The sequence below is a fragment of the Streptomyces sp. NPDC053493 genome (assembly GCF_044544825.1).
Taxonomy (GTDB): domain Bacteria; phylum Actinomycetota; class Actinomycetes; order Streptomycetales; family Streptomycetaceae; genus Streptomyces.
In genome coordinates, this window is sequence record NZ_JBITXS010000010.1 from 56863 (window position 1) to 114533 (window position 57671).

Genomic DNA, 57671 nt, shown 5'->3' on the forward strand with positions numbered 1-57671 from the left:
AAGGGCCGGTGGAACCACATGGCGTGGTCCAGGGAGGCGCCGACGACGTCGCCGACGGCCCAGCCGCCGCGCCCGTGGGCGAGGAGGATCGAGTCGAGCAGCGTCATGTCGGAGACGTACGTGGCGAGGACGACGTGCAGCAGCGGGTCGTCGGCCAGCTTGCCGTTGGTGCGGAACCACACCTGGGAGCGCGGCTCGCGCGGCTGCCCGACGGAGCCCCACGGCGGTACGTCGGCGTAGCGCAGGTCCACCGCGGCGCGGGCCTCGATCAGCCGGTCCGCGACCTCCCGCGGCAGGTGCCGGGGCAGCATCTCCTCGGGCGTCGGCAGCGACTCCGGGTCGGGCGCGGGCGGCATGTCCGCCTGGTGGTCGAGCCCTTCCTCGTACGTCTGGAAGGACGCCGAGAGGTGGAAGATCGGCTGGCCGTGCTGGACGGCGACGACCCGGCGGGTGGTGAAGGAACGTCCGTCGCGGATGCGGTCGACGTTGTAGACGATCGGCGCGCCCGGGTCGCCGGGGCGCAGGAAGTACGCGTGCAGCGAGTGGGCGTGGCGGTCCTCGGGCACGGTCCGCCCGGCCGCCACCAGCGCCTGGGCGGCCACCTGGCCGCCGAAGACGCGGGGGACGAGGGCGGAGCGGGACTGCCCGCGGAAGATGTCCCGCTCGATCCGCTCCAGGTCGAGCAGATCGAGCAGGCCATCGAGTGCGGTGTGCGGGTCGGGCACCTGGACTACAGGCCCATCGACTTGGCGATGATCGACTTCATGATCTCGCTGGTGCCGCCGTAGATGCGGTTGACGCGGTTGTCGGCGTAGAGGCGGGCGATCGGGTACTCGTTCATGTAGCCGTAGCCGCCGTGCAGCTGGAGGCAGCGGTCGATGACGCGGTGCGCGACCTCGGTGCAGAAGAGCTTGGCGGAGGCGGCCTCGGCCGGCGTCAGCTCGCCCGCGTCCAGGGCCTCGAGCGCGCGGTCGGCGACGGCCTCGGCGGCGTCGACCTCGGCCTGGCAGGCGGCCAGCTCGAACTTGGTGTTCTGGAAGTGCGCGACCGGCTTGCCGAAGACCGTGCGGTCCGTGACGTACTGCTGGGCGAAGCGGACGGCTGCCCTGGCCTGGGCGTACGCGCCGAAGGCGATGCCCCAGCGCTCGGAGGCCAGGTTGTGGCCGAGGTAGGAGAAGCCCTTGCCCTCCTCGCCGAGCAGGTCCTCGACGGGCACCTTGACGTCGACGAAGGCGAGCTCGGCGGTGTCGGAGGTGCGCAGGCCCAGCTTGTCGAGCTTGCGGCCGATGGAGTAGCCGGCGGACTTGGTGTCGACGGCGAAGAGGGAGATGCCGAAGCGGCGGTCCTCGGCCGACGGGGCGGAGGTGCGGGCGCAGACGATGACGCGGTCGGCGTGGACGCCGCCCGTGATGAAGGTCTTGGCGCCGTTGAGGACGTAGTGGGTGCCGTCCTCGGAGAGCTTGGCGGTGGTCTTCATGCCCGCGACGTCGGAGCCGGTGCCCGGCTCGGTCATGGCGAGCGCCCACATCTCCTCGCCGGAGACGAACTTCGGCAGGTAGCGCTTCTTCTGCTCGTCGGTGGCGAGCATCTTGATGTAGGGCAGCGCGAGCAGGACGTGCACGCCGGAGCCGCCGAACTGCACGCCGGCGCGGGCGGTCTCCTCGTAGAGGACGGCCTCGAACTTGTGGGTGTCCAGGCCGGCGCCGCCGAACTCCTCGGGCACGTTGATGCCGAAGACGCCGAGCTCGCCGAGCTTGTAGTAGAAGTCGCGCGGCGCCTGACCGGCGGCGAACCAGTCGTCGTAGACGGGGACGACCTCGGCCTCGATGAAGGCGCGGATGGTCTCCCGGAACGCCTCGTGGTCCTCGTTGAATACGGTACGGCGCACGAGCCGCCTCCTTGTCGCTGCCGATTGTCTAAGCGCTTGCTCAGCCTGTTCGAATCGAAGTTACCCAGCGGTCACCCGCCCTGTCCAGACTCCGTGACTGTGATCCAGCGCCCCTTCACGGCGTCGTACGTGTGGACCGGACTCCCCGTCGCCTGCCCGCTCGTGCGGAAGGCCCTCCCGCCGGGGCCGGCGATCGTCGCCACGCCGCTCCGTCCCTCCGCGCTCCACTCCAGCTCCAGCTGCCAGCGGCAGTCGCAGCGGGCCGCGCGGGCGGAGACCAGCAGCTCCTCGGGCTCGGCCGCGGTGACGGTGTACGGGAACCTCACGGCCGGGATCGTCCGCCCTTCCTGCCCCGAGGCGTCGTACCCGTCGGCCGGCCGCGCGAGCGGACGCGGCGCGTCGAGGTCCACGGTGAAACGGCGGGGCGTGACGGCCCCGCCGCACCCGTCGTCCATGCGGTACGCCGCCCAGGGCAGCGGCTCCGCCCGGCCCAGCACCCGCACGTGCAGCCCCTGGAGGACGACGGCGGAGGCGCCCTTCCCCTGCACCACGAGCCGCACGAGTGTCTGCCCGCCGTCCGCGGCCCCCAGCTCCCCGGCCCACCGGCCGGCGTCCACGGGCACCGGCGGAGCGGGCACCCGCGCGGCGGGCCGGTCGGCGAGATAGGTGTGGCCGCAGCCGTTCTCCCAGAGGTCGGAGGAGACGGTGTACGTGAACGGGAGCGGCGGCTCCGGCCGTGCGCGCTGCCGCGGCTCCCGCCCCTGCCCGGGCAGCAGGGCGGCCCCGAGCACGAGCGCCCCGACGCCGGTCACGGCGCCGACGACGAGCCACGCCTTCCGCACCCGCCGGGGCCGCGCGGGGACGGGGAGCGGGGCGGGGAGCGGTTCGGGGGCAGGGGCGGTCCCGGGGTCGGCCGCGGGACCGGGTGCCGGCTCGGACGCGGGCGCCCGCCCGGGGACGGCCGTCCCGGCCGGCACCGCTACGGCCGGCTTCGCCGGGGGCCTGCGGACGAGGTCCGCGCGCCGCCAGCGCTCCTCCAGTTCCCGCGTCTCCTCCGGGGTGGCCCCGCACAGCCGGGTCAGGCGCTCGACGACGGCGAAGGACTCCGGGACGGCCGCTCCGGAGCCGTAACGGTGCAGCGTGGAGGCGCTGACGCCGAGGCGCCGCCCCAGCGCCTCGTAACTCCGTCCGTCCCGTTCCTTCAGTGCGCGCACCCGCGCCGCGAACTCCTCGACCGCACCCATGGCCTACCCCCGGCTCGTTCCACCCCTCTTGCGTTCTCCCACGTCAGAGGGGGTGGAATGGTTCCGGGACGAGTGGAGGGCGCGTCGCCGTTGCCCGGCGGCGGGCGGGGGCCCGAGGCTGGTGGAGCACTGACCGAACGACCCGACGGGGGATCCACCAGCATGCGTAAGTTCCGTACCGCACTCGCCGCCACCGCCGTTGCCGCCCTGGGCCTCGCGGCCCTCGCCACGGCCCCGGCGCAGGCCGCTGCCCAGCCCGCCTTCCTCGCCGCCTCCCAGATGCCGCCGTCGTCCACGCCGTGGACCGCGACCCAGGTCTTCGCGGGCGTCCCGGAGAACGGCGGCGCCCTCTGCGCCCCGTACAAGATCCCGGCGCAGAACTCCCGCTACCGCGAGTTCAGCACCGAGCTCGACACCAACGGCGTCCAGATCACCACCGTCGCCCGCACCGAGGCCGACGCGGTGAAGCTGGTCGACACCCTCCGCAAGGCCCTCGCCGGCTGCGGCCCCCTCCTGGAGCGGCAGAACCCGGGCCTGCACGCCGTCAGCGCCTACCACGGCAAGCTCGCCGTGGAGGAGGGCGCCTGGGTCTACAGCCTGGACACCGCCGACCCGCAGGTCGGCAGCACCGACATCCACCTGTTCTCCGTCGGCCGCGACGGCCGCGCCGTCACCTTCGTCCGCTGGGGACAGCTGGGCGACCTGAAGGACGCGCCGCTGACCGCCTTCCGCACGACGGCGAAGACCGCCGTCGACAAGCTGTACCCGGCCGCCTGATCACGGAACGCGCAGCGCGAACCACAGCTCCATCCGCACGTCCGGGTCGTCCAGGTCGCGGCCGAGGAGGCTCGCGGCGCGGGCGATCCGCTGCCGGACGGTGTTGCGGTGGATCTCCAGCGCCACCGCCGTCCGGTCCCAGCTGCCGTGCAGCGACAGCCAGGTGCGCAGGGTCTCGGCGAGCGGTGGCGTGAGCGGCGCGAGCACCTCGCGCGCGTACGCCGCCGCCTCGCCCTGGTCGACGAGCCCCGCGAACCCGCTCGCCCGGTGCCGTACGAGCGCCGCCCGGGTCGCCTCGGCTCGCCGCAACGCCCGCCCGGCCTGCGCGTCGGCGCCCGCGAGCCCGGCCGCCTCGACGGGCGCGCTGACGCCGAGGGTCCAGCCGGCCTGAGCGGTGAGGGGAGAGGAGGCGGGGAGCAGCAGGCGTACGACCGGGGCGCCGGGCGCGGCGGCCCGGGTCCCGCCCGTGCGGCCGCCGCCGGGCAGGGCGCCCCCGCCGCCTACGTCCCCACCGCCCGCACGCCCGCCGCCGACGCTCCCGCCGGCGGGCACGGCCTCGGCGTCCGGGCCGGCGTCCGGGCCGGCGGGCAGGGCCTCGGTATCCGGGCCGGCGGTGCCCGGGTCCATCAGGGGTGTGCCCAGCGCCGCCGCCAGGGTCGCCGCCGCGAAAGACGTGCCGTCGCCGCCGCGGGCGTGGACCACCGTCCAGGGCCCCGGGCCCAGGGCCGCGGCCGCCTCCGCCGGGTCCGCGCCCAGGAGGAGGCGGACCAGCGCGGTGTCGCGGGCGGTCACGTCGGCGGCGCGGTGCGGGGCCGTGAGGAGGGAGAGGAGCACCACGGCGACGCCGGCGATGGTGTGGTCGCCCGGCTCGCGCCGCTCCGTCGCCACGCCGAGCGTCAGCCCGTCGCCGCCGCCCAGCGCGTACGCGGCGAGCCGCAGCCCGCCGCCGTCACCGCTCGCCGAGGCCGGTCCGCCGGGCCGCGGTCCGACGACGCCCGCGAGGTCGGCGAGCGCCCGGGCCGCCTCCGTCGGGACCGCGCGGCCGGCCGACGCCGTCTCCGTACCGGCCGCGTCGAAGAGGACCGCGCGGCCCGCCAGCCGGGAGGCCAGCGCGCCGAGCACCGCCGGCACCGGCGCCGGCCGGGCCGCTGCGGTCGCCAGCGACTGCTGCGCCTCGCTGACCCGGCGCAGTTCGTGCAGGCGGGCCGCCGCCATCAGCCGCCACAGCGCCCGGGCCACGGCCGTGAACGGCGTCTCGGGAGGCACCTCCACGAGCGGCAGCCCGTGCCGCTCGCACGCCTCGACCAGCGCCTCCGGCACCGTGTCGTACACCGGCGTCACGCCGAAACCGAGCGCCGCCGCACCCGCCTCCACCACCCGCTCCACGTACCGCGCCGGGTCGGTGAGCTGCACGCCCGCCGTCATCAGCAGCTCGCCGCCGAGCAGATACGGGTACGGGTCGGCCATCTCCGAGGTGTGGACCCAGTGCAGCGAGACGTCCGGCGAGCCGGCCCGCAGCCGCAGCCCGAGCTCCTCGCGGGCGAGCAGCGCGGCCAGCGGGACGGGCGGTGCGGGCGGGGTCGGGGCGGGCTCGGACGCGGACATGGGTGTGGATCCTCCGTACATCCCCTGGCCTGTCGTATGGAGGAAACGTACACTTCTGCGTCGCTTTCCGGCCACCTACTGTCATGGCATCCACAGGCCGCGGGTACGGGCGGATGTCCCCGCGATCAGCCTCTGGTCACATCCCCTGCACGACACGCCACCGAGGTGCGCGAAGGAGGGCCCCATGGCCGTCGACTACACGGTGATCGTCCTTTATCTGGCCGGCATGCTCGCGATGGGCTGGTGGGGCATGCGCCGCGCCAGGTCCAAGAGCGAGTTCCTGGTCGCCGGCCGCCGCCTCGGGCCCTGGATGTACTCCGGGACCATGGCCGCCATCGTCCTCGGCGGCGCCTCCACCATCGGCGGTGTCGGCCTCGGCTACAAGTACGGCCTGTCGGGCGCCTGGATGGTCTTCGCCATCGGCCTCGGCCTGCTCGCGCTGAGCGTCTTCTTCTCCGCCCGGATCGCCCGGCTGAAGGTCTACACCGTCTCCGAGATGCTCGACCTGCGCTACGGCGGCAAGGCCGGCGTCATCTCCGGCGTCGTCATGTGGGCCTACACGCTGATGCTCGCGGTCACCTCGACCATCGCCTACGCCACGATCTTCGACGTCCTCTTCGACCTGCCCCGGACCCTCGCGATCGTCCTCGGCGGCACCATCGTCGTCGCCTACTCGACCCTCGGCGGCATGTGGTCCATCACGGTCACCGACATGGTGCAGTTCGTGGTGAAGACCATCGGCGTGCTGCTCCTGCTGCTGCCGATCGCCGTCGTCAAGGCCGGCGGCTTCGAGGGGATGCGGGAGGCGCTGCCCACCTCGTACTTCGAGCCGCTCGGCATCGGCGGCGAGACGATCTTCACGTACGTGCTGATCTACACCTTCGGCATGCTGATCGGCCAGGACATCTGGCAGCGGGTCTTCACCGCCCGCACCGACAAGGTCGCCAAGTGGGGCGGCACCGTCGCCGGCACCTACTGTCTCGCCTACGCGCTCGCCGGCGCCGTCATCGGCACCGCGGCCAAGGTGCTCTACCCGAAGCTGCCCAGCGCGGACGACGCCTTCGCGACCATCGTCAAGGACGAGCTGCCCATGGGCGTGCGCGGCCTGGTCCTCGCCGCGGCGCTCGCCGCCGTCATGTCCACCTCGTCCGGCGCGCTCATCGCCTGCGCCACCGTCGCCAACAACGACATCTGGTCACGTCTGCGCGGCATCGCGAAGAGGAACGACGAGGCCGACGGCGCCGAGCGCGACGAGGTCAAGGGCAACCGCGCCTTCATCCTGATCATGGGCGTCGCCGTGATCGGCATCGCCATCGCCCTCAACGACGTCGTCCAGGCCCTCACCGTCGCCTACAACCTGCTGGTCGGCGGCCTGCTCGTGCCGATCCTCGGCGGTCTGCTGTGGCGCCGCGGCACGGTCCAGGGCGCGCTCGCCGCGGTCGGCGCCGGCGGCCTGGCCGTGATCGGCCTGATGTGGGCTTACGGAATCCTGGCAAATGAGCCTGTTTACTATGGTTTGTTGGCCTCACTCACCGCCTATGTGATCGTTTCCCTGGCGACCCGCCCGACGGACGCCGCCGTGCTCGCCCACTGGCGAGCCCGGCTCGCGGGCCAGGACACCAGCGAGCCCGAGACGGGCACCGGCTCCCCGGAGCCGGCGCCCGTGACCGCCTGACGGCGGCCCACGCCTCCGGGCGCCGCGACCCGGCGCCCGGTCCGACCCAGACACATCCCAGGAGGACCCGACCATGAGCAGCAGCGACCAGAACACCCCGCGCGGCCCGATCGACTCGTCCCGCATCCCGCGGTACGCCGGTCCCGCGACGTTCGCGCGGCTGCCCCGGCTCGACGAGGTCGGCACCACCGACGTCGCCGTGGTCGGCATCCCCTTCGACTCCGGCGTCTCCTACCGCCCCGGCGCCCGCTTCGGCGGCAACGCCATCCGCGAGGCCTCCCGCCTGCTGCGCCCGTACAACCCGGCGCAGGACGCCTCCCCGTTCGCCCTCGCCCAGGTCGCCGACGCCGGTGACATCGCGGCCAACCCGTTCAACATCAACGAGGCCGTCGAGACCATCGAGGCCGCCGCCGACGACCTGCTCGGCACCGGCGCCCGCATGATGACCCTGGGCGGTGACCACACCGTCGCCCTGCCGCTGCTCCGCTCGGTCGCCAAGAAGCACGGCCCGGTCGCCCTGCTCCACTTCGACGCCCACCTCGACACCTGGGACACCTACTTCGGCGCCGAGTACACCCACGGCACCCCGTTCCGCCGGGCCGTCGAGGAGGGCATCCTCGACACCGAGGCCCTGTCGCACGTCGGCACCCGCGGCCCGCTCTACGGCAAGCAGGACCTCACCGACGACGAGAAGATGGGCTTCGGCATCGTCACCTCCGCGGACATCTACCGCCGCGGCGCCGACGAGGTCGCCGACCAGCTGCGCCAGCGCATCGGCGACCGCCCGCTCTACATCTCCATCGACATCGACTGCCTCGACCCGGCCCACGCCCCCGGCACCGGCACGCCCGAGGCCGGCGGCATGACCTCCCGCGAGCTCCTGGAGATCCTGCGCGGCCTGTCCTCCTGCAACCTGGTCTCCGCCGACGTCGTCGAGGTCGCCCCGGCCTACGACCACGCCGAGATCACCGCGGTGGCCGCCTCCCACACGGCGTACGAACTGACCACGATCATGTCCCGCCAGATCGCGGCGTCGCGCGAGGCGAAGTAGCCGACCTCACCGGGTCGTGCCCACCCGCTCCGGCTGCGCTTCCAGCTGCGCTCCCGGCGGGTGGGCACGACCCCTGGGCACCACCCCGGCCGCCGGGCCGCACCCGAACGACAACGCCACGCCCCGAGGGACCTCATGACCCACGACCACGACCTCGTCCTGCGCCCGACCGCCGCACAGACCGAGGCCGCCCTCAACCCGCCCGCGGGCCGCACCGGCGGCGACCTCGTCGTCGAGACCCTCTCCGGCCTCGGCGCCACCACCGTCTTCGGCCTGCCCGGCCAGCACGCCCTCGGCATGTTCGACGCCCTGCGCCGCTCCGACCTCCGCTACGTCGGCCTGCGCGTCGAGAACAACGCGGGCTTCGCCGCCGACGCGTACGGCCGGATCACCGGCGAGGCCGCCCCGCTGCTGCTCTCCACCGGCCCCGGCGCGCTCATGTCGCTCGCCGCGCTCCAGGAGGCGGCCGCCGCCTCCGCGCCCGTCCTCGCCATCGGCAGCCAGATCCCGGCCGCCGGGCTCGGCGGCGGCCGGCACGGCTATCTGCACGAGCTGCGCGACCAGCAGGCCTCCTTCCGCGACGTCGTGAAGTCGGTCCACACCGTCCGCACGCAGTCCCAGATCCCGTCCGCGATCGCCGCCGCCTGGAAGTCGGCGCTCACCGCCCCGCACGGGCCGGTGTGGGTCGAGATCCCGCAGGACGTGCTGCTGGCCCCGACCCAGCTGCCCGTCGTCACCGCCATGGACGCGACGCCCGAGGAGCTCGCGCCCCGGCCCGAGCTGACCGCGCTCGCCGCGCACCTGCTCGCGCGCGCCGAACGCCCGGCGATCATCGCCGGCGGCGGCGTGGTCCGCTCGGACGCCTCCGGCAAGCTCCTGGCGCTGGCCGAGCGGATCGACGCGCCCGTCGTCACCACCTTCGGCGGCAAGGGCGCCTTCCCCTGGGAACACCCGCTGTCGCTCCAGTCCTGGCTGGAGGACCGGCACACCACCGACTTCCTCGAGGACGCCGACGTGCTCCTCGTCGTCGGCTCCGGGCTCGGCGAGCTGTCCTCGAACTACCACACCTTCGCGCCGCGCGGCCGGATCATCCAGATCGAGGCCGACGCCGGGAAGCTCGAGTCCAACCACCCGGCCCTCGGCATCCACGCCGACGCCCGCCTGGCCCTCCAGGCGCTCCTCGAGACCGTGGACGTACGGCAGGACGCCGGCGCCCCGGACCGCGTGCGCGCCGTCCTGGCCAAGGTGCGCGACCGGCTCGCCGCCCAGGACCTGGACCTGGAGCAGCGGGTCGTCGCGGCCGTGCGGGAGGCCCTGCCGGACGCGGCGCCCAGCTTCTGGGACATGACGATCCTGGCCTACTGGGCCTGGTCGGCCTTCGACGCCCGCCGCCCCAACACCATGCACTCCGCGCAGGGCGCCGGCGGCCTCGGCTACGGCTTCCCGGCCGCCCTCGGCGCGGCCGCGGCCGACCCGACCCGGCCGGTGCTCGCCGTCTCCGGCGACGGCGGCGCGATGTACTCCATCGCCGAACTGGCGACGGCCAGGCAGTACGGCCTCGACGTGACCTGGCTGATCGTCGACGACGGCGGCTACGGCATCCTGCGCGAGTACATGACGGACGCCTTCGGCGAGGCGACCGGGACCGAGCTGGCCCGCCCGGACTTCGTCGCCCTCGCCGAATCCTTCGGCGTCCCGGCCACGCTCACGAGCCCGGACACCCTGGCCAAGGACCTCTCCGCGGCCCTGGCCACCCCGGGCCCCTCGGTCGTCGTCCTCCCGGCCCTGCTCAAGATGTTCGAGCCGACGCACCTGTGACGCACCCGTGAGCCTCCGCCCGCCTCCGCCGGGGCCCCGGTCCTAGGACCAGGGCCCCGGCCGGCCGGGACCTCCGGCCGGTCTTCCGGCGCCGATTGTTGCGGCGGGATGAAATCGCACGTCGGCCGTGTTGGCCCTTCCGGTAGAGCAGCACGGACGGGAGGCGCCACGTGGCGGCGGTGGGGCAGGACAAGACGGGGGAGCGAAAGCAGGCGGGCTGGGCCCGCCGGCTGTGGGGCTATGCCTGGCGGCACAAGGCGGACGTCGTGCTCGCGCTCGGCTCCTCGCTGGCCGGCATGGCCGTCCTCGCGCTCGTCCCGCTCGTCACCAAGGTGATCATCGACGACGTCATCGGCGCCAGGACCGGCTCGCTCGGCCTGTGGACCGGCCTGCTCGTCGCCTCCGCCCTCGTCGTCTACGCCCTCACCTACGTCCGCCGCTTCTACGGCGGCCGCCTGGCCCTCGACGTCCAGCACGACCTGCGCACCGAGATGTTCGGGACCATCACCCGGCTCGACGGCCGGCGGCAGGACGAGCTGTCCACCGGCCAGGTCGTCGGACGCGCCACCAGCGACCTCCAGCTCATCCAGGGCCTGCTCTTCATGCTCCCGATGACCATCGGGAACATCCTGCTCTTCCTCATCTCGCTCGGCGTGATGGCCGCGCTCTCGCTCCCGCTCACCCTCGTCGCGCTCGCCGTCGCCCCGGCCCTGTGGTGGATCGCCCGGCGCAGCCGCACCCGCCTGCACCCCGCCACCTGGTACGCGCAGCAGCAGGCCGCCGCCGTCGCGGGCGTCGTCGACGGCGCCGTCACCGGCGTCCGGGTCGTCAAGGGCTTCGGCCAGGAGGAGCAGGAGACCGGCAAGATCCGCGAGGCCGGACGCAGGCTGTTCGCGGGCCGGCTGCGCACCATCCGGCTCAACGCGAGGTACACGCCCGCCCTCCAGGCCGTCCCGGCCCTCGGCCAGGTCGCCGTCCTCGCCCTCGGCGGCTGGCTCGCCTACCGCGGCCAGATCACGCTGGGCACCTTCGTCGCCTTCTCCTCCTACCTGGCCTCCCTCGTCGGCCCGGTCCGCATGCTCGCCATGGTCCTCACCGTCGGCCAGCAGGCCCGCGCCGGCGTCGAGCGGGTCCTGGAGCTCATCGACACCGAGCCGACCCTGCGCGACGGCACCAAGGAGCTCCCGGCGGACGCGCCCGCCACCGTCGAGTTCGACGACGTGTCCTTCGCCTACGAGGACGGGCGCCCCGTCCTCGAGGGCTTCTCGCTGGAGATCCCGCCCGGCGAGACCGTCGCCGTCGTCGGCGCCTCCGGCTCCGGCAAGTCCACCGTCTCGCTGCTCGTGCCGCGCTTCTACGACGTGACGCACGGCGCCGTCCTCGTCGGCGGCCGCGACGTGCGCGAGCTCACCCTCGACTCGCTGCGGGCCGCCGTCGGCCTCGTGCCCGAGGACAGCTTCCTCTTCTCCGACACGGTCCGCGCGAACATCGCGTACGGCGTGCCCGACGCCACCCAGGAGCAGATCGAGACCGCGGCCCGCGCCGCCCAGGCGGACGGCTTCATCTCCGAGCTGCCCGAGGGCTACGACACCAAGGTCGGCGAGCACGGCCTCACCCTCTCCGGCGGCCAGCGCCAGCGCATCGCCCTGGCCCGCGCCATCCTCACCGACCCGCGGCTGCTCGTCCTGGACGACGCCACCTCCGCCGTCGACGCCAAGGTCGAGCACGAGATCCACGAGGCCCTGAAGTCCGTGATGGCGGGCCGCACCACCCTGCTCATCGCGCACCGCCGCTCCACCCTCGGCCTCGCCGACCGGATCGCCGTCCTCGACGACGGCCGGCTCGCCGACATCGGCACCCACGAGGAGCTGGAGGAGCGCTCCGCGCTCTACCGCCGGCTGCTCACCGACCCGGACGAGCTGGGCTCCGTGTCGCCCGGCCACGTGCTGCCCGCCGGCCTGCCGGAGGACCGCACGCTGCGGGCCGAGCTGGACGCCGAGTTCGACGCCGAGCGCGGCATCACGCCCGCCCTGTGGGTCCGCGACGAGACCGCCGAGCCGGGCGAGGCCGCGGCCCCGGGCGCCACGCCCGAGCTGCTCGCCGCCGTCGAGGCCCTGCCGCCGGCCGCCGACGTCCCGGACGTCGACGAGACCCGGGCCGTCGCGCCCGAGGAGTCCTACGGCCTGCGCCGCCTGCTGCGCGGCTTCGGCCTGCCGCTGCTCGTCAGCCTGGCCCTGGTCGCCGTCGACGCCGGCGCCGGCCTGCTGCTCCCGGTGCTCATCCGGCACGGCATCGACGAGGGCGTCAACCGGCTCGCGATCGGCGCCGTCTGGGCGGCGTCCGCGCTCGCCCTGGTGACCGTGCTCGTCCAGTGGGTCGCGCAGACCGCCGAGACCCGGATGACCGGCCGCACCGGCGAGCGGATCCTGTACGCGCTGCGCCTGAAGATCTTCGCCCAGCTCCAGCGGCTCGGCCTGGACTACTACGAGCGTGAGCTCACCGGCCGGATCATGACCCGGATGACCACGGACGTCGACGCCCTGTCGACGTTCCTGCAGACCGGCCTCGTCACCGCCTTCGTCTCCGTCGTCACCTTCTTCGGCATCATGGTCGCGCTGCTCGTGCTCGACCTCCAGCTGGCCCTGGTGGTCTTCGCGACCCTGCCGGTGCTCGCCGTCGCCACCTACTTCTTCCGCCGCTCCAGCGTGAAGGCGTACGAGCTGGCCCGGGAGCGGATCAGCGTGGTCAACGCCGACCTGCAGGAGTCGGTCGCGGGCCTGCGGATCGTGCAGGCGTTCCGGCGCGAGCGCTCGGGCGCCGAGCGGTTCACCGCCCGCAGCGAGGAGTACCGCAGGGCCCGCGTCCGCGGCCAGTGGCTGATCTCCGTCTACTTCCCGTTCGTGACGCTGCTGTCCTCGGTGGCCGCCGCGGCCGTCCTGATCGTCGGCGCCCACCGCATCGAGGCCGGCACGCTGACCACCGGCGCGCTGGTCGCCTATCTGCTCTACATCGACCTGTTCTTCGCCCCGGTGCAGCAGCTCTCCCAGGTCTTCGACGGCTATCAGCAGGCGGCCGTCTCGCTGAAGCGGATGCAGGAGCTGCTCCAGGAGCCGACCTCCACCGCCGCCGCGGACGCCCCGCTCGACGTGCTCTCCCTGCGCGGCGAGATCGCCTTCGAGAACGTCTCCTTCGCCTACGGCAAGGAGGAGGAGGCCCTGACCGGGATCGACCTGCGCATCCCGGCCGGCCAGACGGTGGCCTTCGTCGGCGAGACCGGCGCGGGCAAGTCGACGCTGGTCAAGCTGGTCGCCCGGTTCTACGACCCGACCAGCGGCCGGGTCACCGCCGACGGCACCGACCTGCGGGACCTCGACCTCACCGCGTACCGCCACCGGCTGGGCGTCGTGCCGCAGGAGGCGTATCTGTTCCCGGGCACGATCCGCGATGCCATCGCGTACGGGCGTCCCGACGCGACCGACGCCGAGGTGGAGGCCGCGGCCCGCGCGGTCGGCGCCCACGACATGATCGCCACGCTCGACGGCGGCTATCTGCACGAGGTCACCGAACGCGGGCGGAACCTTTCGGCGGGCCAGCGCCAGCTGATCGCCCTGGCCCGCGCCGAGCTGGTCGACCCCGACGTGCTGCTGCTCGACGAGGCCACCGCCGCCCTCGACCTGGCCACCGAGGCCCAGGTCAACGCGGCCACCGACCGCCTCGCCGGCCGCCGCACGACGCTGGTCGTCGCCCACCGGCTCACCACCGCCGCCCGCGCCGACCGGGTCGTCGTCATGGACCACGGCCGGGTCGCCGAGGACGGCAGCCACGACGAGCTGCTCGCCCTCGACGGCCGGTACGCGGCGCTGTGGCGCACCTTCATCGGCGAGCCGGAGCCGGCGGGCGCCGAGGCGGTCTAGGCCTCTCCGGCGGCCGGTCCGGGCCTCTCCGTCCGCCGGTCCAGGCCTCTCCGGCGGCCTCTCCGGCGGACGGGGGGCAACCGAATCGCACCCGTTCGCGTCGTAAGCACGTACGACGGAAGCAGGGGGAGGGGTGCGTGTGTTCGGTGGGGTTCCCGTGAGAGCGGTCCGGCGGCCCTCGACGTCTCGGCCGCCCTCCGCGGTCCGGCGGCTCTCGGCGTACCTGCTCGCGCTGTGCGTCGCCGCCGGTCTGCTCGTCGTCGCCGGACCCGGCGCCGGGAGCGCCGGCGCCGTCTCCGTCTGCACGGGCCGGCCCGTCCGCACCGTCGGCTTCGCCACCGGCGAGCTGAGGCTCTACCGGACCCGGAGTTACGCGTGCGCCGTCGTCGTGGCCAAGAACCCAGGCCCGGCGCGTCCCATGTCGGTGTCGTTGCAGCCGCGCGGCGGCCGGGCGGCGGTCAGCGCCGGACGCTTCGGCCGGCAGACCGCGCCCGTGACCGTGCACGCCCTGCACCGCTGTGTGCGCGCCGCCGCCACCGTCTCCGGCCGGGGCACCGGCACCGGCTGGATCCTGTGCTGATCCACGGCCGCGTGCCAACCGGGTCTGGCGGCACGCCCGTTCGCCCCGCTAGGTTCACGACACCGTTGTGAACCAAGGGGAGGGTGAATGCGCAAGTCGCTCAGATGGCTGCTGTCGCTTTCGGTGCTCATAGGCACCGTGGGCTCCACCGGCGTGGCTACCGCCGCGGACACGGAGAGCGCAGGCAGCACGTCCGTCGCCGACTCGCAGAGCACGGACATCAAGGACCGCATCCTGGCGATCCCCGGGATGAGCCTGATCGAGGAGAAGCCGTACGCCGGCTACCGCTTCTTCGTCCTGAACTACGAGCAGCCGATCGATCACCGGCGGCCGTGGGCCGGCACGTTCCAGCAGCGGATCTCGGTCCTTCACAAGGACACGGACCGCCCCACCGTCTTCCGCACCAGCGGTTACGGCCTGAGCACCACTCCGAGCCGCAGCGAACCGACCCGGATCGTCGACGGCAACCAGGTCTCCATGGAGTACCGCTTCTTCACGCCGTCCCGGCCGCAGCCGGCCGACTGGTCGAAGCTCGACATCTGGCAGGCGGCCAGCGACCAGCACCGCATCTTCACCGCGCTGAAGAAGATCTACGGCAAGAACTGGCTGTCCACCGGAGCCTCCAAGGGCGGCATGACCGCCACCTACTACGAGCGCTTCTACCCGAAGGACATGGACGGCGTCGTCGCCTACGTGGCGCCCAACGACGTGGTCAACAAGGAGGACTCGGCCTACGACCGGTTCTTCGAGACCGTCGGCACCAAGGACTGCCGTGACCGGCTGAACGCCATGCAGCGCGAGGCCCTGGTGCGCCGCGAACCGCTGGAGAAGAAGTACGAGGCCTGGGCGAAGTCCGAGGGCGCGACCTTCAACACGCTCGGCTCGCTCGACAAGGCGTACGAGGCGGTCGTCCTCGACTTCGTGTGGGGCTTCTGGCAGTACTACGGCCAGGGCGTGTGCGACCAGATCCCGGACGCCGCCACCGCGAGCGACGACACCGTCTACGAGACGATCGACGCCTACTCCGGCTGGTCCGCCTACACCGACCAGGGCCTGGAGGGCTACACGCCGTACTACTACCAGGCGGCGACCGAGCTCGGCTCGCCCACCATCAAGCAGCCGCACCTGGCGGGTCTGAGCCGTTACGGCTACCAGCCGGCCAGCAGCTTCGTGTCGCGCGAGATCCCGATGACGTTCAAGCCGTGGGTCATGCGGGACGTCGACACCTGGGTCCGCCACAACGCGCACCACATGCTGTTCGTGTACGGCGGCAACGACCCGTGGGGCTCGGAGAAGTTCCGCCTCGGCAAGGGCGCCCGCGACAGCTTCGTCTACGTCGCGCCGGGCGCCAACCACGGCGCGAACGTGGCCGGACTGGTCGACGCGGAGAAGGCCAACGCCACCGCCCGCATCCTCGCCTGGGCCGGCGTCGACGCCCCGGCCGTCCAGGCCGCGAAGCCGCTCGCGCGCTTCGACGCCCGCCTCGACAAGACGGTCGACGAGGACGCGACCCGGGAGCACGGCCTGCGGCCGTAGTCCGCGAGGTCCTTCCTCCGCGAGCGAGCCGGCCCCGTCCTCGACGGGTGCCGGCTCGTCCGCGTCCGGTCATGGCCTAGCGGTAGGACAGCCCGTAGCCCACCGGATAGAGCACCTTCGCCGGGTCCTCCGCGCTCTGCACGGGCACGGGCAGCCGGCCGCACGGCTCCGCCCGGCCGGCCAGGACCCGTACGGCGGCGCGCAGTTCGACGTCCGTCCAGGAGTAGGCGGCGAGCGTCGCCCGCTGCCCGCTGATCCGGGCGACGTCGTACGGGTTGCGGACGGCGATCGTCACGACGGGCACGCCGGTCGCGACGAGCCGGGCGACGAGGGTGCGCTGCGGACTGGTCGCCGTGACGTTGTACGTGCCCACGACCACCAGATCCTGCCCGGCCGCGGCCGCCACCGCCTCGTCGATCTTCGCGGCGGTCGGCGTGATGCCGGTCGACAACGCCTTCGCGGTGAAGCCGAGTTCGGTGAGCGCACCGGCCAGCGTGGTGGTCGGCGGGCCCGTGGTGCCGGACGGCGAGGCCGGGTCGGCGCCGACGACGAGCACCTTCTGATGGCTGCGCCGGCTCACCGGCAGGAATCCGCCCTCGTTGACCAGCAGGGTCGTGGTGCACTCGGCGATCCGGTCGGCACGCTCCAGGTGGGCCCGGGTGCCGACCGTGCGGTCGACCTCGGCGTGGCTGACGTACGGGTCCTTGAAGAGGCCCAGCTTCGCCTTGAGCCGCAGGATCCGCAGGATCGATTCGTCGAGCCGCTCCTCGGTCAGCTCGCCGTCCTTGACGGCCTTCAGGACGGCGTTCCAGGCCACGGACAGGCTCGGCGGGTTGAGCAGCTGGTCCACGCCCGCCTTGAGCGCGAGCACCGGGACGCGCTCGTCGCCGTACTTCGTCCGTACGCCCTCCATGCCGAGCGAGTCGGTGACGACGACGCCGTCGTAGCCGAGCTGTTCGCGCAGGATGCCGGTGAGGATCGGCCGGGACAGCGTCGCCGGGTCCTCGCTCGGGTCGAGCGCGGGCACCACGATGTGCGCGGTCATGATCGAGTCGATGCCGGCGGCGATGGCCGAGCGGAACGGCGGCGCGTCGAGCGTGCTCCACTGCTCGCGGGTGTGGGTGATGGTCGGCAGCCCGTAGTGGCTGTCGGTGGCCGCGTCGCCGTGGCCCGGGAAGTGCTTGGAGGTGGCCGCGACGCCCGCCCGCTGGTAGCCCTTGACCTGGGCGGCCACCAGCGTGGCGACGGCCTCGGGGTCGGCGCCGAAGGAGCGCACGCCGATGACCGGGTTGGCCGGGTTGACGTTGACGTCGGCGACCGGGGCGTAGTTCTGCCGGATGCCGACGGCGGCGAGCTCGGCGCCCGCGATCTGGGCCGCCTTGCGGGCGTCCGCGGGCGAGCCGCCCGCACCGAGCGCCATGGCGCCGGGCAGCAGGGTGGCGGGTTCACCGACCCGGCAGACGATGCCGTGCTCCTGGTCGGTGGAGACCAGCAGCGGGATCGGGGTGGGCTGGGCGAGACCGGCCCGCTGGATGCCGTTGGAGAGGTCGGCGATCTGGTGCGGGTCGCGGGTGTTGTGCGCCCAGGAGAAGTAGATGATGCCGCCGACGTGATAGCGCTCGATCAGCTCGGCGGCGGTGCGGACGCCGATCTCCTTGAGGTTGGCGTCGATGTCGGCCTGGTCGGGCGCGGTGGCGGAGTGGCCGTAGACCCGCATGACGAAGAGCTGGCCGACCTTCTCCTCCAGCGACATCCGGGAGAGGAGGGCCCGCAGCCTGCGGTCGGCACCGAGGCCGGTGCCCGTGCCGGTGCCGGTGGTCGCGCCGTCGCCGGTGGCGGCGTCGGCGGTGGTGGTCCCGGCGTGTGCGGCGGGCGCGGTGACGCCCGTGACGGCGGCTGCCGTGGCGGCCGCGGTCACCGTGAGGACGGTGCGTCTGGAGGGGGACGGGGCGCGGTGGTGCACTGGTGCTCCTTCCGTGAAGGAAACTGCCAAGGTGCCACGGATAGCCCGAAAGTAACTGCCAGGTCAAGGACCCGCGCAAGAATCGCGGCCCGTCACCCGGCCGACGCCACGCCCGGCCACAGCTCCTTCAGCGTCCGTACGGTCTCGGTGATGGCCGGCCGGCGCGCCGCCCCGGTCCGCCACAGCGCCCGCAGCCGCCGGGTCGGGATCGGGTCCAGCCGCAGCGGCACCACCTCCGCCGGCAGCTCGCCGCGCCCGAGCCGCGGTACGAGGGCGATGCCGAGCCCGGCCGCGACCAGGGCCACCTGCGTGTGGTTCTCCTCGGCCTGATGGGCAATCAGCGGCTCGTAACCGGTCGCCCGCAGCGTCCGCATCAGCCAGTCGTGGCACACCGTCCCCGGCGGCTGGGTGATCCACCGCTCCTCGGTCAGGTCCTCCCGGCGCACGCCGTCCCGCGCCGCCAGCGGATGGTCCCGCGGCACGAGGATGTCGCACAGGTCGTCGCCGATGACGGCCTGCGCCACGCCCTGCGGTACGGGCAGCGGGGCGATGTCCCAGTCGTGCGCCACGGCCAGGTCGAGCACGCCGCGGGCCACCAGGTCGACCGAGAGGTGCGGGTCCACCTCCGTCAGGCGGGCGTCGAGGGCCGGGTGGCGGCGCGCCAGATCCGCGAGCACGCGCGGCATCAGGCCGCGGGCCGCGCTCGGGAAGCAGCCGATCCGCAGCCGCCCGGAGGGCAGCCCGCGCCGCTCCTCGAGGCGCACCTCGGCCTCCTCGACCAGTGACAGCAACTGCTGCGCGGTGTCGGCGAGTTGCCGGGCCTCGTCGGTGAGCCGCACGCCCCGGCCGCTGCGTTCGAGCAGGGTCGTGCGGGTCTCGCGCTCCAGCTTGGCGATCTGCTGCGAGACGGCCGACGGCGTGTAGCCGAGGGCGGCGGCGGCAGCGCCGACCGTGCCGTGCGCGGCGACGGCGTGCAGCGCCCGCAGACGTCCCAGATCCAGCATGTGCCGCCTCCCGAGGGCGCCGTGGACGGAGCAGGTGGTGGAGCGAGTGGATGGAGCGAGCGGTGGAGCAAGCGGATGGAGCGTGGATGTAGCAGTGCTTCATCCAACCATGAAGGAATCCGTGCTGGTGCTACACGGTCCGGCGAGGCGATCCTCGTCCGTATGCGCCCCGCCCACGTCGCCCTCGCCGCCCTGATCGCCGCCCTCTGGGGAGTCAACTTCGTCGTCATCGAGATCGGCCTCGACCACTTCCCGCCGCTGCTCTTCTCCGCCCTCCGCTTCCTCGTCGCCGCCCTGCCCGCCGTCTTCCTCGTCGGCCGTCCCAAGGTCGCCTGGAAGTGGATCGTGGGCGTAGGGATCGCGCTCGGCGTGGCGAAGTTCGGTCTGCTCTTCACCGGCATGAGCCTCGGCGCCCCGGCCGGTCTGTCCTCCCTCGTCCTGCAGGTCCAGGCCGTCTTCACCGCGCTGTTCGCCTTCGTCGCCCTCGGCGAGCGCCCCGGCCGCACGAAGCTGCTCGGCATGGCCGTCGCCCTCGCCGGCATCGGCGTCGCCGCCCTCGACGAGGGCGCCTCGGGCTCCATGACCGGCTTCGCGCTGGTGATCTGCGCCGCCGTCTGCTGGGGCGTCTCCAACGTCCTCACCCGCAAGGCCGCACCGCCGGACCCGCTCAACTTCATGGTCTGGGTCAGCACCGTGCCCGTCCTGCCGCTGATCGGGCTCTCGCTGCTCGTCGAAGGACCCGAGCGGGACCTGGCGGCGCTGCGCGGCCTCGACTGGGCCGGCGCCGGCGTCATCGTCTACGTGGCCTGGATCGCCACCGTCTTCGGCTTCGGCGCCTGGGGCTGGCTGCTGCGCCGCCACCCGGCCTCCTCGGTGGCCCCGTTCTCGCTCCTCGTCCCGGTCTTCGGCACCTCCTCGGCCGCCCTCGTCCTCGGCGAGCCGGTGAGCCCGCTGCGCTGGTGCGCGGCCGCCCTGCTCGTCGGCGGAGTGGCGCTGACCTCGCTGAATATCGGGAGGCGGCGGGCCGTGGAAACGGATACGGTGCCGTCCGGCCCCGTCCCTCTCGCAGTGAACGAGCGTGCATGACCTTCGAGAACATCACCGTCGACACCGCCGAACCCGCCCCGGCCGCCGTCCTCCTCGCCGGCATCCCCGGCAGCGGCAAGAGCACCGTGGCGGCAGCCCTCGCGGCCCGGTTCGACCGGGCCGCGCACATCGAGGTCGACCACCTCCAGGAGCTGATCGTCCAGGGCGGCCACTGGCCCAGCCCGGACGGCGACCCCGAGGCGGACCGCCAGATCCTGCTGCGCGCCCGCAACGGCTGCCTGCTGGCGGACAGTTTCGCCACGGCCGGCTTCCTGCCCGTGCTCGACGACGTGGTGGTCCGCCGCTCCCACCTCGACTTCTACCGCGCCCACGTCACGACGGCGCTCCACCTGGTGATCCTGGCCCCGGGCCCGGACAAGGCCTGGGAACGCAACAACGCCCGCCACAAGCGCCTGACGACCAACTGGGCCTTCCTGGACGAGGCGATGCGCGAGGAGCTGGCCGGCGAGGGCGTCTGGATCGACAACGCGGAGCAGACGGTCGAGGAGACCGTGACCGCGGTCCTCGCCGCGACCGGCCTGGACACCGCCGCACGACCCGCTTGACGCCCGGCACCCGCGCACCGGGACCGGCCGCGCAGGAGGGAACCCGCGGCCCCCGCTGACCCCACGTCAGCCGACGCGCGGGCCCGCCGTCGAGCCGCGGACGACCACCTCCGCCGGGACCGTCGCCAGACCGCCCGGCGGCGCCTCCTCCGTGCCCAGCGCGAGCCGCCCCGCCCGCGCCCCCGCCTCGTGCAGCGGCAGCCGTACGGTGGTCAGCGCGGGCACCGCGTCGACCGAGAAGGGCAGGTCGTCGAAGCCGGCCACCGAGACGTCGCCGGGAATGCCCAGGCCGCGGTCGCGCAGCGCCGCGCAGACGCCCAGCGCGACCGTGTCGTTGGCGGCGACGACCGCCGTCAGACCGGGGTCGAGGCGCAGGAGCTCGCCGGTGGCGTCGTAGCCGGACGCACGGTCGTACGGGCCGTGGACCGTGGGGCCCTCCGCCACGTCCGCCGCCCGCAGCGCGTCCCGGTGGCCCTCCAGCCGGTGCCGGGTCGTCGTACGGTCGGCCGGCCCCGCCACGTAACCGATCCGCCGGTGCCCGAGCGACAGCAGGTGCTCCGTGAGCCGGCGCGACCCGGCCCGGTTGTCGAAGGCGAGGGTGGCCGCGACGCCCGCGTCGCCGCCGAGCGGGGGCCGCCCGCACAGCACCACCCGCGTGCCCGCGTCCGCGAGCCGGGCCAGCTTCGCCGTCACCGCCGCCAGGTGCTCCTCGTCCTCCAGGGAGCCGCCGGTGAGGATGACGGCCGCGGCCCGCTGCCGCTGCAGCAGGGTCAGATAGGTGAGTTCGCGCTCGGGCGAGCCGCCGGTGTTGCAGACCACGGCCAGCTTCTCGCCGCCCGCGCGCCCGGCCCCGCTCTCGCCGATCGCGCTCTGCGCCGCGCCGGCCATGATCCCGAAGAAGGGGTCGGCGATGTCGTTGACGAGGATGCCGACCAGGTCGGAGGTGGCGGCGGCGAGCGAGCTCGCGGGCCCGTTCGGTACGTAGTCCAGCTCGTCGACCGCGCGCATGACCCGTTCCCGGGTGGCGGCGGCGACCGGGTAGTTGCCGTTCAGGACGCGGGAGACGGTCGCGGGGGAGACCCGTGCGCGGGCTGCCACGTCCGCCAGGGTGACGGTCATCGCGTACGTACCTCCAGGGCCCTTGTCGGCGGTGATGTCGGCAGGCTAGCGTCCTGCCCGATAGAAAGCGCTTTCCATCGTGCGCCGGTGCGTACACCGCCGAGCGCCGCGCCGCCGTGCCCGCCCGGTCTCCACGTCTCCATGGCGCGGCGCGCCGGCCGCACCGGGAAGCACGGCCCGCCGGGAGAGGAACACCTTCGTGACACGCAGAACGGTCCGCATCGCCATGAACGGCGTCACCGGACGCATGGGCTACCGCCAGCACCTCGTCCGCTCGATCCTCGCCCTGCGCGACCAGGGCGGCCTCGACCTCGGCGACGGCGCCACGCTGTGGCCCGAGCCCGTCCTCGTCGGCCGCCGCGAGCCCGCCCTGCGCGCCCTCGCCGAGCGCCACGGCCTCACCGAGTGGTCCACCGACCTCGACGCCGTCCTCGCCGACGACACCGTCGAGGTCTACTTCGACGCCCAGGTCACCTCCGCCCGCGTCGACGCGATCACCAAGGCGATCGCCGCGGGCAAGCACGTCTACACCGAGAAGCCCACCGCCGCCGACCTCGCCGGCGCCCTCGGACTCGCCCGGCTCGCCGAGGCGAAGGGCGTCCGCCACGGCGTCGTCCAGGACAAGCTGTTCCTGCCGGGCCTGCGCAAGCTGAAGCGGCTGATCGACGGCGGCTTCTTCGGCGTGATCCTGTCCGTGCGCGGCGAGTTCGGCTACTGGGTCTTCGAGGGCGACTGGCAGGAGGCCCAGCGCCCGAGCTGGAACTACCGCGCGGAGGACGGCGGCGGCATCGTCGTCGACATGTTCCCGCACTGGGAGTACGTGCTCCACGAGCTCTTCGGCCGGGTCACCTCCGTCACCGCCCATGTCACCACCCACGTCCCGCGCCGCTGGGACGAGCGGGGCAAGCCGTACGAGGCGACCGCCGACGACGCCGCGTACGGCATCTTCGAGCTGGCCGGCGGCGCCGTCGCCCAGATCAACTCCTCCTGGGCGGTCCGCGTCCACCGCGACGAACTCGTCGAGTTCCAGGTCGACGGAACCGAGGGCTCCGCCGTCGCCGGCCTGCGCCACTGCCGCGTCCAGCACCGCTCCGCCACGCCCAAGCCGGTCTGGAACCCGGACATCCCGGCGACCGAGTCCTTCCGCGACCAGTGGCAGGAGGTTCCCGACAACGCCACGTTCGACAACGGCTTCAAGGCCCAGTGGGAGCTGTTCCTGCGCCATGTCGTCCTCGGCGAGCCCTACCACTGGGACCTGCTCGCCGGCGCGCGCGGCGTCCAGCTCGCCGAACTCGGCCTGCGCTCGGCCGCCGAGGGCCGCCGGCTCGAGGTCCCGGAGGTGACGCTGTGATCCGCCTGCCCCAGGAGGACGGCGAACTCCGTCCGTACGAGCCGCGCACGCAGCCGCCCGGGCTCTTGGCGAGCGGTGAACCGCGCCCGCCCGGGCTCTCGGCGGGCGGTGAACCGCGTCCGTCCGGGCTCTCGGCGGGCGGCCCGCTGCTCTCCCGTACGGTCTTCTCCGCCGCGCACGTCGTCGCCGACCCGTACGCCGACACCACACCCGACGCGCCCGCCGCCGTCGACTGGGACGCGACCCTCGCCTTCCGCCGTCACCTGTGGTCGCACGGCCTCGGCGTCGCCGAGGCCATGGACACCGCGCAGCGCGGAATGGGCCTCGACTGGGCCGGAGCCGCCGAGCTGATCCGCCGCAGCGCCGCGGAGGCCAGGGCGGTCGGCGGCCGGATCGCGTGCGGCGTCGGTACGGACCAGCTCACCGGCCCCGCCTCCCTCGCCCGGATCCGCACGGCCTACGAGGAACAGCTCGCCGTCGTCGAGGAGTCGGGTGGCGGCCAGGCGATCCTGATGGCCTCGCGCGCGCTCGCGGCGGCGGGCCGGGGACCCGAGGACTACCTCGACGTCTACGGCCATCTGCTGCGGCAGGCGGCCGAGCCGGTGATCCTGCACTGGCTCGGCCCGATGTTCGACCCGGCGCTCGAGGGCTACTGGGGTTCGCCGGACCTCGACGCGGCCACCGAGACCTTCCTGGAGGTCGTCGCCGCCCACCCCGACAAGGTCGACGGCGTCAAGATCTCCCTCCTCGACGCGGGCCGCGAGGTCGCGCTGCGCCGTCGCCTGCCCGAGGGCGTCCGCTGCTACACCGGCGACGACTTCCACTACCCGGAGCTGATCGCGGGCGACGAGCACGGCTTCAGCCACGCGCTGCTGGGCATCTTCGACCCGCTCGGCCCGCTGGCCGCCGAGGCCGTCCGGGTCCTCGACACCGGCGACACGGCGGGCTTCCGCACGCTCCTGGACCCCACCGTCGAGCTGTCCCGCCACCTCTTCCGGGCGCCGACCCGCTTCTACAAGACCGGCGTGGTGTTCCTCGCCTGGCTGGCCGGCCACCAGGACCACTTCGCGATGGTCGGCGGCCTCCAGTCCGCCCGCTCGCTCCCGCACCTCGCCCGGGCGTACGAACTCGCCGACGGCCTCGGCCTGTTCCCCGACCCGGAGCTCGCCGAGGCGCGGATGCGATCCCTGCTCACGGTGTACGGAGTGCCGCGGTGAACCTCGAACGCCTCAGCATCAACCAGATGACGGTGAAGCAGCTCCCGCTGCCCGAACTCGTCGCCCAGTGCGTCCGGCTCGGCATCCCGGGCATCGGCCTGTGGCGCGAACCGGTACGGGAGTACGGGATCGAGGCCACGGCCGCGCTGGTGCGGGACGCGGGCCTCACCGTCACCACCCTGTGCCGTGGCGGCTTCTTCACCACGGAGGGCTGGCAGGCCGCCAACCGCGCGGCGATCGACGAGTGCGTGGCCCTCGGCACCGACACCCTCGTCCTCGTCTCCGGGGGCCTGCCCGCCGGCAGCCGTGACCTGCCCGCCGCCCGGGCCCGCATCGCCGACGCCGTCGGCGTCCTCGCCCCGTACGCGGCCGACCGCGGCGTCCGCCTCGCCGTCGAGCCGCTCCACCCCATGTACGCCGCCGACCGCTGTGCGGTCTCCACCCTCGACCAGGCCCTGGAGATCGCCGAACGCTTCCCGCCGGACCAGGTGGGCGTGGTCGTCGACACCTACCACCTCTGGTGGGACGACCGCGCCCCGTCCGCCGTGTCCCGCGCCGGCGCCGCGGGCCGGATCCACTCCTTCCAGCTCGCCGACTGGACCACCCCGCTCCCCGCCGGCGTCCTCAACGGCCGCGCCCAACTGGGCACGGGCACGATCGACCTCCCGTCCTGGACCACCCTCCTCGACACGGCGGGCTACACGGGCCCGGTGGAGGTCGAGCTCTTCAACGACACGCTCTGGGCGCGAGACGGCGTCGAGGTCCTGGAGGAAACGGTGCGGGCTTTCCTGGAGGTGTGAATCGGCCGCCGTGGGGCCGCCGCACGGCCCGTGAACCGTGCGGCGGCCGGCCTCCGGCCTCATGGCGTGGCGTCCGCCGAGGCCTCAGCCGAGCCAGTCCAGCGGATCCTCCGCCGGCGTGTTGTCGGGGAGCAGGGTCGTGAAGGAGACCGGCAGGGCGAGGGAGGCGAGCCGGGCGGCGGACTCCGGCGACACCGTCAGCGCGGCGGGGCCTGTGCCCACCGTCCCGGACACGGCCACCTGGGCGTGGCAGCCGAGGCCGATCAGCGCGCCGATCGAGTCGAGGTGGGGCGAGACGAGATCGGCGAAGGCCGCGATCTGCTCGCCCGGGTCGGCGGAGCACCGCTCGTCGACGGTGAGCGCCCACCAGCCCGGACCCTGATGGACCGACACGCCGGGCCGGTCCGCCGCGGCCCGGGCGAAGGCGAGCGAGCGCTCGACGGCCGTGGCGTCCAGACCGGCCCCGGTGACGGCGAGGGACGTGGTGATCGAGGTCCACATGGCGTTCACCTTTCGCTCGTGCTGGGCGTCAGGGTGAGCGGCAGGCCGAGGTCCGCCACCCGCCGCATCTGCGCGACGCTCAGGGCGAGCTGCGCGTCGTTGTCCACGTAGCCCCTGACGACGAGGGAGACGGACAGGCCCTCGGCCGTCAGGGCCCGCCACGACTCGCGGTGCGGTTCGGCTGCCGCGAGGACCGTGTCCAGCTGCGCCGCGAAGGCCCGCGCGGTGCGCTCGTCGCACTGCAGCCGCCATTCCCCGTCGACGTCGCCCGGGCGGCCCCAACGGCTCGGCCCCGGCGGCCGCGTCCCGGTCGGCTCGAGGCCCAGCCGCGCGGTCAGCGCCTCCGGGTCGAGCTCGGGCCCTCGCACCACGAGCGCGACCGATGTGAGGGTCCACCGCGCGCCGTCCTGCCGCTCCGCGTCCACTACGCCCTTCCCTTGCCGCGTCTCCGTGGCCCCCGGACCGTACTCCGGGGGCGTCCTGGCCATTATCCGTCGCGTCACGCCGGTCACCGTGCCCTGCCCCGTCACTCGAGCTCCCGGCACGCCGCCCAGTGCACGTTGCCCATGTTCTCCTTGAGGAGTTCACTCAGCGACGTACGCTTCGCCACCGTCGTCGAATTCTCGTACACGGTGAATCCGCCGGGGCCCTTCGGCTCCGGCGGTGCGAGGGTGTAGTCGGGGATGCGCTCGCCCGGGCCGAACGTCTCGACGTACCCGCCGCCCGGATAGGAACCGCCCTCGACGGAGACGCCGTTGAGGCCTGGGATCCGCTCGCCGTGGGGCACGTAGAACGAGATCGACGTCCCTTCGGGAACGACCGTCTCGCCCGCGTAGCGCTCCAGGTAGCCATGTCCGGCGAGCACCTGCTCGCCGTCCGGACGGCCGCCCTTCAGGACCCGGCTCGCGTAGTAGCGCCCGTCGTCGTCGGGCCATTTCCGGTCGGTGATGATCTCCGGCTTGCTCTCCATGACGGCTCGCTTCACCTCGTCAGGGGAGGGCATCTCGCCTCCGGAACCGCGGCTGGTCAGACCGTCCAGCTCGTGGTGAGGGAGCCGGCCCGGCCTGGCGTCGTCGAGTCCCTTCCTCAGATCCCGCAGTCCGGCACGGAGCCCGCCGCGGGCCAGGCCTCCCCCCTTGGTGCCGATGAGTTCCGGCACGAGCCGTCCGAAGAACTCGGACGGGTCGCCCTTGGCGGATTCCCAGGCGTTCTTCAGTGCCCTGTCGGGGTTGGCGGCCGTGGAGGCCAGCCCCGCGAGCGTCATGTTGATGCCCTTGTAGTACTCGGCGGGGTGCGTGAGGTTGTACGCGTCGAGCGGATTCACCGAACGCACGAAGTTGATCAGACCGGCCGTGCCCTTGACGATGCCGCCCCCGAAATGGGCCAGCTCGAAGCCCTGGGCCAGGCCGTGGTCCATCAGTTCGTACTTCAGTTTGTCCCGGCCGGTCGGCTCCTTCGGCGCATGGGCCATGGCCGCCCGGACCGCGGCCTTGGCCGCCGCGCCCGCGTCGTTGCGCGCCTTGCGAGCATCGGCCAGGATGTCGAGGGCCCTGCGGCGCTTCTCCGTGCTCGGGTCGACGAAGTCGCCGGGATCGGGCAGCGGATGGGCGCTGTCGCGGGCGTCGTCGTAGGCCTTGGCCTTGTTCTTGTAGGTCTCGGCGGCCCGCTCGTAGTCCGCCCTGGCCTCCTTGTAGAGGGCGATCGCCTCACGGGCCTTGCTCTGGGCGCTGGTGACCGTCTTCGCGTACGTGTCCAGGGCACGCGCCGCGTCACCGAGCGCGTCGGCCGCGCGCAGCCAGTCCAGCGGCAGGGTCTGGAACTTCTCCCGGAAGGCGTTGGCGGCCTCGCCCTGCCAGTGGGCGGAGTCGAGCTGCTTCATTCCCGAGCCGACCAGGTCGAAGGCCTTCTGGAAGTCCTTCAGGTTCTTCACGGTCGAGGCGATCCGGTCCGGCTTGCCGTGAATCAGCTCGTCCGGCTCCTCGGTCTCCCCGAGCTGCTTCTCGTGCACCTCCGCGCCCAGCGAGGACGCGGTGTCGTCACCCCAGTCCTCGACGGCCTCGGCCACCGAGTCGTAGCCGTAGTGCCGTAGGCCCTGCCCTGCCTTGTCGGTGACGTAGTCGACGCCTTCGCCGACGATCTCCTTGCCCTTGTCGACTCCCTTGTCCCAGAGGTCGACTCCCTTGTCGACGAGATCGCCGAGTCCCCCGAAGCCGCTCACCGGCGCTGCTCCCCCCAGCGCGGCTGTTCAGCCTGTTCGACGGTGGCCTGGTCCGGGCCGAGATCCCTCTTCAGGCGCTCGTCCATGACGTCCCGCACGGCGGGGTCCACCAGGCCGGAACGCTCCATGGAGTCGAGCTGCGCGTCCATGACGTCGTACGTGGTGTTCTTCCAGGTCTGCTTGACCTCTTCGTGGGCCTTGGAGAAGGAGTCCCTGCTCCAGTCGGGGTCGTCCCAGGTGTGCTGGTCACGGATGGTGTCCCAGCGCATCTGCTTGACCTCGTCCTCGGACAGGTGCGGGTTGCCGTTGAGCGAGTTGACGCCGATCTTGAACGAGTCCTTGATGTACTGCTCCTGCTCGGCGAACGAGCCCGCCGACAGGCCCACGCCCTGGGCGAAGGCGTTCCCTCTGAGGGTGAGCGCGCGAACGCCCCACTCCCAGCGGTTGCAAAAGGTCTCGAACTCGGAGGCCAGCTCTTCGTAGCCCAGTTCAAGGCCGGACAGGGCGAGTTCGGAGAATCCGCGGCCGACCGACGCCTCGCCGGTCATGCCGAGGTCCTTCAGCTCCGAGTGGGCCAGGTCGATGCCCTGCGCGATCTCCACGAGCGCCCATGTGGGCGCTTCCAGATATGGTTCGTTTCCGCTCATCGTGCGCCCCCCTGGGTTCCGGAACCGAGATCGACAGCCGCCGCGTCGGGGACGACGCCTCTGACGGGCGGGAACAGCATGCCGTCGGGGCTGCCTGCGTCGAGGGCCACGCCGGCCGGGACGGGCAGCATGGGCACCATCTCGTCCAGCAGCCGTGATCCGAGGACCGTCCGGTACTCCCAAGGGCGGCCCGCGTCCTGCTGTGCGTACGCGAACCGGGCGAGGGTGGCCTCGTCGGAGAAGGCGCAGATCCAGCGCACGCCGTTCTGCTCGGCGGTCCACAGGCTGCCGAACGGGTCCAGCGGCACGAGAACGGCGGTGCTGCGGAACAGAGCGAGCAGCTCGGCGAACCCCTCCGTGTCGGTGTCGGTGTCGGTGTCCGTGTCCGTGTCGGCGGCGGCGTCGGTGTCGGCGGCGGATTGCGTGGTGGTGCGGGCCCCGGTGTCCGTGGCGCTGTCGCGGGTGTCCGTGGCGTCTCCGGCCAGGTCACTCAGCCTGAAGACGCCAGGCGCCTCAGGTATGTCATCCCCGTTGTTACTCACCGCCACATGCTGTCATGTGATCGTTTTCAGGTGCAACGCAAAGAAAGCGGGCCGGAGTTCGGTCCTGGTGCGACGGGTCGCCGGCCGCCCGCGGCGCGTCGTCCACAGGCGGTTGTCCACAGGGCTGCCGGACTGTCCGAGCGCTTCGCTACCGTCGGATCATGTCCAATCTCGCAGTGGTCGAAGGGGTCCTGGAGCGGATCACCTACGCCAACGAGGAGAACGGGTACACCGTCGCCCGTGTCGACACCGGCCGTGGCGCCGGTGATCTCCTCACGGTCGTCGGGTCGCTGCTCGGTGCCCAGCCGGGGGAGTGTCTGCGGATGGAGGGCCGCTGGGGCTCCCATCCGCAGTACGGGCGGCAGTTCACCATCGAGAACTACACGACCGTCCTGCCGGCCACCGTCCAGGGCATCCGCCGCTATCTCGGTTCCGGTCTCATCAAGGGCATCGGTCCCCGTATCGCCGAGCGCATCGTCGACCACTTCGGCACGGACACTCTCGACGTCATCGAGACCGAGCCGAAGCGGCTCATCGAGGTGCCGGGCCTCGGGCCGAAGCGGACCAGGCTGATCGGCGCGGCCTGGGAGGAGCAGAAGGCGATCAAGGAGGTGATGGTCTTCCTGCAGGGCGTGGACGTGTCCACCTCCGTCGCGGTGCGGATCTACAAGCAGTACGGGGACGCCTCGATCTCCGTCGTGCGCCACCAGCCCTACCGCCTCGCCGCCGACGTCTGGGGCATCGGCTTCCTCACCGCCGACCGGATCGCCCGGGCCGTCGGCATCCCGCACGACAGTCCCGACCGGGTCAGAGCCGGGCTGCGGTACGCGCTGTCGCAGTCCAGCGACCAGGGCCACTGCTTCCTGCCGGAGGAGCGGCTCATCTCCGACGCGGTGAAGCTGCTCCAGGTGGACACGGGGCTGGTCATCGACTGCCTCGGTGAGCTGGCCGAGGACCCGGAAGGGGTCGTACGGGAGAAGGTGCCGGGCCCCGAGGGGCTGCCGGTGACGGCGGTGTACCTGATTCCGTTCCACCGCGCCGAGCTGTCCCTGGCCGGGCAGCTGCGCCGGCTGCTCGGCGCCGAGGAGGACCGGATGCCGGCCTTCCGGGACGTGGCCTGGGACAAGGCGCTCGCCTGGCTCGCGGACCGGACCGGCGCCTCGCTCGCGCCGGAGCAGGAGGAGGCCGTGCGCCTCGCCCTGACCCGTAAGGTCGCCGTGCTCACCGGCGGCCCCGGGTGCGGCAAGTCGTTCACGGTCCGCTCGATCGTGGAGCTGGCCCGGGCCAAGCGGGCCAAGGTGGTGCTGGCCGCGCCCACCGGGCGGGCCGCGAAGCGGCTCGCGGAGCTGACCGGGGCCGAGGCGTCGACCGTCCACCGGCTGCTGGAGCTGAAGCCGGGCGGTGACGCCGCCTACGACCGGGACCGGCCGCTCGACGCCGACCTGGTGGTGGTCGACGAGGCCTCGATGCTGGATCTGCTGCTGGCCAACAAGCTGGTGAAGGCGGTGGCGCCGGGCGCCCACCTGCTCCTCGTCGGCGACGTGGACCAGCTGCCGTCGGTCGGCGCGGGCGAGGTCCTCGGCGATCTGCTGGCGCCGGGCAGCCCGGTCCCGGCGGTCCGGCTCACCCGGATCTTCCGGCAGGCGCAGGAGTCCGGGGTGGTCACCAACGCGCACCGGATCAACGCGGGCGTTCCGCCCGTGACGACCGGGCTGCCGGACTTCTTCCTGTTCGCCGAGGAGGAGACCGAGGACGCCGCGCGGGTGGCCGTGGAGGTCGCCGCCCCGAGGATTCCGGCCAAGTTCGGGCTCGACCCGCGCCGGGACGTCCAGGTCCTCGCGCCCATGCACCGCGGCCCGGCCGGGGCCGGCTCGCTGAACGGTCTGCTCCAGCAGGCGATCACCCCGGCCCGCCCGGACCTGCCCGAGAAGCGGTTCGGCGGCCGGGTCTTCCGGGTCGGCGACAAGGTGACCCAGATCCGCAACAACTACGAGAAGGGAGCCAACGGCGTCTTCAACGGCACGGTGGGTGTCGTGACCGCCCTCGACCCCGTCGAGCAGCGGCTTCTCGTGCGCACGGACGAGGACGAGGAGGTGCCGTACGACTTCGACGAGCTGGACGAGCTCGCCCATGCCTACGCTGTGACCATCCACCGTTCGCAAGGCAGCGAGTATCCGGCGGTGGTGATCCCGGTCACGACCAGCGCCTGGACGATGCTCCAGCGGAATCTGCTGTACACGGCCGTCACCCGCGCCAGGAAGCTCGTGGTCCTGGTCGGCTCGCGCAGGGCGATCGCGCAGGCGGTGCGTACGGTTTCGGCCGGGCGCCGCTTTACCTCACTCGCCCATCGGCTCACAGGGGCCACTGTGGTGTGAAAGATCACGGAGGACTTCCGGAACCGGGGCGAAGGGGGCAGGATGAGCAGGTTGGCGGCACTGAGTGCCGCCGATTGGCCCAATGGTCGACCCCGAGTGCACTCTCCTGAGCCAAATGGGGGATGGTAGAGACAGTCAGGGCACCTCGAAGAAGAGGCACTACGTCGGTGAGGGATGACGTGAGCGACAACTCTGTAGTACTGCGGTACGCGGACGGTGAATACACCTACCCGGTGGTCGAGAGCACCGTCGGCGACAAGGGCTTCGACATCGGGAAGCTCCGCGCCCAGACCGGTCTGGTCACGCTGGACAGCGGTTACGGCAACACCGCCGCGTATAAATCCGCCATCACCTACCTCGATGGCGAGCAGGGCATTCTGCGGTACCGCGGCTACCCCATCGAGCAGCTGGCCGAGCAGTCCACCTTCCTGGAGGTGGCGTACCTGCTGATCAACGGTGAGCTTCCGAAGGCGGAGGAGCTCACGACCTTCCAGAACGAGATCACCCAGCACACGCTGCTGCACGAGGACGTCAAGAACTTCTTCCGCGGCTTCCCGCGGGACGCCCACCCGATGGCGATGCTGTCCTCGGTGGTCTCCGCGCTGTCCACGTTCTACCAGGACAGCCACAACCCGTTCGACGAGAAGCAGCGGCACCTCTCGACGATCCGGCTGCTCGCGAAGCTGCCGACGATCGCGGCGTACGCGTACAAGAAGTCGATCGGTCACCCGTTCGTCTACCCGCGTAACGACCTCGGCTACGTCGAGAACTTCCTGCGGATGACCTTCTCGGTGCCGGCCCAGGAGTACGAGCTCGACCCGGTCGTGGTCTCCGCGCTCGACAAGCTGCTGATCCTGCACGCGGACCACGAGCAGAACTGTTCGACCTCCACCGTCCGTCTGGTCGGCTCCTCGCAGGCGAACATGTTCGCCTCGATCTCCGCCGGCATCTCGGCGCTGTGGGGCCCGCTGCACGGCGGCGCCAACCAGTCCGTCCTGGAGATGCTCGAGGGCATCCAGGCCAACGGCGGCGACGTCGACTCCTTCATCAACAAGGTGAAGAACAAGGAGGACGGCGTCCGCCTGATGGGCTTCGGCCACCGGGTGTACAAGTCCTTCGACCCGCGCGCCAAGATCATCAAGGCGGCGGCGCACGACGTCCTGTCGGCCCTCGGCAAGTCCGACGAGCTGCTGGACATCGCCCTGAAGCTGGAGGAGCACGCGCTCTCCGACGACTACTTCGTCTCGCGCAACCTCTACCCGAACGTGGACTTCTACACGGGCCTGATCTACCGCGCCATGGGCTTCCCGACGGAGATGTTCACCGTCCTCTTCGCCCTCGGCCGCCTTCCGGGCTGGATCGCCCAGTGGCACGAGATGATCAAGGAGCCGGGCTCCCGCATCGGCCGCCCGCGCCAGATCTACACCGGTGTCGTCGAGCGCGACTTCGTCCCGGTGGAGTCCCGCTGACCGCAGGCCGCGAAGGCCCCGCAGGCGAGTGGTGAAGCGCCCCGCCGTCGATCCCCCCACGGGTCGACGGGCGGGGCGCTTCCCCTGTCCCCGGTGCGGATTCCCCCCACGGGATCCGGGCCGGGCGTCCGTTCGCGCGGTCTGCCGGGGTACGTACGGGAGGGCCGCTCAAAGCTCCCCGGTGCACGTGCCCCGGCCGCGCTTGCCTGGGACGTCCCCCAAGACATCCCATGAACGTCCCCCAAGACGTTCTCGGCATCGCCCACTTAGACTCGCGAACAGCCCAGATGGTTACCCCCAAATATCTGTGATCTAGATCTCTTTGTGAAGGTCCTGTGCATCACGTGTAGGTGAATTCACGTGAAGCGACGCAGCCGCAGGCTGTTGGTCACGACGAAAACGGACGAAAAGGCCATCGCGAGCCCGGCGATCATCGGGTTGAGCAGTCCGGCCGCCGCGAGCGGCAGCGCGGCCACGTTGTAGCCGAAGGCCCAGCCGAGATTGCCCTTGATCGTCGACAGGGTCCGCCGGGAGAGCCGGATGGCGTCCGCCGCGACCCGCAGGTCCCCGCGCACCAGCGTCAGGTCGCTCGCCTCGATGGCCGCGTCCGTGCCGGTGCCCATCGCCAGGCCCAGATCGGCCGTGGCCAGGGCGGCGGCGTCGTTCACGCCGTCGCCGACCATCGCCACCGTGCGTCCCTCGGCCTGAAGGCGCCGGATCACGTCGACCTTGTCCTCGGGCAGCACCTCGGCGATCACCTCCTCGATGCCCACCTCCGCCGCCACCCGCTCGGCGACGGCCCGGCCGTCCCCGGTGAGCAGCACCGGCCGCAGCCCGAGGCCGCGCAGCCGGGCCACCGCCTCGGCGCTGGTGTCCTTGACCGCGTCGGCGACGGTCAGCGTGCCGCGGGCCCGCCCGTCCCAGGCCACGTGCACCACGCCCGGGCCCGCCTCCGCGGGCACCGGGATCTCCTCAGCCGTGAGCAGGGCCGCCCGGCCGACCAGCACCAGATGGCCGTCGACCCAGCCGCGTACGCCGAGCCCCGGCACGTTCTCGAAGGACTTCGGTACGGGCAGCTCGCCCACCTTCGCGGCGGCGCCGGCCGCGACGGCCCGGGCGACCGGGTGCTCGGAGGAGTGCTCCAGGGCGCCCGCGAGGCGCAGCAGCTCGGCCTCGTCGGTGCCGCCGGTCCCGTACGCGCCGCCGTACACGTGCACGGCGGTCAGTTCCATCCGGCCGGTGGTGACCGTGCCGGTCTTGTCGAGCACGACGGTGTCGACGCGCCGGGTGGACTCCAGGACCTCGGGGCCCTTGATGAGGATGCCGAGCTGGGCGCCGCGGCCGGTGCCGACCATGAGGGCGGTCGGGGTGGCGAGGCCGAGGGCGCACGGGCAGGCGATGATCAGCACGGCCACGGCGGCGGTGAAGGCGGCGGTGGTGTCGCTGGTGGCGAGCAGCCGGCCGACGAGCGTGGCGAGGGCGAGCAGGAGCACCACGGGCACGAAGACGGCGGAGATCCGGTCGGCGAGCCGCTGCACGTCGGCCTTGCCGTTCTGGGCGTCCTCGACGAGCCGGGCCATCCGGGCCAGCTGGGTGTCGGCGCCGATCCGGGTGGCCTCGACGACGAGCCGGCCGGAGGTGTTGACGCAGCCGCCGGTGACCGGGGCGCCGGGCCCGACGTCGACGGGCAGGGACTCGCCGGTGAGCATGGACGCGTCGACGGCGGAGGCGCCGTCGGTGACGGTGCCGTCGGTGGCGATCTTCTCCCCGGGCCGTACGACGAAGCGGTCGCCGACCGCGAGCGCGCCCACCGGGATCCGTACCTCCGCTCCGTCGCGGAGCACGGCCACGTCCTTGGCGCCGAGCCGCAGCAGGGCGTGCAGGGCGGCGCCGGCCCGGCGCTTGGCGCGGGCCTCCAGATAGCGGCCGAGGAGGATGAAGGTGACGACTCCGGCGGCGACCTCGAGATAGATGGTGGCGGAGGCGTGGTCGCGGGTGACGGTGAGGTCGAAGTCGTGCCGCATGCCGGACATGCCGGCGTCGCCGAGGAAGAGCGCCCACAGCGACCAGCCGAAGGCGGCGAGGGTGCCGACGGAGACGAGGGTGTCCATGGTGGCGGCGCCGTGCCTGAGGTTGGTCCAGGTGGCCCGGTGGAAGGGCAGCCCGCCCCAGACGACGACGGGTGCGGCGAGGGTGAGCGAGAGCCACTGCCAGTTGGCGAACTGCAGGGCCGGGACCATGGCGAGGAGCACGACGGGCAGGGCGAGGACGGCGGAGACGGTGAGCCGCTGCCGCAGCGCGGCGAGCTCGGGGTCCCGCTCCCGGGCCGTGTCCTGCCCGGCGGTCTCCGGCTCCGGCTCGGGTTCCGGTTCCGGCGGCGGGGGCTCCTCGGCGGTGTAGCCGGTCCTGACGACGGTGGCGATCAGATCGCCGACCGCGACCTCGGAAGGGTGTTCGACGCGAGCCTTCTCCGTCGCGTAGTTGACGGTCGCGCTCACCCCGTCCATCCGGTTGAGCTTTTTCTCGACGCGGGCCGCGCAGGACGCGCAGGTCATGCCGCCGATCGTCAGCTCGGTGATCGTGGAGGTCATCAGCGTTTCCCAACGAGAGCAGGGCCGTACACAGTCACGGTACGGCCCTGCGGGGATGCTGCGGGGGGCGGTTCGCTCAGGCGAGGCCGACCAGCTCGTAACCGGCCTCGTCGACGGCGGCGCGGACGGCCTCCTCGTCGAGCGGGGCGGCGGAGACCACGGTGACCTTGCCGGTGGCGGCGACGGCGGTGACCGAGGAGACGCCGTCGATCTCGGAGATCTCGCTGGAGACCGCGCCCTCGCAGTGTCCGCAGGTCATGCCCTTGACCTGGTAGACGGTGGTGAGTCCGGTCTTCGTCTCGGCGGTCATGACGTTTCTCCTCTTCGAGGGTGTGTGCTGCGGTGCGGGTCCCGCCGGTCGCGGGGCCGTGGGCCGTACGAGCACACCCTATACCCCTAGGGGGTATGGATGCCAGTAGGGCCCGCCGGTGTCGCGCGGGCGGAAGCCGTCAGAAGGAGTCCGTGGCGGTGTCCGGGTGGGTCTCATGGTAGATACCGGACATGTCGCATTCGGGGACCACGCTGATCCTGATCATGGCGATCGCCGTCCTGGCGCCGCTGCTCGCCTACGGAGTCGGCCGCCGGCTGCCCGTACCGCTCGTCATCTTCGAGATCCTGCTCGGCATCCTCGTCGGCCCGGACGTCCTCGGCTGGGCCGAGCCGAGCGAACTGGTCGAGGGGCTCTCGCAGCTCGGTCTCACCATGCTGATCTTCCTCGCCGGGTACGAGATCGAGTTCGGCAAGGTCCGCGGCGACACCCTCAGGCGCTCGGTCCAGGCCTGGCTGCTCGCCCTCGTGCTCGGCCTCGGCGCCGGCGTGCTGATCGGCGGCGGTTACGAGAAGGGCGTGTTCGTCGGCGTGGCGCTCACCAGCACCGCCCTCGGCACCGTCCTGCCGGTGCTGCGCGACTCCGGCGACCTGAAGGGCCGCTTCGGGACGGTGGTCATGGCCTTCGGCGCCGTCGGCGAGTTCGGGCCGGTCATCGCCATGGCGCTGCTCCTGAGCGGCCGCCGGCCGGGCGAGTCGGCCGCCCTGCTCGCCGTCTTCGCGGCGCTCACCGCCGCCGCCGTGTTCTGGGCGCTGCGTCCGCGCCCGCCGTGGTTCTCCCGGATCATCGCCAAGACCCTGCACACCAGCGGCCAGTTCGCGGTCCGCTTCGTCTTCCTGCTGCTCGCGCTGATGCTGGGCGCCTCGCAGGCGCTCGGACTGGACGTGCTGCTCGGCGCGTTCGCCGCCGGACTCGTCACCAGGCTGCTGCTCACCGGGGCGGCCCCGGAGTCCGGGCCGCAGATCCTGGAGAAGGTCGAGGGCGTCGGCTTCGGCTTCCTCGTGCCCGTCTTCTTCGTCGTCACCGGCATCGAGTTCGACCTCGACTCGCTGCTCTCCGGCGGTCGTACGCTACTGCTCCTGCCGCTCTTCCTGGCGCTGTTCCTGGTGGTCAGGGGCGGGCCGATCTGGCTCCTCGCGCCGCGCGACCTCGGCCGGACCGACCGGACCGGGCTGGTGCTCTACGGCTCCACGGCGCTGCCGCTCGTCGTCGCCATCACCACCATCGGCGTGGACGACAAGGCGATGACGGCGGGCGAGGCGGCGGCCCTGGTGGGCGCGGCGATGGTCTCGGTGCTCGTCTTCCCGCTGCTCGCGCTCAGGCTGAGGGAACGGGCGGGAGCCGGGGCGCGGCCCGCCGACGAGGTCACGGGCTCGGAATCGTGGTGAGCGCCTCGCCGATGACCGGGTCGAGGTAGCGCAGCAGCACGGTCTTCATCTCCGCGACCATCGCGTCCCGCTCCGGTCCCTCCGGCGCGGCCAGGATCAGAGCCAGCGAGGACTTCACGATCGCGAAGGTCATGTCAGCGATCCGGGTGCGGGCGGCGGGATCGCTGTCCGGCAGGTAGTGGCCGAGCAGGTCGCCGACCCGGGCCAGCAGCGAGGCGTGCAGGGCGTCGTGCTCCTCGGCGATCCGGCCCGGAATCTCGGAGCCGTGCATGAGCGCGAGGAAGACCGGGTTCTGGCAGTTGAAGTCGACCAGCGGGTCGAGGACGGCGTCGAGGAGGCGCGGGAGCGGCAGGGCGAGGTTCGCGGGAGTGAAGGCCTGCCCGTGATACTCCCGCATCTGGGAGAGCAGCCGGTCGCCCAGCTCGAGGGCGATGGCCTCCTTGTTCGGGAAGTACTGGTAGAGCGTGCCGGGCGACACGTGCGCCTCGCGGGCGATCGCGTTGGTGCTGCTGGCCGTGTAGCCCTGGGAGCAGAAGACGCGCGCGGCGGCCTGGAGCAGCTGCGCGATGCGTCGTTCGCCGCGGGCCTGGCGGCGGACCGGCTTCGGTTCCTTCGGCGTCTCCTCGGACACGACTTGTCCCCAGCTCTCTGAACGCGATTGACAAACACGAGAGGTCGCTCGCATTCTTGAGAAACGCGAGTGATCACTCGTGTTTGCCAGTCTATTGGTAATCGGACGACCCGTGCGGTGCCGGGAAGCGAGCGCACGGGTCAGGGTGAAGGGGACACCGCGTCATGCCCGAAGTCAAGAAAGCGCAGCCCACGGGGGGTGGCCCCGGCGGCTGGACGCGGTTCGTGACGGCCAGGCCACGCCTGACGCTCCTGGTCGCGCTCGTCCTCACCGCCCTCGCGGTCCTCGCCGGCAGCGGCGTCGCCGACCGCATGGGCAGCGACGGCTGGCAGGACCCGGACGCGGAATCCACGTACGCGATCGAGGTCCTGGAGCGGGAGTTCCCCGCCTCCCAGCCCAATCTGCTGCTGCTCGTCGACGCGGGCCGTGCCGGCGTCGACGCGCCGGCCGTCGCCGCCGAGGCCCGCCGGCTGGCCGAGCGGCTCGACGCACAGCCCGGCGTCGACGGCGTCGGCTCCTACTGGCAGACCGGCTCCCCGGCCCTGCGCTCCAAGGACGGGCACCAGGCCCTGATCGCCGCCCGGATCGACGGCGACGAGAAGGCCGCGAGCGCCGTCCTGGAGCGCCTCACGCCCGACTTCCGCGGCACCCACGGGCCCGTCGAGGTCTCGATCGGCGGCCCGCTCGCCGTCCGGCACGAGATGCAGACGACCATCCAGGAGGACCTGCTCAGGGCCGAGCTGATCGCCCTGCCCATCACCCTCGTCCTGCTCGTCATGGTCTTCGGCAGCGCCGTCGCCGCCCTGCTCCCGCTCGGCATCGGCATCGTCGCCATCCTCGGCACCAACGCCGTCCTGCGCGGCATCACCGAATTCACCGACGTCTCCGTCTTCGCCCTCAACCTCACCACCGCCCTCGGCCTCGGACTCGCCATCGACTACGCCCTGTTCGTGGTCCGGCGCTTCCGCGAGGAGCTGGCCGGCGGCGCCGCACCGCGCACCGCCGTCGCCATCACCCTGCGCACCGCCGGACGCACCGTCCTCTTCTCCGCCCTGACCGTCGCCGTCTCGCTCGCCGCGATGCTGGTCTTCCCGCAGTACTTCCTGCGCTCCTTCGCCTACGCCGGCATCGCCGTCGTCCTGCTCGCCGCCGCGGCCGCCCTGATCCTGCTGCCCGCCGCGCTCGTGCTGCTCGGCCACCGGATCAACGCACTGGACCTGCGCCTGCTCCTGCGCCGCCGCAAGGCCGCCGACCACGAGGCCGCCGACCGCGAGGGCGCCGACGCCGGGCCCGCGCGGCCGGCCGGGACGGAGAGCGGCGCCGGCTGGGGCCGGGCGGCCGGCCTGGTGATGCGCCGGGCACCGCTGTTCGCCGTCGCCACCACCGTCGGACTCGTGCTCCTCGGACTGCCCTTCCTCGGCGTGAAGTTCGGCACCGCCGACGACCGCCAGCTCCCGGAGACCGCCGCCTCCCGCGTCGTCCAGGACCAGCTGCGCGACGGCTTCCCCGGCAGCCCGGGCGGCGCGCTCACCGTGCTCGCCGAGGGGCCGGCCACGCCCGGGCAGTACGCCGGTTATCGCGACCGGATCGAGGTCCTCGACGGAGTCGCGCGGGTCGACGGGCCGGTGACCTCCGGCAGCGGGGCGCGCACCCACGCCTACTTCACCGTCGTGCCCGAGGGCGAGGGCGTCGGCGCCGCGGCCCAGCGGGTGGTCGGCGAACTGCGCGCCGAGCAGGCGCCCTTCACCACCTCCGTCACCGGCGCCGCCGCCGTCCTCGTCGACTCCAAGGACGCCATCGGCGAGCGCCTGCCCTGGGCGGCCGGCATCATCGCCGTCGTCACCCTGGTCCTGGTCTTCCTGCTCACCGGCAGCGTCCTGATCCCGCTCCAGGCCGTCGTGCTCAACGCGCTCAGCCTGACCGCGATGTTCGGCGCGGTGGTCTGGGTCTTCCAGGAGGGCCACCTGTCCGGGCTGCTCGGCTTCACCGCCACCGGCGACATCGAGACCACCCTGCCCGTCATCATGTTCTGCGTGGCCTTCGGGCTCTCCATGGACTACGGCGTGTTCCTGCTCTCGCGGATCAAGGAGGAGTACGACGTCACCGGCGACCACGACCACGCGGTCCGCTTCGGCCTCGCCCGCACCGGCGGGCTGATCACCGCGGCCGCCGTCATCCTGGCCGTGGTCATGGTGGCGATCGGCACCTCCCGCGTCACCAACACCAAGATGCTGGGCCTGGGCGTCGCGCTCGCCGTGCTCATGGACGCCATGGTGGTGCGCAGCCTGCTCGTGCCGGCCGTGATGCGGCTGACCGGGCGCCTCACCTGGTGGGCCCCGGGCCCGCTGCGCCGCCTCCACGGACGCTTCGGCATCAGCGAGGGCGGCATACCCGGGACGACGGCCGCCGCGCCCGGATCGCCCGGGCCGGGCGGCCCGGAGCGGATACCGGAGACGGCCGGCCGGCGGTCCTGACCGCCCGCTCCGGTGCCGGCCCTGACGGCGGACGCGGCGGCGACGCGGTTCAGTCCCGGCGGCTCCGGTTCCCGGGACGGTTCGCGACCCAGGCGCGGATGGTGTCGGCGTACCAGTAGGGCTTGCCCGACTCGACGTGGTCAGGCGTCGGCAGCAGGCCGTGCTTCCGATAGGAGCGGACCGTGTCCGGCTGCACCTTGATGTGGGCGGCGATGTCCTTGTACGACCAGAGCCTTCTGTCCGTCATGCGTGGCACCTCTCCTGCGTGCCCGGCAGCGGCGGCGGGGGCGCCGTCGGGGGAGCTGCCGGACGTCACTGGTGATCAAGTCGCGATCACTGAGCCTGTGCCCCGGCCAACGCCGCTTGCCGACGGAAGGAGAGCGCCTGTCGAAGGGCTGTGACGGAAGGCCCGCGTAACGGAGACATGCGTGACGAAGCGAGGAAGGATGTGACGTAAGTGACGCATCGTCATCAGAAGCCGCAGGAGCGGAGGAAGCGCCGGGTGCGGACCGCGACGGGATAGGGCCGGTCGGGCTCGCACGGGTACATGTCCTGCTCGACGATGGCGAACAGGTCCACGTCCAGGGCCTGGGCGGCGGCGAGCACCGGTTCGAGGGCCGGGATGCCCGCCGGCGGTTCGCACATCACGCCCTGGGCGACCGCCGGGCCGAACGGCACCTCGTCGGCCACCACTCGCGCGAGGACCTCGGGATCGACCTGCTTGAGATGGAGGTAGCCGATCCGCTCGCCGTAGGTCTCGATCAGCTTGACGCTGTCGCCGCCGCAGTAGGCGTAGTGCCCGGTGTCCAGGCAGAGCGCCACCAGCTCCGGATCGGTGGCGTCCAGGAAACGGGTGACGTTCTCCTCGGTGTCGAGATGGGTGTCGGCGTGCGGGTGGACGACGACCCGCAGGCCGTAACGCTCCCGGACCTCCCGGCCGAGCCGCTCGGTGAGCCCGGTCAGGTGCCGCCACTGAGCGGCGTCGAGCTCCCGGTCCTCCAGCACCTCGCCCGTCCGGTCGTCCCGCCAGAAGGAGGGGATCACCACGAGGTGCTCGGCACCCATCGCCTGGGCGAGGGCCGCGTTCTCCGCCACATGGACCCAGGTCCGGTCCCACTCGTCCGGGCCGCGGTGCAGCCCGGTGAACACGGTCGCGGCGGACACCTTCAGCCCACGGTGGGCGGTCTCCTCGGCGAGGACGGCCGGATCGGTGGGCAGATAGCCGTACGGGCCGAGCTCGATCCACTCGTAGCCGGCCCCCGCCACCTCGTCGAGGAACCGCTGCCAGGGCACCTGCCGGGGATCGTCGGGAAACCAGACACCCCAGGAGTCCGGGGCGGAACCGATGCGGATACGGGACAACGGCGGCCGTTTGGTCATGAAAGCCACCTTGGCCGCGGCTTTCGAGCAGCGTCAAGACGTCGGTGCGGCCCTGTCCGGAAGCTGGTCCGGACGCAAGGACATGGCGTTGACAGGGGTCTGGGCCGTGGATAGACCTGGGGCGTGGGCCCGGCGGGGCCGCCGGCCCCGGGCGAGAGGTGACGTGGCATGACGGCGCAGCCGTACGACCAGCCGGATGACCAGCCGTACGATCAGCCGGACGGCCGGTCGTACGACCTGATCACCATGGGCCGCCTCGGCGTGGACCTCTATCCGCTCGAGAGCGGGGTGGAGCTGGCCCGGGTCGAGACCTTCGGGAAGTTCCTGGGCGGCTCCCCGGCCAACGTCGCCGTCGCCGCCGCGCGCCTCGGGCGGAGCACCGCCCTTGTCAGCCGGACCGGAGCCGACCCGTTCGGCGCATACCTGCACCATGAGCTGCGGGCCTTCGGCGTGGACGACCGGTGGGTGACGGAGGTGGCGGCCTACCCCACCCCGCTCACGTTCTGCGAGATCTTCCCGCCCGACGACTTCCCGATCCACTTCTACCGCCTGCCCAAGGCACCCGACCTGGAGATCCACACCCACGAGCTCGACCTGCCCGCGCTCCGCGCCGCCCGGGCCTTCTGGGCCACCGGCACCGGCCTGAGCGCCGAGCCGAGCAGGGCCGCCACGCTCGCGGCCCTGCGCGAGCGCGACGGGTCGCCGCTGACGGTCTTCGACCTGGACTGGCGGCCCACCCTGTGGGACGTGCCCGCCGAGAAGGCCCGCCCGCTCTACCGGGAGGCGCTGCGGCACGCCACGGTCGCCGTCGGCAACGTCGACGAGTGCGAGGTCGCCACCGGCGAGCGCGAGCCGCACGCCGCCGCGCGCGCCCTGCTCGCGGCGGGCGTGCGGCTGGCCGTCGTCAAACAGGGCCCCAAGGGCGTCCTCGCGCTGTCCGCCGACGGCACGGGCGCCGAGGTGCCGCCGCTGCCGGTGGAGGTGGTCAACGGCCTCGGCGCGGGTGACGCGTTCGGCGGCGCGCTCGTCCACGGCCTGCTGGCCGGCTGGGACCTGGAGCGGGTGCTGCGCCACGCCAACGCGGCCGGCGCGATCGTCGCCGGGCGGCTCGCCTGCTCGCCCGCGATGCCGTACGAGGACGAGATCGCCCTCGCCCTCTCCTCGGGCACCGGCACGATCCCGGAGCACCGCCGATGACCACCCCGTCGCCGCCACACGGCCCGCGGCCCGGCCCCGCCCGCCGCCCCGCCCGCCGCCCCGACCCCGGACGGTGCCGCCGTAGCCAGGGCCGCTGTACGGCGAACGGGCGCACGGCGGTGAGGCGAGAGGGCGCGGGGTAGGGAGGAGACCATGGACTCCACGCTCTCCCTGCACCTGCCCGACGGCACGGCCGCCCGTGGGCCGTACGCCGTCGACATCGACCCCGAGCGGGCCGGCTGGACCCACAGCTCGCTGCGGGTGCTCGACCTTCCGGCCGGCGGCACCCACGCGTTCGAGACAGGGAACAGCGAATGGGTGGTGCTTCCGCTGTCCGGGGGCGGTACGGTGCGCGTCGAGGGGGAAATCCTCGAACTCGTGGGCCGTGCCGACGTGTTCGACGGGGTCTCGGACTTCGCCTACGTGCCCAGGGACGCCCACGCCCAGATCGCCTCCGGTGCGGGAGGCCGCTTCGCTTTGGCAGGAGCGAAGTGCGAGCGACGACTCCCCGCCCGCTACGGCCCCGCGCCGGAGGTTCCCGTCGAGATCCGCGGCAGCGGCAACCGCACCCGCACCGTCCGGAACTTCGCCGCCGCCGGAGCCTTCGCCTGCGACCGGCTGATCGCCGTCGAGGTGATCACACCCGGCGGGAACTGGTCGTCCTACCCGCCGCACAAGCACGACGAGTACCACCCGGACGCCGAGTCCGTCCTGGAGGAGATCTACTACTACGAGGTCGACGGCCCGCACGGCTACGGCTACCAGCGGATCACGCCGTCCCGCCCCGGCGGCGCCGAGCTCCTGGCCGAGGTCCGCAGCGGCGACGCCGTGCTCGTACCGGACGGCTGGCATGGCCCGTCGATCGCCCAGCCCGGCCACCCGCTCTACTACCTCAACGTCATGGCCGGCCCGGGGCCCGAGCGGGAGTGGCGGATCCGGTTCCACCCCGACCACACGGAGGGATACAAGTGAGGCGCCTGACCGTCGCCCAGGCGCTGGTGCGCTTCCTCGCCGCCCAGTACACCGAACGCGACGGCGTGCGCCGCCGGCTCGTCACCGCGACCTGGGGCATCTTCGGCCACGGCAACGTCGCCGGGATCGGCCAGGCGCTCGTCGAGTACCCCGGCCTCATGCCGTACCACCAGGGCCGCAACGAACAGGCCATGGTGCACGCCGCCGTCGGCTACGCCCGCCAGTCCCACCGCCTGCGGATCCACGCCGTCACCACCTCCATCGGCCCCGGCGCCACCAACCTCGTCACCGGCGCCGCGCTCGCCACCGTCAACCGGCTGCCGGTCCTGCTGCTGCCCGGCGACACCTTCGCCACCCGGCCCGCCGACCCCGTCCTCCAGCAGCTCGAGGTCCCGTACGCGGGCGAGGTGTCCGTCAACGACTGTCTGCGCCCGGTGTCCCGCTACTTCGACCGGATCACCCGGCCCGAGGCGCTGATCCCGGCCGCGCTCGCCGCCGTACGGGTCCTCACCGACCCCGCCGAGACCGGCGCCGTCACCCTCGCCCTGCCGCAGGACGTCCAGGCCGAGGCGTACGACTGGCCCGAGGAGTTCCTCGCCGAGCGGACCTGGACCGTGCGCCGGCCCCGGCCCGACACGGCCGAACTCGACGCCGCGGTCCGCGCGCTCCGCGCCGCCCGGCGCCCGGTGATCATCGCGGGCGGCGGAGTCGCCCACAGCGGCGCCGAGGACGCCCTGCGCACCTTCGCCGAGCGCACCGGCCTGCCCGTCGCCACCACCCAGGCCGGCAAGGGCGTGCTGCCCTGGGACCATCCCTGCGACGTCGGAGGCGTCGGACACACCGGCACCCGCACCGCCAACGAGCTGGCCCGCGCCGGCGACCTCGTCCTCGGCGTCGGCACCCGCTACTCCGACTTCACCACCGCCTCCGGCACCCTCTTCCGGCCCGACGCCCGGTTCGTCAACCTCAACATCACCGGCTTCGACGCCCACAAGCAGGCCGCGCTGCCGCTCGTCGCCGACGCCCGCGAAGGGCTCACCGCGCTCACCGAGGCGCTCACCGAGGGGCTCGGCGACGCGTTGGGCGAGGGGCTCGGCGACCGTCCGCTCGGCTCGTGGCGCCCGTGGCAGGACGCCCGGCAGGCCCACCCGCACGGCGACCCGCGGGACACGACGCCGTGGGCCGCCTCCAAGCGCGACTGGCAGGCGCGGACCGACGTCGCGTACACGCCCGAGAGCGAGCACGCGCGCCCCACCCAGGCCCAGGTCCTCGGCGTACTCGACACCTTGGTCACCGGGGACGACATCCTGATCAACGCCGCCGGCTCGCTCCCGGGCGACCTCCACAAGCTGTGGCGGACCCGTTCCACCGACCAGTACCACGTCGAATACGGCTACTCCTGCATGGGCTACGAGATCCCGGCGGCGATCGGCGTCGCCCTCGCCGCACCCGGCCGGCCCGTCTGGGCGCTGGTCGGCGACGGGACGTATCTGATGAATCCCACCGAGATCGTCACCGCCGTGCAGGAGGGACTGCCCATCAAGGTGGTCGTCCTGCAGAACCACGGGTACGCCTCGATCGGCGGCCTCTCCGAGGCGGTCGGCGCCGAGCGCTACGGCACCGCCTACCGCTTCCGCGACGCCGACGGAGGCTTCACCGGACCGCCGCTGCCCGTCGACCTCGCCGCCAACGCCGAGTCCCTCGGAATGCGGGTGCTGCGCGCCCGCACCGTCCGTGACCTGCGGGAAGCCCTCGCGGACGCCCGCAGGGCGACGGTTCCCACATGTGTCTACGTGGAGACCGAAACGGCAGACAGTGTGTCGGGCGCGCCCTCCGCCGAGGCGTGGTGGGATGTGCCCGTGGCCGCGACGTCGACCCGCCCGTCGGCGGTCAAGGCCCGCGAGGAGTACGACCGGCACGTCACCGCCCGACGCCGCCATCTCTGAAGGAGTACGTCATGACGAGGACCGTCAACCACTGGATCGGTGGCAAGACCGTCGAGGGCACCTCGGGCAACTGGGGCCCGGTCACCGACCCCGCCACCGGCGCCGTCACCACCAAGGTGGCGCTCGCCTCCGTCGAGGAGGTCGACGCCGCCGTCGCCGCCGCGAAGGACGCCTTCGCCACCTGGGGCACCTCCTCGCTGGCCCAGCGCACCACCATCCTCTTCCGCTTCCGCGCGCTGCTCGACGCCAACCGCGACGCGATCGCCGAGCTGATCGTCGCCGAGCACGGCAAGGTGCACTCCGACGCGCTCGGCGAGGTCGCCCGCGGCCTGGAGATCGTCGACCTGGCCTGCGGCATCACCACCCAGCTCAAGGGCGAGCTGTCCACCCAGGTGTCCAACCGGGTCGACGTGGCCGCGATCCGCCAGCCGGTGGGCGTGGTGGCCGGCATCACGCCGTTCAACTTCCCGGCCATGGTGCCGATGTGGATGTTCCCGCTCGCCATCGCCTGCGGCAACACCTTCATCCTCAAGCCGAGCGAGAAGGACCCGTCGCCGTCCCTCAAGATCGCCGAGCTGCTCGCCGAGGCGGGCCTGCCGGACGGTGTGTTCAACGTCGTCCACGGCGACAAGGTGGCCGTGGACCGGCTCCTGGAGCACCCGGACGTCTCCGCGGTCTCCTTCGTCGGCTCGACGCCGATCGCGCGCCACATCCACACCACCGCCTCCGCCAACGGCAAGCGCGTCCAGGCGCTCGGCGGCGCCAAGAACCACATGCTGGTGCTGCCCGACGCCGACCTGGACGCGGCGGCCGACGCGGCCGTCTCGGCGGCCTACGGCTCGGCGGGCGAGCGCTGCATGGCGATCTCCGCGGTCGTCGCGGTCGGCGCGATCGGCGACGAGCTCGTGCAGAAGATCCGCGAGCGCGCCGAGAAGATCAAGATCGGCCCCGGCAACGACCCGACCTCCGAGATGGGCCCGCTCATCACGGCCGTCCACCGCGACAAGGTCGCCTCCTACGTGCACGGCGCGGCGGACGAGGGCTGCGAGGTCGTCCTCGACGGCACCGGCTACACGGTCGAGGGCCACGAGAACGGTCACTGGATCGGCCTGTCCCTCCTGGACCACGTGCCGACCACCGCCAAGGCCTACCAGGACGAGATCTTCGGCCCCGTCCTGTGCGTCCTGCGCGCCGAGACGTACGAGGAGGGCGTGGCCCTCATCAACGCCTCGCCGTTCGGCAACGGCACCGCGATCTTCACCCGCGACGGCGGCGCCGCCCGCCGCTTCCAGCTGGAGATCGAGGCCGGCATGGTCGGCGTCAACGTGCCGATCCCGGTGCCGGTGGGCTACCACTCCTTCGGCGGCTGGAAGGACTCCCTCTTCGGCGACCACCACATCTACGGCAACGACGGCGTCCACTTCTACACCCGCGGCAAGGTCGTCACGACCCGCTGGCCGGACCCGTCCGAGGCCCCCGTCGGCGTCGACCTGGGCTTCCCGCGCAACCACTGAGCCGCGGCACGCCCGCCCTCACCCGCGTAAACCGATTGCCCCCCAGGGTGCCCACCGCACCACCCTGGGGGCCGTGCCCGCCGTACCGAAACACCAGATCCGCGCCCTGCACACCGACACGACGGTGACCGTCTACCAGGCGTACCGGCCGTCCATCGGCCTCCCGGCGGCCCGCGACGGCCGCTTCCCGGCCGAGTGGAAACGGGACCGGATGACCTGGATCAAGCCCTCCTTCCTGTGGATGGCCTACCGCTGCGGCTGGGGCCTGAAGGAGGGCCAGGAGACCGTCCTGGCCGTCGAGATCACCCGCGAGGGCTTCGAGTGGGCGCTGCGCCACGCCTGCCTCTCGCACTACGTCCGCGGCTTCCACGCCGACCGCGACGCCTGGCGGCGCGAACTCAAGCGCGCGCCCGCCCGCGTCCAGTGGGACCCCGAACGCGACCTCCACCTCCGGCCGCTGGCCCACCGCTCGCTCCAGCTGGGCCTCGCGGGCGAGGCGTCGCGGCGTTACGCGGACGAGTGGACGGTCGGCATCCGGGACGTGACACCGCTCGCCCACGAGATCCACGCCCTCGTCCGCGCCGGCCACCTGACCGACGCCGCCCGCCTGCTGCCCGACGAGCAGCCGTACCCGGTCACGCCCGGCCTCCTCGCCGGCGTGGTCGCCTAGGGCTACTTGGCGGCTCGGCGCCGGGGCCCGGGCCCTTCCCGCCACGCGTACCACGCCTGGTGTACGGCGCCGGTGGCGCGTACGACCTGAGGAGGCCGGAGGATTCCGCCCCGGGGCAGCCGAGCCCGGGCCGCCCCGGCACCTAGGCTCGAGGGCATGCAGCTGCGACTTCCCCGGACCGGCCTTCGCCGCTGGGCCGTGCTCGCCGTCGTCCTCGCCGTCCTCGCGGGCGGCGCCGGTGTCTGGCGCGCCGTCGCCGCCGACGAGCGCGCGCCCGTGCACCGCGCGGACCGGATGCTCGACCTCGGCGGCGTACGGATCGACACCTCGTACTTCACCTCCGGCGGGCCCGGCCGCCGCCCCGCCGTCCTCCTCGGACACGGCTTCGGCGGCTCCAAGGACGACGTCCGCGCCCAGGCCGAACAGCTCGCCCGCGACGGATACGCCGTGCTCACCTGGTCCGCGCGCGGCTTCGGCGCCTCCGGCGGGCAGATCGGGCTCAATGACCCGCGGCGCGAGGTGAACGACGTCCGCGGCCTCGTCGACTGGCTCGCCGCCCGCCCCGAGGTGCTGCTCGACCGGAAGGGCGACCCGCGCGTCGGCGTCACCGGCGCCTCCTACGGCGGCGCGGCCGCCCTGCTCGCCGCCGGCCACGACCCGCGCGTCGACGCCGTCGCCCCGCAGATCACCTACTGGAACCTCGCCGACGCCCTCTTCCCGAACGGCGTCTTCAAAAAACTGTGGTCCGGCATCTTCTTCTCCTCCGGCGCCGGCGAGGCGACACCGGACGGCTGCGGCCGCTTCAGCCCCGAGGTGTGCGCGCTCTACCAGCGCGTCGCCGTCTCCGGCCACCCCGACGCCGCCGCCCGCGCCCTCCTGGAGGCCCGCAGCCCCTCCGCCGTCGGCGCCCGCATCAAGGTGCCCGCCCTGATCGTCCAGGGCCAGGCCGACTCCCTCTTCACCCTCGCCCAGTCCGACGCCATGGCCAGGGCCGTCGCCGCCAACGGCGCCCCGGTCGCCGTCGACTGGACGGCCGGCGGCCACGACGGCGGCGACCGCGAGACCGGGCGCGTCGAACGGCGCGTCACCGCCTGGTTCGACCGGTACCTCAAGCGCGACACCACCGTCGACACCGGCCCCGCCTTCCGCGTCAGCCGTACCGGAGGCGTCGACTCCACCGACGGCCGGGCCACCCTGCGCGGCGCCACCGCCGACCGCTATCCCGGCCTCGTCGCGGGCCCCGTCGCCCTCGCCCTCTCCGGCCCGCCGCGCTCCTTCGCCAACCCGCCCGGCGCCGGCCCGCCCGCCCTGTCCGCCGTACCCGGCCTCGGCGGCGGCCTGTCCCAGCTGTCCTCGCTCGGCGTCGGCGGCCTCTCCCTCGACTTCCCCGGCCAGTTCGCCGCCTTCGACGCCCGCCCGCAGGCCCGGCCGATGCGCGTCACCGGCGCGTCCACCGTCCGGGTCCGGGTGACCTCCACCGCGCCCGACGGCTCGGCGGTCCTCTTCGCCAAGCTGTACGACGTGGGGCCGGACGGCCGCCGGCAGGTGCTGCCCGCCCAGCTCGTCACACCGGTCCGGGTCGACGACGCCGCGCGCGGCCGCGAGGTGACGCTGAACCTCCCGGCCGTCGACCACGAGATCGAGGCCGGGCACCGGCTGCGGCTGGTGCTCGCCGCCACCGACCTCGGCTACGCCTCGCCGGCCGCGCCCGCCACGTACACCGTCGCCGTCCTGAGCCCGCTGAGCGTGCCGACCGCGCCCGCCGTGACCACCCAGGCGGCCGGCGTCCCGTGGTGGGTGTGGGGCCTGCCGGTCCTCGGCGTCCTGGTGGCGGCGGCGCTCCTGCTGACCGCCCGGCGCCGCACCACGGCCCCGGCCCCGGACCCGGCGCTCGCCGACGTGCCGCTGCAGATCACCGGCCTGACGAAGAAGTACGCGGGCACCGACCGCTACAGCGTGCGCGACCTGTCCTTCCGCGTCGAACAGGGCCAGGTCCTCGGCCTGCTCGGCCCCAACGGCGCCGGCAAGACCACCACCCTGCGCATGCTCATGGGCCTGATCGGTCCCGACGAGGGCGAGATCCGGGTCTTCGGCCACGCGATCCGGCCCGGCGCGCCCGTGCTGTCCCGGGTCGGCGCCTTCGTCGAGGGCGCGGGCTTCCTGCCGCACCTGTCGGGGCGGGAGAACCTGGAGCTGTACTGGCGGGCCACCGGCCGCCCCGCCGAGGACGCCCACCTCGACGAGGCGCTGCGGATCGCCAACCTGGGCGGCGCCCTCGAACGCGCCGTCCGCACCTACTCGCAGGGCATGCGGCAGCGGCTCGCCATCGCCCAGGCCATGCTCGGCCTGCCGGACCTGCTGATCCTGGACGAGCCGACGAACGGCCTCGACCCGCCGCAGATCCGCGAGATGCGGGAGGTGATGATCCGTTACGCGGCGGGCGGCCGCACCGTCATCGTCTCCAGCCACCTCCTCGCCGAGGTCGAACAGTCCTGCACCCACCTCGTGGTGATGGACCGCGGCGGCCTCGTCCAGGCCGGCCCGGTCGAGGAGATCACCGGCTCCGGTGACACCCTCCTCGTCACCCTGGACGGCCCGGTGCCGGACGCGGTGGCGGAGAAGCTCGGCGCCGTACGCGTGGACGGCGGCCTGCTCGTACGGCTCGACGGGCGCAGCGCGACCCAGCTGATCGGCGAACTCGTCCGTCTGGAGGTGCCGGTGACCGGGGTGGGGCCGCACCGACGCCTGGAGGACGCCTTCCTGACCCTGATCGGAGAGACCGCATGACCGCCGCCGCTCCCGCCACCGCCCACGGCTACTCCCCGCACCGCACCCTCCCGCTGCGCGTCGAGGCCGTGCGCCAGCTCAAGCGCCGCCGCACCCTGGTCATGGGCCTGATCCTGGCCGCCCTGCCCTTCGTCCTGATCGTCGCCTTCGCCATCGGCGGCTCCCCGGACGGCGCCGGCGACGGCCGGATCACCCTCATGGACACGGCGACCGCGTCCGGCGCCAACTTCGCGGCCACCTGCCTCTTCGTCTCCGCGGGCTTCCTGCTGGTGATCCCGGTGGCGCTGTTCTGCGGCGACACGGTGGCCTCCGAGGCCGGCTGGTCCTCGCTGCGCTACCTGCTCGCCGCGCCCGTCCCGCGCGCCCGCCTCCTGTGGTCCAAACTCGCCGTCGCCCTCGCCTTCAGCGCCGCCGCGATGCTCCTGCTCCCGCTGGTCGCCCTCGCCGCCGGCACCGTCGCCTACGGCTGGGGGCCGCTGCGCATCCCCACCGGCGGCTCGCTCCCCGCGAACGAGGCCCTCCTCCGGCTCGCCGTCGCGGTCGCCTTCGTCTTCGTCTCCCAACTCGTCACCGCCGGACTCGCCTTCTGGCTCTCCACCCGCACCGACGCGCCCCTCGGCGCGGTCGGCGGCGCCGTCGGCCTGACCATCATCGGCAACGTCCTCGACGCGGTCACCGCCCTCGGCGACTGGCGTGCCTTCCTCCCGGCCCACTGGCAGTTCGCCTGGGCGGACGCCCTCCAGCCCCAGCTCGAGTGGCCGGGCATGGCGAAGGGCGCCTCGATCTCCCTCACCTACGCCGTCATCCTCTTCGCCCTCGCCTTCCGCGGCTTCGCCCGCAAGGATGTCGTGTCCTGAGGCCCGGGGGGGCCAAGCCGTGCAAGCGACAGGAAGGGAGCGGGTCGGGTATGGAGTCATGGCACTTGAGGAGGGACCGGTCTCAGGACTGGCGGTCGCCTGCCTCTCGCGAGGCGGTGTACGCGACGGGCACCACTCCTCTGGGGAGGGTCGCCCTGACGCGTAAGCCGGGATCTCGCACCAGCGCCGAGGCGGCCGCGGACGGCCATGAGAACTGGGTGCTGTCCCTCAGGGACAGCGAGAGACTGACGGTCCATGGGCTCGCCGCCCCGGGGTATGGCAGCCGCAAGGTGGTCAGGGCGGGCGTGGAGGGGATCCTTGACGGCTCAGCCCTACGCATCGCCGCCATGTCGGCACTGCTCCAGTCCGGACGGTCGGTTCGGATGACGGGCGCCTCACTCGACATCACGTTCGTGCCGCGACGGCTGACGGTGCGACTTCTGGAGGCCGGGGTCGAGCGGGGAGTGAGACCTCCGGGCGGGTGGCGGTTCTCGCACCCCACGGACGCCGCGATTCTCGCCGCCTGTCTCTTCGAATGGGCCGAACTGGATCACTTCCTCAGGACACCGGGCCTTCGGGCCCTGTAGAACACCACGCCCCGATCGCCGCCCCGCGACACCCGTCGCCACACACGCGTCGCCTCACACCCACCCTCTTCGAGCCGCCTCCGCGCCCGCGCGGAAGCGGCTCGTCGTGCCCAGGCAGGCCATCAGTTCGCCGACGCGGCGGCTGTAGGTGCGGGGTGACATGCCCAGGCGGGCGGCGGCGGTCTCGTCGGTGAGGCCGGCGAGGAGGGCGTCGAGGACCGGGCGGAGCTGGGCGGGGAGTGCGCCGGGCGGGGCGGTGAGGCCCGCGAGTTCCTGGCTCGTGTCCCAGGACGCGTGGTGGGCGCGGACCAGGGCCTGGACCACGACCGGGTCGCGGATGAGGAGGAGGCCGTTGTAGTGGAGCTCCAGGTCGAGCGGGACGGCCGCGACCGTGCGGTCGACCACGATCATCTTGAACGGGATCGAGTCGGCCACCCGCGCCCGCCCCGGCACCCGCACCGCGCCCGCGACGTGCGGCAGGGCGTGGCGCGGGACGATCCGGCGGACCTCGCCGGCCCGCTCCGCCGCCGCTCGCATGCACGCTCCTGCCAGCTCCAGGAACGGCTCGGGAATCGCACGCGAGGCGGAGGCGGCCGGGTCGTCGAAGGTCAGCAACTCGTGCCGGGTCGAGGCCGCCAGACCGGCCAGCGCCGCGCTGACCCGGCGCGTCCCGCGCACCGGACGCCCCGGCGGACGCTGGAGCTCCGGGCCGGCACGGCCCATCGCCGAACGGGCGAGCATCACGGAGCCCGCAGTCTCTGCCACCGCTGACCACCCCCGCCCGATCGGTGTGCCACTCCATGTACGCACGCGACTGCACACGGTGACAACCCCTGTTGACAAGGATGGCGAGTCCCTGCCACGCCAGCACACCCCAGCCGCCGTTGCCGCATTGAGATCCTTCCGCAACTCCTTCGTCTGCTCCGTCCGGCCCTCCCGAGCGTCACATTCACAAGTGCCGTACTCCGAAAGGGAGATGGGGGAATGGTCGAGATGGTCACACAGCGGCGGCGGGCCGCCGGAGTCCTGCTGGCCGGTGCGCTGCTGCTCACCGGCTGCTCCGGCGGCTCCGGCGGCGTCACCCGTTCGAGCGGCGACCGGTCCGCGCCCGGGCAGGCCGCGCCCGGACAGGCCGCGCCCGCGCCCACCGTGTCGCAGGCGCCCGACGGCCGGCCGGCGTCGCCCGACCGGCTGTCCACCTTCGCGCTCGACGTCGACACCGCCTCGTACGGCTACGCCCGCCGCACCCTCGCCGAGGGACGGCTGCCGGATCCGGCGGACGTACGGCCCGAGGAGTTCGTCAACAGCTTCCGGCCGGACTATCCGCGCCCGAAGGACAACGGCTTCAGCGTCACCCTCGACGGCGCCCGCGCCGGCGCCGCCGGCTGGTCGCTGCTGCGGGTCGGGCTCGCGACCCGGCCGAGCGACGGCGAACGGCCGCCCGCAGCGCTCACGTTCGTCGTCGACGTCTCCGGCTCCATGGGCGAGCCGGGCCGGCTCGGGCTGGTCAAGGAGTCGCTCGGGCTGCTCGCCGACCGGCTGCGCGACGACGACTCCGTGGCCCTGGTCACCTTCAGCTCCGACGCCGAGGTCCGGCTGCCCATGACCCGCGTCGGCGGCAACCGCGGGCGTCTGCACGACGCCGTCGACGCGCTGGAGACCAGCTCGTCCACCAATGTCGAGGCGGGCGTCCGCACCGGCTACGACGTCGCCGTCGACGGCCGGCGCGCAGGCGCCACCAACCGGGTCGTGCTGCTCTCGGACGCGCTCGCCAACACCGGCGACACCGACGCGGCCGGCATCCTGGAGCGGATCGACCAGGAGCGCCGCGCGTACGGGATCACGCTGTTCGGCGTCGGCGTCGGCAGCGACTACGGCGACGCCTTCATGGAGAAGCTCGCCGACAAGGGCGACGGCCACACCACCTACGTCTCCACTCCCGAGCAGGCCCGCAAGGTCTTCGTCGACCAGCTGCCGGGGCATGTCGAACTGCGCGCCCGCGACGCCAAGGCGCAGGTCGCCTTCGACCCGGCGACCGTGGAGAGCTTCCGGCTGATCGGCTACGAGAACCGCGAGGTCGCCGACGAGGACTTCCGCGACGACCGGGTCGACGGCGGCGAGGTGGGTGCCGGGCACACCGTCACCGCGCTCTACGCGGTCAAGCTGCGGCCCGGGGCGGCGGGAACGGCCGGTGAGCCCGGGAAGGCCGGGAAGGCCGGGAAGGCCGGTGGGGCCGGGACGGCCGGGGCGCGCGGAAGGGTCGCCACCGCCACCGTGCGCTGGCTCGACCCCGTCACCCGCGCCCCGCACGAGCGCTCCGGCACGGTGGACGCCGCCGCGCTGACCGGGACGGCGATCTGGGACGGCGGCCACGACAGCCTCCAACTGACCGCCATCGCCGCCTACTTCGCCGACCGGCTGCGCGGCGGCCAGCTGCCCGGCGCGCCCGCCCTGTCGAGCCTGGCCGCCCACGCCGCCGCGCTCGCCGAGCGGGCCGGCTCGGCGTCGGTGCGGGAGCTGGCCGAGGCGATCCGCTCGGCCGACTCACTGGACGATTCCTCTGATCCGTACGCCAGTTGACCCGTCGGGTCGGGAAGGATGGAGACCATGGCCGCCCTGCTGCTCGCTCTCGCCGTCGTGTCCACCGGTCTGTACGCCGGATTCATGCTGATCTTCCGGACCGGGGTGATGCCCGCGCTCGCCCGGCTGACGGACGAGGAGTTCGTCGGCGCGATGCGGCGGATCAACGAGTACGTGCCGAGGCCGGTGTTCCTGCTGGTCTTCCTCGGGGTCGTGGCCTTTCCCGCCGCGGCCCTCCTCGTGCCGGTCGACGGGCGGACCGGCACCCAGAAGTGGCTGGTGGTGGCTGGTCTGGTGGCCGCGGTGGCCAATCATCTGGTCACCGTCGCGGGCAACATCCCGCTCAACACCGCCCTCGCCGCCTCCGAGACGACCGGCGAGCCGGCGGCCGCGGTGCGCGCGGCCTTCGAGAAGCGCTGGAACGGCCTCCACCAGGTGCGGACCCTGCTGATCCTGGCCTCCTTCGGACTGCTCACCGCCTCGGCCGTCGTCACGGGCGGCTGACTCCGACCGCGGGGTCGGTTTCGGGTCGCGGTCCGGATGCGCAGAGTGACGACCGCGTGTTGCTGACGAGGTGTCACGGTCGGGCCGATCGGCCCGACCTGACGTTCTCTCGATCGCTTCGACGCGCAAAGTGCCTGGTGAGAGGCTTGGGCGCGCGATTGGCCGGTCGTCCGGGTTCATGACGAACAAGGCTTCGGGTATGTTCCAGTCGCCGGAAAATAGGTACCCCTAGGTTTGTTTTCTCGGGCCACCGGGATGCCGGTTCGGGTGATGAGAGGGACGTGACTCCCAGATGGCGAAGCAGGATCGGGCGATCCGCACCCGCAAGGCGATCCTGGAGGCGGCGGCCGCCGTCTTCGACGAGCGGGGCTACGAGGCGGCGAAGCTCTCCGACATCCTGGCGCTCGCGCAGGTGACCAAGGGCGCGCTCTACTTCCACTTCGACTCCAAGGAAGACCTCGCCCACGCGGTGATCGAGGCCCAGGTGTCGTCCGTGCCGCCGGCGCCGCCGCAGCTGTCCAAGGTGCAGGAGTTCGTGGACGTCGGCATGGTGTTCGCGCACCGGCTGGCCCGGGACCGGCTGCTGAGCGGCAGTGTGCGGCTCACCCTGGACCAGGGCACGCACGAGCTCAACCGCAGCGGGCCGTACCGGGAGTGGACGGAGATCAACCTCGGTCTGCTCAGCGCGGCCAAGGAGCGCGGCGAGCTGCTGCCGCACGCCGACCCGGAGGAGGTGGCCCCGCTGGTGGTGGGCGCCTACGCGGGCCTGAACCTGATGACCCACGAACTGGAGGGCCACCGCTCGTCCCTGGAGCGCTGGGTCTCGTCCCTCTACCACCACTTACTGCCCAGCATCGTGGTGCCGTCCGTGCTGACCATGCTCGATCTGGAGCCCGGCCGCGGGGCCCGCGCCCTCGGCCTCGCGGAGGACGCCGCGCGCTGAAGCGTCCGCCGAAAGGAGACCGCCTCGGCGGTTTCGGCGGAGTCCTGGCCTGAAGCCACCTGCGCGGCTGCCCGAAAACCCTCGCCAAAGCATACCCGTGGGTCCAATAACTGGATCCGCGGGTACGTTTCGCTGCCTCTTGATGTCCTCTTGATGGTTACAAATGGCCCCGAAAGGGACAAAGTTGCCGCCTTGGCGGTCCGATGTTTCCGTACCGCCCGGTTTCTTATTGACATGCACCGCGGTCTCTTTTCTAATCGTCCAGGGTCATCCCGTGCGCAGACACTGAGGGGGCAAGGTGGACGTCCGGATCCTGGGCGGACTGTCGGTATGTGAGAACGGGGTGTCGGTCACCCCGACCGCCGCCGCGCCCCGACAGCTCCTCGCCGTGCTCGCCGCCTCGGCCGACCAGATCGTTCCCGGCTGCGTCCTCATGGAGGAGGTGTGGCCCTCCGGCGCGCCCGTCGGCGCCCGCGCCGAACTCCAGGCCCACATCGCGGGACTTCGCTCCCTGATCGCCACCGCACTGCCCGTCGGCCGCCCCGGCGCCGACGGCCGCACACCCGAGACCGTCCTCGCCACCGAGCGCGGCGGCTACCGGCTCGACACCGGCGGCGGCTCCCACGACGTCTGGCAGTTCGAGCGTGCGGCCGGCGCCGGATACCGCGCCATGGAAGCGGGCGACCTCCCGCGCGCCGCGCTCCGCCTCGGCGAGGCCCTCGCCCTCTGGCGCGGCGAGCCGTACGCCGGAGTCGACGCCGGCCCGCGCCTGCGCGCCGAGGCCGAGCGCCTCGAAGCCTCCCGGCTCAGCGTGCTCGACCAGTGGGTGGAGGCCCAGCTCGGCCTCGGCCGGCACGCCGAGATGGTCCCCGAACTCGCGCTGCTCACCGCCCGGCATCCCGTCAACGAGTCGCTGCACGCCCAGTTCATGGTCGCGCTGCTGCGCTCCGGACGCACCTTCGACGCCCTGGAGACCTACGGCCGGCTGTGCGCCGCGCTCCAGCGGGACGGCGGCCGGCAGCCCTCGGCCCGCCTGCGCCGGCTGCACCGCTCGCTGCTCGCCGTACGGGACGCCGGCCGGCCCCGCGTGCCCGCGCAGGACCGCGGCGCCTGGACCTGGGCCCGCGTGCCGGCCGTCGCGGGCGTGCCCGCCGGCGCCGGCGCGTCGGTCTGAGCCGTACGACACGCCGACGCCGGCGCCGACACCTCGAAGTGGTACGCGAACGGGAATGAAGCGGTCGATCTCACCGTTGACGGTGTTTCAGGACGGAATTGGTTTCGGCCAGCGGTACGGGTTCCCACGGCGGCGCCCCGTTCTGCTCAGCAGCGGGAGTTGAGGCATGTCCCACCACGGCACGGAGGAGGGCGGGAGCTAC

At 73.0% G+C, this 57671-nt stretch carries 47 protein-coding genes (2 of these 47 only partly in view); 29 read left to right on the top strand and 18 right to left on the bottom strand.

The genetic code is table 11. The features are described from left to right. The 3 genes from ACIGO8_RS25855 to ACIGO8_RS25865 form a co-directional block, all read right to left on the bottom strand. A protein-coding gene (locus tag ACIGO8_RS25855) for an acyl-CoA thioesterase (RefSeq protein ID WP_399735209.1) crosses the window boundary here: on the bottom strand, positions 1-725 show its 5' portion. The gene continues 145 nt to the left of window position 1, outside the view; only the first 725 of its 870 coding nucleotides appear in the window; it begins with the start codon at positions 723-725; the stop codon falls past the left edge of the window. A gap of 5 nt (positions 726-730) precedes the next feature. After that, complete coding sequence (locus ACIGO8_RS25860) at positions 731-1888, bottom strand: acyl-CoA dehydrogenase family protein (protein ID WP_399735212.1); 1158 nt, start codon at positions 1886-1888, stop codon at positions 731-733. A 71-nt stretch (positions 1889-1959) separates the two neighbouring features. Then, a complete protein-coding gene (locus ACIGO8_RS25865; RefSeq protein ID WP_399735214.1) occupies positions 1960-3132 on the bottom strand; it encodes a helix-turn-helix domain-containing protein in 1173 nt (390 codons plus the stop codon). A 162-nt stretch (positions 3133-3294) separates the two neighbouring features. On the opposite strand from ACIGO8_RS25865, the gene ACIGO8_RS25870 reads away from it, so the two are divergent. Continuing rightward, entirely contained in the window at positions 3295-3909 is a 615-nt protein-coding gene (locus tag ACIGO8_RS25870) for a hypothetical protein (protein ID WP_399735218.1), read from the top strand. On the opposite strand, the gene ACIGO8_RS25875 is transcribed toward ACIGO8_RS25870, so the two are convergent. Continuing rightward, entirely contained in the window at positions 3910-5514 is a 1605-nt protein-coding gene (locus ACIGO8_RS25875; RefSeq protein ID WP_399735221.1) for a PucR family transcriptional regulator, read from the bottom strand. It lies immediately after the preceding gene. Between the two features lie 184 nt (positions 5515-5698). Between ACIGO8_RS25875 and ACIGO8_RS25880 the strand changes: the two genes are divergently transcribed. The 6 genes from ACIGO8_RS25880 (at position 5699) to ACIGO8_RS25905 (ending at position 16088) form a co-directional block, all read left to right on the top strand. After that, positions 5699-7189, top strand: a complete 1491-nt coding sequence (locus tag ACIGO8_RS25880; RefSeq protein ID WP_399735223.1) for a sodium:solute symporter — start codon at positions 5699-5701, stop codon at positions 7187-7189. Between the two features lie 73 nt (positions 7190-7262). Further along, positions 7263-8240: an agmatinase gene (gene speB, locus ACIGO8_RS25885; RefSeq protein WP_399735226.1), complete on the top strand. Its 978-nt coding sequence runs from the start codon at positions 7263-7265 to the stop codon at positions 8238-8240. A gap of 135 nt (positions 8241-8375) precedes the next feature. Next, positions 8376-10058, top strand: coding sequence for a thiamine pyrophosphate-binding protein (locus ACIGO8_RS25890; RefSeq protein WP_399735229.1), 1683 nt, complete (start codon positions 8376-8378; stop codon positions 10056-10058). Positions 10059-10228: 170 nt separating this feature from the next. Further along, positions 10229-13972: an ABC transporter ATP-binding protein gene (locus ACIGO8_RS25895; RefSeq protein ID WP_399735232.1), complete on the top strand. Its 3744-nt coding sequence runs from the start codon at positions 10229-10231 to the stop codon at positions 13970-13972. A 157-nt stretch (positions 13973-14129) separates the two neighbouring features. Continuing rightward, positions 14130-14552, top strand: a complete 423-nt coding sequence (locus ACIGO8_RS25900; RefSeq protein WP_399735235.1) for a hypothetical protein — start codon at positions 14130-14132, stop codon at positions 14550-14552. Positions 14553-14639: 87 nt separating this feature from the next. Beyond that, complete coding sequence (locus ACIGO8_RS25905) at positions 14640-16088, top strand: aminopeptidase (protein ID WP_399735238.1); 1449 nt, start codon at positions 14640-14642, stop codon at positions 16086-16088. A 76-nt stretch (positions 16089-16164) separates the two neighbouring features. Here ACIGO8_RS25905 and ACIGO8_RS25910 read toward each other — a convergent pair whose 3' ends face one another. Both ACIGO8_RS25910 and ACIGO8_RS25915 read right to left on the bottom strand, forming a co-directional pair. Next, positions 16165-18051: a glycoside hydrolase family 3 protein gene (locus tag ACIGO8_RS25910; protein ID WP_399735241.1), complete on the bottom strand. Its 1887-nt coding sequence runs from the start codon at positions 18049-18051 to the stop codon at positions 16165-16167. Between the two features lie 92 nt (positions 18052-18143). After that, complete coding sequence (locus tag ACIGO8_RS25915) at positions 18144-19055, bottom strand: LysR family transcriptional regulator (RefSeq protein WP_399735244.1); 912 nt, start codon at positions 19053-19055, stop codon at positions 18144-18146. Between the two features lie 162 nt (positions 19056-19217). Between ACIGO8_RS25915 and ACIGO8_RS25920 the strand changes: the two genes are divergently transcribed. Continuing rightward, the gene (locus ACIGO8_RS25920; RefSeq protein ID WP_399735247.1) at positions 19218-20141 is read left to right on the top strand and encodes an EamA family transporter; all 924 of its coding nucleotides are present in this window, start codon (positions 19218-19220) and stop codon (positions 20139-20141) included. Further along, the gene (locus tag ACIGO8_RS25925) at positions 20138-20707 is read left to right on the top strand and encodes a zeta toxin family protein (RefSeq protein ID WP_399735250.1); all 570 of its coding nucleotides are present in this window, start codon (positions 20138-20140) and stop codon (positions 20705-20707) included. The genes ACIGO8_RS25920 and ACIGO8_RS25925 overlap by 4 nt, the downstream gene beginning before the upstream one ends. Before the next feature lie 66 nt (positions 20708-20773). Here the strand turns inward: ACIGO8_RS25925 and ACIGO8_RS25930 are convergent, their stop codons facing one another. After that, complete coding sequence (locus ACIGO8_RS25930) at positions 20774-21826, bottom strand: LacI family DNA-binding transcriptional regulator (RefSeq protein WP_399735252.1); 1053 nt, start codon at positions 21824-21826, stop codon at positions 20774-20776. A gap of 199 nt (positions 21827-22025) precedes the next feature. Between ACIGO8_RS25930 and ACIGO8_RS25935 the strand changes: the two genes are divergently transcribed. From ACIGO8_RS25935 to ACIGO8_RS25945, 3 genes are read left to right on the top strand one after another with little or no spacing between them, the layout of a single operon-like run. Beyond that, entirely contained in the window at positions 22026-23177 is a 1152-nt protein-coding gene (locus tag ACIGO8_RS25935) for a Gfo/Idh/MocA family protein (protein ID WP_399735255.1), read from the top strand. Continuing rightward, a complete protein-coding gene (locus ACIGO8_RS25940; RefSeq protein WP_399735258.1) occupies positions 23174-24394 on the top strand; it encodes a dihydrodipicolinate synthase family protein in 1221 nt (406 codons plus the stop codon). Before ACIGO8_RS25935 ends, ACIGO8_RS25940 begins: the two co-directional genes overlap by 4 nt. A 26-nt stretch (positions 24395-24420) precedes the next feature. Then, on the top strand, positions 24421-25194 hold the full coding sequence (locus tag ACIGO8_RS25945) for a sugar phosphate isomerase/epimerase family protein (protein WP_399735819.1): 774 nt from the start codon (positions 24421-24423) through the stop codon (positions 25192-25194). 84 nt (positions 25195-25278) lie between these two features. On the opposite strand, the gene ACIGO8_RS25950 is transcribed toward ACIGO8_RS25945, so the two are convergent. The 5 genes from ACIGO8_RS25950 to ACIGO8_RS25970 all read right to left on the bottom strand — a co-directional run bounded on the left by ACIGO8_RS25950 (position 25279) and on the right by ACIGO8_RS25970 (position 29102). Beyond that, positions 25279-25695, bottom strand: a complete 417-nt coding sequence (locus ACIGO8_RS25950; RefSeq protein ID WP_399735261.1) for a hypothetical protein — start codon at positions 25693-25695, stop codon at positions 25279-25281. A gap of 5 nt (positions 25696-25700) precedes the next feature. After that, positions 25701-26120, bottom strand: coding sequence for a DUF4279 domain-containing protein (locus tag ACIGO8_RS25955; protein ID WP_399735263.1), 420 nt, complete (start codon positions 26118-26120; stop codon positions 25701-25703). A gap of 101 nt (positions 26121-26221) precedes the next feature. Then, entirely contained in the window at positions 26222-27913 is a 1692-nt protein-coding gene (locus ACIGO8_RS25960) for a WXG100 family type VII secretion target (RefSeq protein WP_399735265.1), read from the bottom strand. Next, positions 27910-28560, bottom strand: coding sequence for a hypothetical protein (locus tag ACIGO8_RS25965; RefSeq protein ID WP_399735268.1), 651 nt, complete (start codon positions 28558-28560; stop codon positions 27910-27912). Before ACIGO8_RS25965 ends, ACIGO8_RS25960 begins: the two co-directional genes overlap by 4 nt. Continuing rightward, on the bottom strand, positions 28557-29102 hold the full coding sequence (locus ACIGO8_RS25970) for an SseB family protein (protein ID WP_399735271.1): 546 nt from the start codon (positions 29100-29102) through the stop codon (positions 28557-28559). Before ACIGO8_RS25970 ends, ACIGO8_RS25965 begins: the two co-directional genes overlap by 4 nt. A 161-nt stretch (positions 29103-29263) precedes the next feature. Here ACIGO8_RS25970 and ACIGO8_RS25975 point away from each other — a divergent pair, with 161 nt between their 5' ends. Next, positions 29264-31477 (top strand): ATP-dependent RecD-like DNA helicase, encoded by a 2214-nt coding sequence (locus ACIGO8_RS25975; RefSeq protein WP_399735274.1) that lies wholly within the window; start codon positions 29264-29266, stop codon positions 31475-31477. Between the two features lie 179 nt (positions 31478-31656). After that, positions 31657-32946 (top strand): citrate synthase, encoded by a 1290-nt coding sequence (locus ACIGO8_RS25980; RefSeq protein ID WP_399735277.1) that lies wholly within the window; start codon positions 31657-31659, stop codon positions 32944-32946. Between the two features lie 356 nt (positions 32947-33302). On the opposite strand, the gene ACIGO8_RS25985 is transcribed toward ACIGO8_RS25980, so the two are convergent. Both ACIGO8_RS25985 and ACIGO8_RS25990 read right to left on the bottom strand, forming a co-directional pair. Next, entirely contained in the window at positions 33303-35537 is a 2235-nt protein-coding gene (locus ACIGO8_RS25985) for a heavy metal translocating P-type ATPase (RefSeq protein ID WP_399735281.1), read from the bottom strand. A gap of 76 nt (positions 35538-35613) precedes the next feature. After that, on the bottom strand, positions 35614-35847 hold the full coding sequence (locus ACIGO8_RS25990) for a heavy-metal-associated domain-containing protein (protein WP_399735284.1): 234 nt from the start codon (positions 35845-35847) through the stop codon (positions 35614-35616). A 191-nt stretch (positions 35848-36038) separates the two neighbouring features. Between ACIGO8_RS25990 and ACIGO8_RS25995 the strand changes: the two genes are divergently transcribed. Further along, entirely contained in the window at positions 36039-37253 is a 1215-nt protein-coding gene (locus tag ACIGO8_RS25995) for a cation:proton antiporter (RefSeq protein WP_399735287.1), read from the top strand. Here the strand turns inward: ACIGO8_RS25995 and ACIGO8_RS26000 are convergent. Next, a complete protein-coding gene (locus ACIGO8_RS26000) occupies positions 37231-37884 on the bottom strand; it encodes a TetR/AcrR family transcriptional regulator (protein ID WP_399735290.1) in 654 nt (217 codons plus the stop codon). The two genes, ACIGO8_RS25995 and ACIGO8_RS26000, sit on opposite strands and share 23 nt — an antisense overlap. A 164-nt stretch (positions 37885-38048) precedes the next feature. Here ACIGO8_RS26000 and ACIGO8_RS26005 point away from each other — a divergent pair, with 164 nt between their 5' ends. Beyond that, positions 38049-40358, top strand: coding sequence for an MMPL family transporter (locus tag ACIGO8_RS26005; protein WP_399735293.1), 2310 nt, complete (start codon positions 38049-38051; stop codon positions 40356-40358). A gap of 49 nt (positions 40359-40407) precedes the next feature. On the opposite strand, the gene ACIGO8_RS26010 is transcribed toward ACIGO8_RS26005, so the two are convergent. Both ACIGO8_RS26010 and ACIGO8_RS26015 read right to left on the bottom strand, forming a co-directional pair. Beyond that, positions 40408-40605 (bottom strand): MarR family transcriptional regulator, encoded by a 198-nt coding sequence (locus ACIGO8_RS26010; RefSeq protein WP_361673407.1) that lies wholly within the window; start codon positions 40603-40605, stop codon positions 40408-40410. A gap of 224 nt (positions 40606-40829) precedes the next feature. After that, positions 40830-41738 carry a sugar phosphate isomerase/epimerase family protein gene (locus tag ACIGO8_RS26015; protein ID WP_399735297.1) on the bottom strand — a complete coding sequence of 303 codons (909 nt, stop codon included), beginning with the start codon at positions 41736-41738 and terminating at the stop codon, positions 40830-40832. A 168-nt stretch (positions 41739-41906) separates the two neighbouring features. Between ACIGO8_RS26015 and iolC the strand changes: the two genes are divergently transcribed. From iolC to ACIGO8_RS26055, 8 genes are all read left to right on the top strand, one after another. Further along, entirely contained in the window at positions 41907-42935 is a 1029-nt protein-coding gene (gene iolC / locus ACIGO8_RS26020) for a 5-dehydro-2-deoxygluconokinase (RefSeq protein WP_399735300.1), read from the top strand. Between the two features lie 153 nt (positions 42936-43088). Further along, positions 43089-43907, top strand: coding sequence for a 5-deoxy-glucuronate isomerase (gene iolB, locus ACIGO8_RS26025; protein WP_399735303.1), 819 nt, complete (start codon positions 43089-43091; stop codon positions 43905-43907). After that, positions 43898-45853 carry a 3D-(3,5/4)-trihydroxycyclohexane-1,2-dione acylhydrolase (decyclizing) gene (iolD, locus tag ACIGO8_RS26030; RefSeq protein WP_399735821.1) on the top strand — a complete coding sequence of 652 codons (1956 nt, stop codon included), beginning with the start codon at positions 43898-43900 and terminating at the stop codon, positions 45851-45853. The genes iolB and iolD overlap by 10 nt, the downstream gene beginning before the upstream one ends. 11 nt (positions 45854-45864) lie before the next feature. Beyond that, on the top strand, positions 45865-47367 hold the full coding sequence (gene mmsA, locus ACIGO8_RS26035) for a CoA-acylating methylmalonate-semialdehyde dehydrogenase (protein WP_399735304.1): 1503 nt from the start codon (positions 45865-45867) through the stop codon (positions 47365-47367). A 73-nt stretch (positions 47368-47440) separates the two neighbouring features. Next, positions 47441-48037 (top strand): DUF4291 domain-containing protein, encoded by a 597-nt coding sequence (locus tag ACIGO8_RS26040; RefSeq protein ID WP_399735307.1) that lies wholly within the window; start codon positions 47441-47443, stop codon positions 48035-48037. 156 nt (positions 48038-48193) lie between these two features. Beyond that, positions 48194-50824 carry an alpha/beta fold hydrolase gene (locus tag ACIGO8_RS26045; RefSeq protein ID WP_399735310.1) on the top strand — a complete coding sequence of 877 codons (2631 nt, stop codon included), beginning with the start codon at positions 48194-48196 and terminating at the stop codon, positions 50822-50824. Continuing rightward, positions 50821-51681 carry an ABC transporter permease gene (locus ACIGO8_RS26050; protein ID WP_399735313.1) on the top strand — a complete coding sequence of 287 codons (861 nt, stop codon included), beginning with the start codon at positions 50821-50823 and terminating at the stop codon, positions 51679-51681. The genes ACIGO8_RS26045 and ACIGO8_RS26050 overlap by 4 nt, the downstream gene beginning before the upstream one ends. 50 nt (positions 51682-51731) lie before the next feature. After that, complete coding sequence (locus ACIGO8_RS26055) at positions 51732-52268, top strand: hypothetical protein (protein WP_399735316.1); 537 nt, start codon at positions 51732-51734, stop codon at positions 52266-52268. Between the two features lie 54 nt (positions 52269-52322). On the opposite strand, the gene ACIGO8_RS26060 is transcribed toward ACIGO8_RS26055, so the two are convergent. Beyond that, on the bottom strand, positions 52323-53033 hold the full coding sequence (locus ACIGO8_RS26060; protein ID WP_399735319.1) for a DNA-binding response regulator: 711 nt from the start codon (positions 53031-53033) through the stop codon (positions 52323-52325). A 219-nt stretch (positions 53034-53252) separates the two neighbouring features. On the opposite strand from ACIGO8_RS26060, the gene ACIGO8_RS26065 reads away from it, so the two are divergent. From ACIGO8_RS26065 to ACIGO8_RS26085, 5 genes are all read left to right on the top strand, one after another. Further along, positions 53253-54848, top strand: coding sequence for a VWA domain-containing protein (locus ACIGO8_RS26065; RefSeq protein WP_399735322.1), 1596 nt, complete (start codon positions 53253-53255; stop codon positions 54846-54848). Between the two features lie 27 nt (positions 54849-54875). Then, on the top strand, positions 54876-55352 hold the full coding sequence (locus tag ACIGO8_RS26070) for a DUF1772 domain-containing protein (protein WP_399735324.1): 477 nt from the start codon (positions 54876-54878) through the stop codon (positions 55350-55352). Positions 55353-55644: 292 nt separating this feature from the next. Further along, positions 55645-56295 carry a ScbR family autoregulator-binding transcription factor gene (locus tag ACIGO8_RS26075; protein ID WP_399735327.1) on the top strand — a complete coding sequence of 217 codons (651 nt, stop codon included), beginning with the start codon at positions 55645-55647 and terminating at the stop codon, positions 56293-56295. Positions 56296-56593: 298 nt separating this feature from the next. After that, positions 56594-57469 carry a BTAD domain-containing putative transcriptional regulator gene (locus tag ACIGO8_RS26080; protein WP_399735330.1) on the top strand — a complete coding sequence of 292 codons (876 nt, stop codon included), beginning with the start codon at positions 56594-56596 and terminating at the stop codon, positions 57467-57469. A gap of 166 nt (positions 57470-57635) precedes the next feature. Then, positions 57636-57671 carry the 5' portion of a helix-turn-helix domain-containing protein gene (locus tag ACIGO8_RS26085; RefSeq protein ID WP_399735334.1) on the top strand. Its footprint extends 2394 nt past the window's final position, so only the first 36 of its 2430 coding nucleotides appear in the window; it begins with the start codon at positions 57636-57638; its stop codon lies beyond the right edge, outside the window.

Bases quoted from the DNA above. Each gene is read 5' to 3' on its own strand.
- ACIGO8_RS25865 (WP_399735214.1), bottom strand. From the start codon at position 3,132: ATGGGTGCGGTCGAGGAGTTCGCGGCGCGGGTGCGCGCACTGAAGGAA.
- ACIGO8_RS25870 (WP_399735218.1), top strand. From the start codon at position 3,295: ATGCGTAAGTTCCGTACCGCACTCGCCGCCACCGCCGTTGCCGCCCTG.
- ACIGO8_RS25875 (WP_399735221.1), bottom strand. From the start codon at position 5,514: ATGTCCGCGTCCGAGCCCGCCCCGACCCCGCCCGCACCGCCCGTCCCG.
- ACIGO8_RS25880 (WP_399735223.1), top strand. From the start codon at position 5,699: ATGGCCGTCGACTACACGGTGATCGTCCTTTATCTGGCCGGCATGCTC.
- speB (WP_399735226.1), top strand. From the start codon at position 7,263: ATGAGCAGCAGCGACCAGAACACCCCGCGCGGCCCGATCGACTCGTCC.
- ACIGO8_RS25890 (WP_399735229.1), top strand. From the start codon at position 8,376: ATGACCCACGACCACGACCTCGTCCTGCGCCCGACCGCCGCACAGACC.
- ACIGO8_RS25905 (WP_399735238.1), top strand. From the start codon at position 14,640: ATGCGCAAGTCGCTCAGATGGCTGCTGTCGCTTTCGGTGCTCATAGGC.
- ACIGO8_RS25915 (WP_399735244.1), bottom strand. From the start codon at position 19,055: ATGCTGGATCTGGGACGTCTGCGGGCGCTGCACGCCGTCGCCGCGCAC.
- ACIGO8_RS25920 (WP_399735247.1), top strand. From the start codon at position 19,218: ATGCGCCCCGCCCACGTCGCCCTCGCCGCCCTGATCGCCGCCCTCTGG.
- ACIGO8_RS25925 (WP_399735250.1), top strand. From the start codon at position 20,138: ATGACCTTCGAGAACATCACCGTCGACACCGCCGAACCCGCCCCGGCC.
- ACIGO8_RS25930 (WP_399735252.1), bottom strand. From the start codon at position 21,826: ATGACCGTCACCCTGGCGGACGTGGCAGCCCGCGCACGGGTCTCCCCC.
- ACIGO8_RS25945 (WP_399735819.1), top strand. From the start codon at position 24,421: ATGACGGTGAAGCAGCTCCCGCTGCCCGAACTCGTCGCCCAGTGCGTC.
- ACIGO8_RS25950 (WP_399735261.1), bottom strand. From the start codon at position 25,695: ATGTGGACCTCGATCACCACGTCCCTCGCCGTCACCGGGGCCGGTCTG.
- ACIGO8_RS25965 (WP_399735268.1), bottom strand. From the start codon at position 28,560: ATGAGCGGAAACGAACCATATCTGGAAGCGCCCACATGGGCGCTCGTG.
- ACIGO8_RS25975 (WP_399735274.1), top strand. From the start codon at position 29,264: ATGTCCAATCTCGCAGTGGTCGAAGGGGTCCTGGAGCGGATCACCTAC.
- ACIGO8_RS25985 (WP_399735281.1), bottom strand. From the start codon at position 35,537: ATGACCTCCACGATCACCGAGCTGACGATCGGCGGCATGACCTGCGCG.
- ACIGO8_RS25990 (WP_399735284.1), bottom strand. From the start codon at position 35,847: ATGACCGCCGAGACGAAGACCGGACTCACCACCGTCTACCAGGTCAAG.
- ACIGO8_RS25995 (WP_399735287.1), top strand. From the start codon at position 36,039: ATGTCGCATTCGGGGACCACGCTGATCCTGATCATGGCGATCGCCGTC.
- ACIGO8_RS26005 (WP_399735293.1), top strand. From the start codon at position 38,049: ATGCCCGAAGTCAAGAAAGCGCAGCCCACGGGGGGTGGCCCCGGCGGC.
- ACIGO8_RS26010 (WP_361673407.1), bottom strand. From the start codon at position 40,605: ATGACGGACAGAAGGCTCTGGTCGTACAAGGACATCGCCGCCCACATC.
- ACIGO8_RS26015 (WP_399735297.1), bottom strand. From the start codon at position 41,738: ATGACCAAACGGCCGCCGTTGTCCCGTATCCGCATCGGTTCCGCCCCG.
- iolC (WP_399735300.1), top strand. From the start codon at position 41,907: ATGACGGCGCAGCCGTACGACCAGCCGGATGACCAGCCGTACGATCAG.
- iolB (WP_399735303.1), top strand. From the start codon at position 43,089: ATGGACTCCACGCTCTCCCTGCACCTGCCCGACGGCACGGCCGCCCGT.
- mmsA (WP_399735304.1), top strand. From the start codon at position 45,865: ATGACGAGGACCGTCAACCACTGGATCGGTGGCAAGACCGTCGAGGGC.
- ACIGO8_RS26045 (WP_399735310.1), top strand. From the start codon at position 48,194: ATGCAGCTGCGACTTCCCCGGACCGGCCTTCGCCGCTGGGCCGTGCTC.
- ACIGO8_RS26050 (WP_399735313.1), top strand. From the start codon at position 50,821: ATGACCGCCGCCGCTCCCGCCACCGCCCACGGCTACTCCCCGCACCGC.
- ACIGO8_RS26055 (WP_399735316.1), top strand. From the start codon at position 51,732: ATGGAGTCATGGCACTTGAGGAGGGACCGGTCTCAGGACTGGCGGTCG.
- ACIGO8_RS26065 (WP_399735322.1), top strand. From the start codon at position 53,253: ATGGTCGAGATGGTCACACAGCGGCGGCGGGCCGCCGGAGTCCTGCTG.
- ACIGO8_RS26070 (WP_399735324.1), top strand. From the start codon at position 54,876: ATGGCCGCCCTGCTGCTCGCTCTCGCCGTCGTGTCCACCGGTCTGTAC.
- ACIGO8_RS26075 (WP_399735327.1), top strand. From the start codon at position 55,645: ATGGCGAAGCAGGATCGGGCGATCCGCACCCGCAAGGCGATCCTGGAG.